The following is a 57252-nucleotide window of genomic DNA, read 5'->3' on the forward strand; positions in this document are numbered from 1 at the left end:
GGCGGGGGCTTCGACAGGGGCGACCGTGACGGTCTGGGTCACCGTCACCGGGCCCGGAACGCTGGGAGCCGGGAGGAGGGGTTCGGCAGAGGCGGTCTGACCGGTGAAACCGACAACCCCGGCCACGCCGATGGCCGTGCCCGCTGCCAGTACCCGCCACCGGCGGGTCAACTCGATCATCGCTTGATTCCTCCCAGCAAACCGTGTCCCACCTGGGACCTCTCCACTGAGCGCCGAGACTATCCAGGGATGACTGCCCACCACCAGCAACTCAATCGACCTGGAATCAACCCCTGACAGAGCCGCGACGAAACCGATACCAACCTGTGGCCTGCGTCATCGAAAGACGGGCGGTGAGCTGCTCAAACCGTGGCCTTATACCCTGAACGGCGTGATCGAACCCGCCGCCGCCGCCCAGTCAGGGCAGTCAGAGGACACCCCGCAGCACCGCTACACCGCGGAGCTGGCGGGTCAGATCGAGCAGTCCTGGCAGCAGACCTGGGCCGAGCTTGGGACTTTCAATGTGGCCAATCCGGTGGGTTCGCTGGCGGACGGCTCGCCGGTGCCGGCCGACAAGATGTTCGTCCAGGACATGTTCCCGTACCCGTCCGGCGACGGCCTGCACGTCGGGCACCCGCTTGGTTACATCGCCACCGACGTCTACGCCCGGTACTACCGGATGACCGGGCACAACGTGCTCCATGCACTGGGCTTCGACGCGTTCGGTCTGCCTGCCGAGCAGTACGCCGTGCAGACCGGGACGCACCCGCGCACCCGTACCGACGCCAATATCGTCAACTTCCGTCGCCAGCTGGGCCGGCTGGGTCTGGGCCACGATTCGCGGCGCAGCTTCGCCACCACCGACGTCGATTTCTACAAGTGGACGCAGTGGATCTTCCTGCAGATCTACAACGCCTGGTTCGACACGGCGGCGGGGAAGGCCCGGCCCATCACCGAGTTGGTGGCCGAATTCGAGTCCGGGGCACGCACTCTCGACGACGGCCGGGTCTGGGCGGAGCTGTCGGCAGGCGAGCGCGCCGATGTGGTGGACGATTACCGGCTGGTGTACCACGCGGATTCGATGGTGAACTGGTGCCCGGGCCTGGGCACGGTGCTGGCCAACGAGGAAGTCACCGCCGACGGCCGTAGCGATCGCGGCAATTTCCCGGTGTTCCGGAAGCGCCTGCGGCAGTGGATGATGCGCATCACCGCCTATTCGGACCGGTTGCTCGACGACCTGGAGCTGCTGGACTGGCCGGACAAGGTCAAGGCCATGCAGCGCAACTGGATCGGCCGCTCGACCGGAGCATCGGTGGAGTTCGGCACTGCGGCCGGCGACGTCGAGGTCTTCACCACCCGTCCGGACACCCTGTTCGGCGCCACCTATCTGGTGCTGGCTCCCGAGCATGATCTGGTCGACACGCTGACGGCCGACGCCTGGCCCGAGGGCACCGATTCGCGGTGGACCTTCGGCGCGGCGACGCCGGCGGAGGCAGTCGCTGCCTACCGCGCCGGGATCGCGGCCAAGTCGGATCTGGAGCGCCAGGAGAACAAGACCAAGACCGGCGTGTTCTTGGGTGCATATGCCACCAATCCGGTGAACGGGCAACAGGTTCCGGTGTTCATCGCCGACTATGTGCTGGCCGGATACGGAACCGGCGCCATCATGGCGGTGCCCGGCGGTGATCAGCGTGACTGGGACTTCGCGACCGAGTTCGGCCTGCCCATCGTCGAGGTGGTCTCCGGCGGTGACATCACCGAGGCGGCCTACAACGGCGACGGAACCATGGTCAACTCCGACTATCTCAACGGGCTGTCGGTGGCCGAGGCCAAGAAGGTTGTCATCGAGCACCTGGAGGCCGACGGTCGTGGCCGGGCCCGCATCGAGTACAAGCTGCGGGACTGGCTGTTCGCCAGGCAGCGGTACTGGGGTGAGCCGTTCCCCATCGTGTACGACGCCGACGGCCGCGCCCACCCGCTGCCGGAATCGGCTCTGCCGGTCGAACTTCCGGACATCCCGGACTATGCCCCGGTCTCGTTCGACCCTGACGACGCCGACAGTGAACCGTCGCCGCCGCTGGGCAAGGCCACCGAGTGGGTACACGTCGAGCTGGATCTCGGCGACGGGCTGCAGACCTACACCCGCGACACCAACGTGATGCCGCAGTGGGCGGGCAGCTCCTGGTACGAGCTGCGCTACACCGACCCGCAGAACTCGGAAGAGCTGTGCGCCAAGGAGAACGAGGCCTACTGGATGGGCCCGCGTCCGGCCGAGCACGGACCGAACGATCCGGGCGGTGTGGACCTGTACGTCGGCGGCGTCGAGCATGCGGTGCTGCACCTGCTGTACTCGCGGTTCTGGCACAAGGTGCTGTTCGACCTCGGCTTCGTCAGTTCGAAGGAGCCCTACCGCCGCCTGGTCAACCAGGGTTACATCCAGGCCTTCGCCTACACCGATGCCAGGGGTAGCTATGTGCCTGCGGCCGAAGTCGTTGAGCGGGAAGGGAAGTTCTTCTGGCCGGGCCCCGATGGTGAAATACAGGTCAACCAGGAGTTCGGCAAGATCGGCAAGAGCCTGAAGAACTCCGTCTCACCCGACGAGATCTGCGACGAGTATGGCGCGGACACGCTTCGGGTCTACGAGATGTCGATGGGCCCGCTGGAGGCGTCGCGACCGTGGGCCACCAAGGACGTCGTCGGCGCGCACCGCTTCCTGCAACGGGTATGGCGCGTGGTGGTCTCCGAAGAATCCGGAGCGACCGACGTCAACGAGCACGAGGCACTCGACACCGACACGCTCAAGGTCCTGCACCGGACCATCGCCGGTGTGACCGAAGACTATGCGGCACTGCGCAACAACACCGCCGCGGCCAAGCTGATCGAGTACACCAACCACCTCACCAAGGAGGGCGTGTCGGCTCGCGCCGCGATCGAGCCGCTGGTGCTCATGGTGGCCCCGCTGGCGCCGCACCTGGCCGAGGAGTTGTGGAAGCGGTTGGGCCACGACACCTCACTGGCGCACGGTCCGTTCCCGGTGGCCGATCCGCAGTACCTGGTGGACGACACCATCGAGTTCCCGGTTCAGGTCAACGGCAAGGTCCGCGGCAAGATCACGGTTGCGGCCGATGCCGAAGCCGCGGCCATCCAGTCGGCGGCGCTGGCCGACGAGAAGGTGCAGGCGTTCCTGGACGGCGCCACACCCAAGAAGGTGATCGTGGTCCCGGGCCGCCTGGTCAACCTCGTCGTCTAGGACCCACCCGAATCACCCGGGGCGGACCACGATTTCGTGGACGTGGCCGTCGGGCGGGGTGGTGACGGCGGTCGCCACCAGTCCGGCCACGGTCTCGGGTTTGAGGAACTTCGTGGCGTCGTACTCACCGACCCCATCGCTTTCATAGGCCACCAGATCGCGCTGCATCTCGGTGTCGGTGCGCCCGGGGAAGATCGAGGTGACCCGCAGCGAAGGTTCGTCCGCGCGCAGTGAGTCTGCGAATGCCCGCAGCGCGAACTTGCTGGCCGAATACGACGCCATACCGGGCGAAACCTTCTGCCCGGCACCGGAATTGATGAAGACAACGTGCCCGCGGGCGGCGCGCAGGGCAGGCAGCAAGGCCAACGTGAGCGCCACCGCACCGGTGACGTTCACCTCGAACGACGCCCGCCACTGTTCGGCGATCGACTCGGAAACCCGGCCGGGGTAGAGGACGCCGGCGTTGTGGACCAGTACATCGAGTTCGGCAAGCACCTCGGTGGCCGATTCGATCGAGTCTGCGTCGGTCAGATCCAGCGGCCAGGTCGGCGCGCCGAGCTGTTCGGCGAGCGCGTCGAGGCGGCGCGACGGGCGACCGGCCAGCAGCAGTGTGTGGGTGGGAGCAAGGGCGGCGGCGATGGCCGAGCCGATGCCGCCAGAGGCTCCGGTGATCAATGCAGTCGGCACGACTGCAACGTTACTGTGATGCCGGATGCGACGGGGCCGACCTGCGGACCGGGGCGCGGCGTCGCATCATGGTAGGGATGCCACCGGATCCCAGCTTCGCTCCCACCCAACTCGCCGCGCGCGCCGCCTACCTGCTGCGCGGCAACGACCTGGGTGTGATGACCACTGCCGCGCCGTTGCTGTATCCGCACATGTGGAGCTGGGATGCGGCGTTCGTCGCGATCGGGCTGGCTCCGCTGAGTGTGGAGCGTTCCGTAGTGGAACTCGACACCCTGCTCTCGGCGCAGTGGCGCAACGGGATGATTCCCCACATCGTGTTCGCCAACGGCGTCGACGGCTACTTTCCGGGTCCGGCCAGGTGGGCCACCTCGGCGCTGGCCGCCAACGCGCCGCGGGTCCGGCACACCTCGGGCATCACGCAGCCGCCCGTCCATGCGATCGCCGTGCAGCGCATCCTCGACCATGCCCGCAGCCGAGGCCGGTCCACGCGGGCGGTGGCGGAGACCTTCCTCGATCGACGGTGGGCCGATCTGGTGCGGTGGCACCGCTGGCTGGCCGAGTCGCGGGACCAGGACGGCCACGGCCGCATCACGCTGTACCACGGGTGGGAGTCCGGAATGGACAACTCGCCGCGCTGGGACAGCGCCTACGCCAACGTGGTTCCTGGCAGCGTGCCGGAGTACCAGCGCGAGGACAACGCGATCATCACCGACGCCACCCAGCGGCCGAGCGATCTCGAGTACGACAGGTACCTGTGGCTGCTCGAGGAGATGAAATCCGTTCGCTACGACGATGATCTGCTTCCGAAGGTGATGAGCTTCGCGGTCGAGGATGTGTTCGTCTCGGCGATCTTCTCGGTCGCCTGCCAGGTGCTCGCCGAGATCGGGGAGGACTACAAACGCCCGAACGCCGACGTCCGCGATCTCTACTCGTGGGCCGAGCGTTTCCGGGTCGGCGTTGTCGAGACCACCGACGAACGAACCGGTGCGGCAAGGGATTACGACGTTCGGGCAAAGAGGTGGGTGGCCACCGAGACCGTGGCGCAGTTCGCCCCGCTGCTGTGCGGAGGGCTGCCGCACGAGCGCGAACGCGCCCTGTTGCGACTGCTGGAAGGCCCGCGGTTCTGCGGGCATCCGGACCTGAAGTACGCACTCATCCCGTCGACGTCGCCGGTGTCGCGGGATTTCCGGTCGCGCGAGTACTGGCGCGGCCCGGTGTGGCCGGTGATGACGTGGCTGTTCTCGTGGTGCTTCGCGCGGCGGGGCTGGGCCGAGCGGGCCACGACGCTGCGCCGGGAAGGGTTGCGTCAGGCCAGCGACGGGACTTTCGCCGAGTACTACGAGCCGTTCACCGGGGAACCGCTGGGCAGCATGCAGCAGTCGTGGACCGCGGCTGCGGTGCTGGACTGGCTGGGCTGACCCGGTTACTCAGATTTGGCGTGGGCGGCGGTGGCCTGGTCGTTCTGGCCGGCCAACCGCTCGAGCGGGGCCAGTGCGGTGGCCAGAGTCGCGAGATCGTCGGAGCTCAGGTTGGCCAACCGGGCGGCCAGATCGGCTCGCCGGGCGGCCAGCGATTCGCGGTGCTGCACGAGGCCGCGCGGGGTGACCTCGACGAGGACGGCGCGCAGGTCGGAGGGGTCGCGGGAGCGCTTGACCAACCCGAGCTTCTCGAGCCGGCGGATCGCCACGGTGGTGGTGGGGGTGCGCACGCGCTCACGGGCGGCCAGTTCGGTCATCCGGATCGGGCCCTGGTCGAGCAGGGTGAGCAGGATCGAGAGCTGGGCCAGCGTGAGCTCCCCGGCGGTGCCCTTGTTGGTGTCGCCGCGGCGCAGCACCGAGAAAACCTTGGAGAGTACGCGTTGCAGCTCTCCGGCCAGCTCAGTGACCTGCGGTTCGGGCTCTCCCATAATTCGCTAGTCTAACCTGTCTGACGCTGCCAGGTTGTCAGCTTGTTCCGTTTGATGCAGGGGTTTCACGGCAAACTCACAGCACCTGGGACAGGAAGCGGCGCAGCCGATCTGTCTCGGCCGCTTCGAAGATCTGGTCGGGGGTACCCGACTCGACGACCTTTCCGTGATCCATGAACACCACCGAGTCGGCGGTGGAACGGGCGAAGCCCATCTCGTGGGTGACTGCCAGGATGGTCATTCCTTCGGCGGCCAGCTCGGCGATCAACTCCAGAATCCCCTTGACCAGCTCCGGGTCCAGCGCCGAGGTGGCCTCGTCGAAGAACATCACCTGTGGGGCCATGGCGAGCGCGCGCGCGATGGCGACGCGCTGCTGCTGGCCGCCCGACAGGGTTGCCGGACGTACATCGGCCTTGTGCCGCAGGCCAACCCGATCCAGCTGCTCCAGCCCCACGGTGCGGGCATGTTCGGGGCTGAGCCGCTTGAGCTTTCGCGGACCGAGGGTGACGTTGTCGAGAACGGTCTTGTGCGGGAACAGGTTGAACTGCTGAAACACCATGCCGATGCGCTGGCGCAGTTGATCGGGATTGTCGGTCAGCACCGAGCGTCCGTCGAGCAGGATGTCACCGCGGTCGGGTTCGTACAGGCGGTTGAGGGTGCGCAGCAGCGTCGATTTTCCGGATCCGGACGGGCCGATGATGGCTGTCGTCGTACCGGCAGGCACGTCGAGATCGACCCCGCGGAGCACCGCGTTCGGTCCGAACGACAGGTGAATGTCGTTGGCGGCCAGCGCGACCGGCTGTGGTGCCGACATCAGATCATCTCCTGGGTGGTCGCCGGGGGGAGGGGATCTTCCTCGGCCGGGGGCCGGCCTCTGCGCAGGCGGTTGTCGACGAAGTTCACCAGATGGGTCAGCGGGATCGTCAACAGCAGGTAGAAGAGCCCGGCCGCGACCAGCGGTGACAGATTGCCGGTCTGCGCGTTGAGATCTCGGCCCACCTGGAACAGTTCGCGCTGGCTGGCGACCAGGCCCAGGAAGTACACCAGCGACGAGGCCTTCAGGAGCGAGATGAACTGGTTCATCAATGCCGGTAGCACCCGCCGGATGCCCTGTGGAACGACGACCAGTCGCATCGACGAGGCGTAGCTGAAGCCCAGCGCGCGTGAGGCTTCCAGCTGTCCGGCTTCCACGCTCTGGATGCCCGAGCGAAAGATCTCCCCAACGTAGGCCGCTGCCATGAGCCCGAGCGCCGCGATGCCCAGCGGGTAGGGGCTGTTGCCGGTGAGCGATCCGACCACCGGGCCGATGCCCAACCCGATCAGCAGGATGATCACCACTTCGGGCAGGCCGCGGAAGATGTCGGTGTACACCCGGGCGGGCCAGCGCAGCCAGCGCGACCGGGAGATGCCCGCGACCGCCAGGACCATGCCGAGTACGAGTCCGATGATGCTGGCGCACACGGTCAGGATGAGCGTGTTGGGCAGGCCGGTACGCAGCAGGTCGGGGATCGCCTGCTTGTAGAGATCCCAGTCCAGGAACGAGTCCGCCAGTTGTGCGAGTGTCGATTTGGGTGCCACCGGACCACCGGCGGCGGGTTTCTCGTTGGCGGCGGCGATCGCGGCGAAATCGGGCAGCTTGGGTTCGGGGGCGGCCTTGGAGCCCGGTTTCCAGCCGGGCGGCAGAGCCCGTGGCACCCAGTCGGAGTACAGCTGGGCCCAGGTCCCGTCGGCGATGACGGCGTCGAGTCCGGAGTTCAGCGCGTCGATCAGGGGCTGGTTCTCCTTGGCCACCGCCCATGCGACGAAGTTGTCCAGGCTGAAGGTGTTTTCGATGATCTGTGCCGGGTCGCCGGGCTGCACGGTGCCCGAGGCCTGTTGTGACGGTGCCACCCAGGCGTCGATCTGCCGGGTCTTGAGGCTGGCGTAGACGGTGTTGTAGTCGGGGAACTTCACCGGCTGCAGGTGCAGGGTGTCGATGACGTACGCCTCCTGCACGGTGCCCTGCACCACGCCGATGCGCTGCCCGGCGGCGAGCTGGCCGAATCCCTTGATCGGTGAGCCGGAGGGCACGACGAGCGAGAAGTAGCCGAAGTCGTAGCCGTTGGTGAAGCCGACGGTGCGTCGCCGGGCGTCGGTGGTGGTGATCGAGCTGGACGCCACATCGAAGCGGCGGGAGGCGGTCTGGGCCAGCAGGCCGGAGAAATCGGTGCCGACGAAGTTGACCCGAAGGCCGAGCTTGCCTGCGATGGCGCGCAGCAGCTCGTTGTCGAAACCGGTGAACTGTCCGGCCGAGTTGATGCAGATGCTGGGCGGCGCGTCCGACAGCGTGCCGACGGTGAGGACGCCGGGCGTGCCGAGGCCGAGGTTCTCGGGCCGGACGGTGTCGAGGGGTATGGCGGTGGCGGTCGTGTACTTGTCGGCGCCGGGTCCGGTGGCCGCGGCGGCAAGGTTGGTGGGCAGTGCGCTCGCGCTGTCGACACCGGGTGGGGCGCACTGGTCGACGTCCGCTCCGGCCGGCGCTGCACACACCAGCCCGAGCAGCATCAGGACCGTGGTCAGCAGCGCGGCCGATCGTCTGGCGTCCATCTGATGCAACCTAGTGGGCGGGCGCCTCGTGATGAGTGATTCCGCTCAAGGGGACCGCAAGTCGCCGAACACTCCGCGCCGGGTCAGCTCGCCGATCATGATCTGCGCCATCTTCTCGGCGCGGTCGGTGCAGGCCTTGCGGGCTCTCTCGGGATCGCGGGCCTGGATCGCCGCCATCTCCTCCTCGTAGCCGGCGAGAAAGTCGGCCTTCGCCTTCGGGTAGCTGATCCAGAACTCCGCGGGCGCAAAGCTCTTACCGGCACGGATGGTGGCGTGCAGGCGCGGCCCGGCGTACTCGTCATTGATCGAGTCGCGAAACACCCAGCACGCCTCCTGGAAGCCCTTGGTGTCCTTTGCTGAACGCATCATGCGCAACGTGTCATCGAGATGCGCGACCATGCGCGGAGTCGGGTTCGTGGCGCAGCGGGCGGAGGCGATGCCGTTGAGAATTCCGTACAGCTCATGGTGCTCGGCCACAGTGGCCTCGTCGAAACGGGAGACGAATGCGCCGCGGTGATATCGCGTCGAGAGAATTCCGTCGTGCTCGAGCTGAACCACTGCTTCCTGGATCGGAACGCGGCTGAGCCCGAGGTCACGGACGATCTCGTTGCGGTCGATGCGGTCGCCGGAGCGCAGCTTGCCCGTCATCACCAAATTGATGATGTGCGTGACAACCTGGTCCTTCTCCTTGACCCCGTAATTCTTCGGCACCCTGGTTTATCTCCCCCTATGGCGATTATGTTTCGCCAGTTTCTCACGCGCCCGCCAGTTCGGAGACCTGAGTCGGTTCAGCTCAGTCGCTAAACTTTGCGCGCTCGGTCGTCGCGCCAGCGGCACAGGGCCTCGGCGCCCGTCAGGTCGTAGTCCGGACCGTTGACCCCCACGGTCAGGATGCTGACCCCCAGATCGGCCAGTGCGTCGGCCTCGGCGAGCATCGCGTCGATGCCGCCGGTCTCCTGCACCCCTGCCGAGCGCTGCACGGTCGCCGGGTCGCGGCCGGTGATGCCGCAGTGTTCGGCGAGGACCTCCGCCTTGCCCGGGTAGGTGTTGCGGTCGACGAATGCGTGCCAGATGTCGGCGTGCTCGGCCACCAGGCGCAGAGTCTTGCGTTCCCCCTGACCGCCGATCAGGATCGGGATCTCACGGGTGGGCGCCGGGTTGAGTTTGGCCAGGCGGGCCTCGATCCGCGGCAGAGCTACGGCAAGATCGTCCAGGCGACTGCCTGCGGTGCCGAACTCATATCCGTACTCGTCGTAATCCTTTTGTTTCCAACCACTTCCGATGCCGAGGATGAGCCGGCCGTCGGAGATGTGGTCGACGGTGCGGGCCATGTCTGCCAACAGTTCCGGATTGCGGTAGGAGTTGCAGCTGACCAGTGCGCCGATCTCGATGCGCGAGGTCTGCTCGGCCCAGGCGCCGAGCATCGTCCAGCATTCGTAGTGCGCGCCTTCGGGGTCGCCGTAGAGCGGGAAGAAGTGATCCCAGTTGAAGGCGATGTCGACCCCGATGTCCTCACAGCGACGCACCGCGTCGCGGATGTGGCTGTAGGTGGGGGAGTGCTGCGGCTGCAGTTGCACGCCGATGCGGATGGGATGGCTCACATGGGTGAGCGTACCCACGAGGACTGCTCTTTGAACCCCCGCAGCGCTCTCCGATGTGATGCGCGGGGCGCCGGATCAGCCCAGTAGGCCGCGCAGGATCTCGACCAGCTTGGCCGGCTGATCGCCCTGCACCGAGTGGCCCGAGTCGGCGACCACGTGGGTGCGTTGGAAACCTGGTGCGCTATTTGCGAACTGCTCGGCGTCGTCGTCGTTGACGAAATAGGAGTTGGCGCCGCGGATCAGGGTGGTGGGCATGGTGATCGCCGGGACGTCGTCCCACAGGCCGTCAAACCCGTCGCCTTTACGGAAGGTGTCGTAGCGCCACGTCCAGCTGCCGTCCTCGAGCTGCTTGGAGTTGTGGAACACGCCGCGCCGCAAGGAGTTCCGGTCCCGGTGTGGGGCGGCGGCGACGGTCACGTCGAGCATGGCCTGAAATGTCGGGAACGTGCGGTTCTCCTGCACGAGGGCGACGGTGCCCATCTGTGCCTTGGTCATCTCGTTGTGCCGCTCGGGGGCCGACGGGGTGACGTCGACCAGCGCGAGTTCGGGAACCAGCCGGGGTTCGGTCGCAGCGATCCGCAGGGCCGTCAACCCGCCCAGCGACATTCCGACGACCAGGCGTGGGTTGGGCGCGTGATCTTCGAGCACCGGAATCAGGCTTGCCGCATTGAGTTTCGGGCCGTAGTCACCGTCCTCGCGCCAGGCCGAGCGGCCGTGGCCGGGTAGATCCACGGCCAGGGCGGGCTCACCGAGTCCGAGGATCACGGTGTCCCAGGTGTGGGCGTTCTGACCGCCGCCGTGCAGGAACACGATCCGCGGAGCGGCGGCGCCGAACTTCAGCGCGCTGATGGGCCCCTGTTCGATGCGCTCGACCGGTGGTATCGCGGTTGCGCCGATCTGTTCAGCGTTCTCGTGCAGGAGGCCGAATTCGTCGAGGTCGGTCAATGCGTCGTCGCTCACCACGCCGCCGACCTTACTTCCAAAACGACTCTGCGCCCAGGGCGTAGATGTGCGAGAAGCACACGCCCTGAGCGCAGAGTGAAAGGAGGATCTAGCCGTTGATGAAGGTCTCCAGCTCGATGCGCGCGACGTCGTCGGCGATCTGCTTGGGCGGGCTCTTCATCAGGTAGGCCGAGGCGGCCTCGATGGGGCCGCCGATACCGCGGTCCTTGGCGATCTTGGCGGCGCGCACCGCGTCGATGATCACACCGGCGGAGTTCGGCGAGTCCCACACCTCGAGCTTGTACTCCAGGTTCAGCGGGACGTCACCGAAGGCGCGGCCTTCCAGGCGCACGTAGGCCCACTTGCGGTCGTCGAGCCACGCGACGTGGTCGGACGGGCCGATGTGGACGTTCTTGTCCTCGACCTTGCCGGCCAGCGAGCCGGTCAGGTTGGAGGTGACGGCCTGGGTCTTGGAGACCTTCTTGGACTCCAGGCGCGAGCGCTCCAGCATGTTCAGGAAGTCCATGTTGCCGCCGACGTTGAGCTGGTAGGTGCGGTCCAGCGTGACGCCGCGGTCTTCGAACAGCTTGGCCATGACGCGGTGGGTGATGGTCGCGCCGACCTGGCTCTTGATGTCGTCGCCGACGATCGGGACACCGGCGTCCTCGAACTTCTTGGCCCACACCGGGTCGGAGGCGATGAACACCGGCAGCGCGTTGACGAAGGCCACGCCGGCGTCGATCGCGCACTGGGCGTAGAACTTGTCGGCCTCTTCGGAGCCCACCGGAAGGTAGGAGACCAGGACGTCGACCTTGGCATCCTTGAGCGCCTTGACCACGTCGACGGGCTCGAAGTCGGAGACCTCGATCGTGTCGGCGTAGTACTTGCCGATGCCGTCGAGGGTCGGGCCGCGCTGCACCGTCACGTTGGTCGGCGGCACGTCGGCGATCTTGATGGTGTTGTTCTCGGAGGCGAAGATGGCCTCGGACAGGTCGAAGCCGACCTTCTTGGCGTCCACGTCGAACGCGGCCACGAACTTCACGTCACGCACGTGGTACGGGCCGAACTTCACGTGCATCAGGCCCGGCACGGACGCATTTTCGTCGGCGTTGTGGTAGTACTGCACGCCCTGGACCAGGGACGATGCGCAGTTACCGACGCCGACAATGGCGACCCGGATTTCTCCTGCGTGCTCAGACATGGACGATCTCCTTACTCGTTCTGTGTGCTCGGCCTGGGGCCTTGTGCGGATCGGTGCTCATATGTTTTCCGAGCGCCCCTGGGCCGTACGTTCGGCCGCGATCAACTCGTTGAGCCATTTGACTTCTCGTTCGCTGGACTCCAGGCCCAGTTGGTGCAGCTGACGGGTGTAGCGGTCGAACGAACTGCTGGCCCGCGCCACGGCTTCGCGCAGACCCTCCCGACGTTCCTCCACCTGACGACGCCGGCCCTCAAGGATTCGCATCCTGGCCTCGGCCGGGGTGCGGTTGAAGAAGGCCAGGTGGACACCGAACCCGTCGTCGGAGAAGTTCTGTGGCCCCGTGTCGGCGACCAACTCGGTGAACCGCTGCTTGCCGGCATCGGTCAGCTGATACACCCGCCGAGCGCGACGCACCTTGGTCGGTCCCAAGGGTGCAGCGTCCTCGACGATCAGGCCATCGGCCTGCATGCGCCGTAATGCCGGGTAGAGCGACCCATACGAGAACGCCCTGAACGCCCCCAACAGACCCGTCAATCGCTTGCGCAGCTCGTAGCCGTGCATGGGTGATTCGAGCAAAAGGCCCAGGACTGCGAGCTCCAGCATCGAAAACACCCCTCTCGACAGGTCAGATGGAATTGATCGCTACGACGGATCAACACCTCGCCAAACTGTATCGCGCCGATATATTGCGTGCCAACTGAATGCCACGGATTCACGCGGTTGGCCGTCGATTGTCACGCTGGAGTGGCGGTCGGGCTCCAGCGTCACGCCAGCCTGACGCTGGGCCCGAACTGCGGCGGCGACGGCGCAGCCGGCTCAGCGGTTGGCGGGCCAGAGCTGCTTGGTGGTTCCGTCGGGGTACAGCTCGATGCGGCCGGAGCCGAAATCACTGTTGACGAAGATCTCGACGTTCACCGCCTCGGGGGCGGACGGGTCCTTGCCCGGCCCGATCCGCATCCAGACGTCTTTGACGTCGGCCCGTTTCACCCCGACGGTGTCGGGTGCTCCCCGCAGGATCGCCAGGGTCTTCTCGTAGTCGAACTTGGCCAGGTCGATCAGCCGGTCGTCGCTGTCGATCGTGCTCGGGGACGAACTGGGATCGCCCCAGCCGCCGCGGTAGTAGTAGGTCTGTTTGCGGCGGTTGTCCTGCGGATCGGGCCGGTCCAGCATCGCCATGTCGTCGTGGATGTCGATCTCGAAGCCCAAGGTGTTGCCGAACTTCTGGTGCATCTGCTCGAACAGACCCTTGAATCCGTTGAGCGATTGCAGCTGCGTCGGCGGGGTCAGCACCACCGGGTCGATGCCGTCCGGCACCGCCCCCGGGTCGGGGTTGAAACTCAACGGTGACGGGGTGTTTCCGTACAGACCCCAGCCGATACCGATGCCGAGCACGACCAGTACGACCGCCGAGGCCACCCGCAACCCCCACCCGGAACCGGCTGGTTTGCGAATGCGGGGCAGGCGGGGCTCGGTCAGCGTCGGCATCTTCACCGGCGCATTGGAGTTCTGTAGATCGTCGACCAGGCGGGCCAGGTCTCCGAGGGTCGTGGCGTTGGTGGCCGCCGACACCCGCTGACGGTGTTCTTCCATGGACAACTGGCCTTCACCGAGCGCGTTGTCGAGCACCTTGGAGGTGTCGTTGCGATCGCTGTCTTTGGCCCGGGTGGTCGAGGTCTGCCGAGTTGCCACGGAAGATGATCGTAGGAGGTGTGACGCGGTCGCGCCTCGGTGTCCAGGGGGTCGACGTACTCTGGTCATCGTGCGATTGCAGAGACAGGTGGTGGATTACGCGCTTCGGCGGCGGTCCCTGCTGGCTGAGGTCTATTCGGGGCGCACCGGCGTCTCGGAGGTCTGTGATGCCAACCCGTACCTGCTGCGCGCGGCAAAGTTTCACGGCAAGCAAAGTTCGGTGATGTGTCCGATCTGCCGTAAAGAGCAGCTCACGCTGGTGTCGTGGGTATTCGGTGATCATCTGGGCCCGGTGTCGGGCTCAGCGCGCACCGCGGAGGAGCTGGTGATGTTGGCAACTCGTTACGACGAGTTCGCAGTCCATGTGGTGGAGGTATGCCGCACCTGCAGTTGGAATCATTTGGTCAAGTCATATGTCCTGGGCGCGCCTCGGCCGCCGAAGGCACGTGGCACTCGAGGCACGCGCAAGTCGGCGCGTACGGCCAGTGAATAACGAAGGGCGCCATAGCCGGTCAGCCAACGACATCCGGAGTGCGGCTGACCGCCTCGGCGCGCGCGAAAACCGGCCGCCGGCCCAGAAGCCCCCGGTGCGAGAGAACCCGCCCGCGCGGGAGAAGCCGCCGATGCTGGACAAGCCCCCGGTGCGCGAGAACCGCCCGCCCGCTCGTGAGAATGCGCCCACGGGACGGCCGAACGGTCCCACGGGTCGTCCCGGTCGTCCGGCGGTACCGCCCGATGATCGGCTCACCACGGTGCTGCCGCCGGTGCGTGACGGCGCACCTGCCCCGCTCGACGTCGTCAGGGCGGCGATGGACGGCACTCCGCCGCCGAAATCGCCGCCACCCAAATCTCCCCCTCCGCCGCCGGGAGGCGGCCGCGGGAACGGGCCTTCGGGTCCGTCAGGTCCGTCGGGGTCGAGCCCCAAGACGACCCGGCAGTTCCACATCAACTGGAAGCTGGTCCGACGGCTGTCGATAGCCGCTGTCGTGGCAATGATCTTGCTTCCGCTGGTGACCTTCGGGATGGCGTACATGATCGTCGACGTCCCGCAGCCCGGTGACATCCGCACCAACCAGGTGTCGACGATCCTGGCCAGCGACGGCAGCGAGATCGCCAAGATCGTGCCTCCTGAAGGCAACCGCGTCGACGTCGGAATCGACAAGATCCCGGAGCACGTCCGCAACGCGGTGATGGCCGCCGAGGACCGCGACTTCTACACCAATCCGGGCTTCTCGTTCACCGCGCTGTTGCGCGCGATCAAGAACAACCTGGTCGGCGGTGATCTGCAGGGCGGGTCGACCATCACCCAGCAGTACGTCAAGAACGCGCTCGTCGGTGACGAGCGCTCTGGCATCGGCGGTCTGATCCGTAAGGCCAAGGAACTGGTCATCTCGACCAAGATGGCCAGCGAATGGTCCAAAGACGCTGTGATGCAGGCGTATCTCAACATGATCTATTTCGGTCGCGGCTCCTACGGGATCGCGGCGGCGGCCAAGGCGTACTTCGACAAGCCGGTGGAGCAGCTCACCGTCGCCGAGGGCGCACTGATGGCCGCGCTGATCCAGCGTCCCTCGACGCTGGACCCCGCGGTGGATCCGGAGGGCGCCGCCGAGCGGTGGAACTGGGTGCTGGACGGCATGGTCGACATGGGCGCGTTGTCGGCCCAGGAACGCGCCGGTCAGGTGTTCCCGCCGACGGTGCCGCCGGACCAGGCGCGCCAGGCGAATCAGACCACGGGCCCGAACGGACTGATCGAGCGTCAGGTCACCAAGGAACTGCTGGATCTGTTCGACATCAGCGAGCAGGCGCTGAACACCGAGGGTCTGCAGGTCACCACCACGATCGACCCGCAGGCCCAGCAGGCCGCCGAGAATGCGGTGACCAAATACATGGACGGCCAAGACTCCGACATGCGGACCGCGGTGGTGTCCATCGATCCACGTGACGGCGCGGTCAAGGCCTATTACGGCGGTTCGGATGCCAATGGCTTCGACTTCGCCCAGGCCGGTCTGCCGACGGGCTCCTCGTTCAAGGTGTTCGCTCTCGTCGCCGCCCTGCAGCAGGGCATCGGTCTGGGTTATCAGGTCGACAGTGGACCGGTCGAGGTCAACGGCATCAAGATCAGCAACGTCGAAGGTGAAGGGTGCGGCACCTGCTCGATCGCCGAGGCGCTCAAGCGGTCGCTGAACACCAGCTACTACCGGTTGATGCTGAAGCTGGAGCACGGTCCCGAGGATGTCGCCAAAGCGGCCCACGATGCCGGCGTGGCCGAGAGTTTCCCCGGCGTCGAACACACGCTGTCCGAGGACGGCAAGGGCGGCCCGCCCAACAACGGTGTGGTGTTGGGCCAGTACCAGTCCCGGGTGATCGACATGGCTTCGGCGTACGCGACGCTCGCGAACTCCGGCGTCTACCACAAGCCCCACTTTGTCCAGAAGGTCGTGAACTCGTCGGGACAGGTGCTTTTCGACGCGTCCAGCCAGGACAACGGTGAACAGCGGATCGACAAGGCCGTGGCCGACAACGTCTCGTCGGCGATGCAGCCGATCGCCGGCTGGTCGCGCGGGCACAACCTGGCCGGCGGGCGCGCCTCGGCCGCCAAGACGGGCACCAATCAGCTCGGCGATACCGGCGACAACCGGGACGCCTGGATGGTCGGCTACACACCGTCGCTTTCGACCGCGGTGTGGGTCGGTACCTCCGACGGTGTGAAGCCGTTGAAGACGGCAGGAGGGGGCCCCGTCTACGGATCCGGTCTGCCCTCGGACATCTGGAAATCCACGATGGACGGCGCGCTGAAAGGCACCGACAACGAGAAGTTCCCGAAGCCGACCGAGATCGGGGGCTATGCGGGTGTGCCGCAGGCCCCGCCGCCCCCGCCCGCACCGGGTACTCCGGGTGGTCCACCGATCGTGATGCCTTCGGAGACCGTGATTCAGCCGACCATCGAAGTGGCCCCGGGTATCACGATCCCGATCGGCCCCCCGACGACCGTGCCGATCGGACCGCCGCCGGGAGCTCCCGTTGTGCCTGGCGTGCCGGGCGAGCCGGTGCCACCGCCGCCTCCGTGACGGACCAGGTGTCCCCGGCTCCGCCGGTCGAGTTGGATTCGCCGGCCCCGCCGGCCGAACTGGTATCCCCGGCGCCGCCCGCAGAAGACCGACGGAGCGCCGACGACCGCGACCTCCCCAGCCGCAACGACCGGTTGACCGAGGCGCTGTCGCAGACGGTGGGCGGGCCCGTCGGCCGACATGCGTTGATCGGCCGGTCCCGCTTCATGACCCCGCTGCGGGTGATGTTCATCATCGCCGTGGTGTTCCTGGCATTGGGATATACGTCCAAGGCCGCGTGCCTGCAGACGACCGGCAGCGGGACCGCTGGGCAGCGGGTGGCCAACTGGGAGAACAACCGGGCCTATTACGAGCTGTGCTATTCCGACACGGTTCCGCTCTACACCGCAGAGTTGTTGAACCAGGGCAAGTTTCCCTACAAGTCCAGTTGGGTCGAGAACGACGCGACCGGCAAGCCACGAATGCAGTACGACGGCAGTCCGGCGATCCGCTACATGGAATACCCGGTGCTGACGGGGCTGTACCAGTACGCGTCGATGTCACTGGCCAAGACCTATACCGCACTGACGAAGCTGGTGTCGGTCCCGCTCATCGCCGAAGTGGTGATGTTCTTCAACATTGCCGCGTTCGGTTTGGCGCTGGCCTGGTTGGCGACGATCTGGGCCACCTCACGACTGGCCGGCCGGCGGGTGTGGGATGCCGCGTTGGTGGCCGGCTCACCCATCGTGATCTTCCAGGTGTTCACGAATTTCGACGCCCTCGCCACCGCCTCCGCGGCGGGCGCGATGCTGGCGTGGGCCCGTCGAAAACCGGTGTGGGCCGGGGCGCTGATCGGAATCGGGGTGGCGGCCAAGCTGTATCCGTTGCTGTTGTTCGTTCCGCTCGTGCTGCTTGGGTTACGCACCGGGCGTCTGCGTGAGGTCGGCAAGACGGCGTTGACAGCGGTGGCGACGTGGTTGGTCGTCAACCTGCCGATCATGGTGATGTTCCCGCGCGGATGGTCAGAGTTCTTCCGGCTCAACACCCGTCGTGGTGACGACATGGATTCGCTGTACAACGTGGTGAAGTCGTTCGGCGACTGGCAGGGCTTCGATCCGGACCTGGGTTTCTGGCAGCCGCCGACGGTGTTGAACACCGTCACCGCAGTGTTGTTCGCCGCGTGCTGCATTGCGATCGGCTACATCGCACTGACGGCGCCGCAGCGGCCACGGTTGGCGCAACTGGCGTTCCTGGTGGTCGCCACCTTCCTACTGACCAACAAGGTGTGGAGCCCGCAGTTCTCGCTGTGGCTGGTGCCGCTGGCGGTGCTCGCCTTGCCGCACCGCCGAATCTTGTTGGCGTGGATGACCATCGACGCCCTGGTATGGGTGCCGCGCATGCTCTATCTGTACGGCGAGGCCAACAAGGGCCTCCCCGAGCAGTGGTTCACCACCACTGTGTTGCTGCGTGATCTCGCGGTCATCGCGTTGTGCGCGTTGGTCGTTCGTCAGATCTATCGCCCGGACCTCGACCTGGTCCGACACGGCGGCCGCATCGACGACCCCACCGGTGGGGTGTTCGACAAAGCGCCCGATAGCCCGCCGCGGTGGCTGCCGGACTGGCTGCGACCGTCGGCTGACCGGGTGCGTATCGAACCGGCTCCGGAGCCCGAGCTGGTGGACGCCTCGGTTGTCACGCCAGAGTGACGCTCGGCGCCGACAGCCACGCTGGCGTGACAATGGGTGGGCTCAGCCGTGATGTGGCGGGTACCCCGGGTTTTGCACCGGGTACCCCTGAAACGGTGAAAACGGCTGGGGTGGGGTTTCCTCTGGTGCGGCCGGCTGATTGGCCCTGATCCAGGCACCCGTGGCCGGCAGCATGGCCAGGACGAGCGTCGTGAGCACGTAGATGAGAACCACGGTCCAGACCAAGAAAAAGGCGGGGCGGCCATCGCGGGTGGCGTCGGTGTAGGTTGCCGCGAGGCCGACGACAGCGATCGGCACGGCCAGTGCGGAACCGGCGATCACCAGCCCGCGGCCGGCCCTCTTGGGTTTGTACAGCTTTATCGCGCCGAACAGCCAGAGCAGCCCGTAGCCGCCGATCACCAGAAGATTACCGACGATCGTTCCCAACGCCTCGCCGAGTTCCATCCGGCCGTTGCTCACATCCACAAGCATTGCGACCACCCCTGCCAGAAGGACGCCGAAAACTATCACCGCGGCGACGCCTGCCAGGGCGGCGGCGGCGATCCCGAAGACACCCCTGGCCGGGGCGGCTGGTCCGGATTGCGGTTGGCCGGGCTGGGCGTTTACGACCGGCGGCTGGCCGAACTGTGGAAAACCGCCCTGGTGGGGGAATCCCGGTTGCGGGAATCCGGAGGGCTGCTGTGCGAAGTCGGGCTGGCCACCCGACCCCGGCCGGTAGGGCCCGTACGGATCGTTCACACCGCCTCCTCGAAGTCCACGTTCACACGGGCCGCGGTAGGCACGAGATCCGCACCGCTTCAACCCCGGTATGGCGGATAGTACTGCGGAGCAACTGGATCCTGCTTCGCCTGGATCCAGGCTTTCGTCGAGGGCAGCATCGTCAGGACCAGCGTTCCGATCGGGAAGGCGAAGTCCAGCAATGCGATTGTGACGATGGCGCCCGCGCTGGGTTCGGCGTTGGTGAATCCTTCGATCAGAAAGAGCGCACCGGCCAGCATGATCGCGGCACATCCGGCGGCGATGATCCCGCGGCTGATTGCCTTGCGTCGCCACAGCTGTATCGCTCCGGTCACGAGTGCCAGTCCGGAGGCGATACACAACAGAGCAACCGTGGCAGCCGGCACCTCGGAACGATGCCTGCTGATCACCGCGACCATGATCAGGATGCCCAGGACGAGTCCGGCCAGTCCGCCCAGTAGCGCCAGGATGGCGGCGATGGTCCCAGTCGCCGCGCTCGGGTTGCTCGGCGGCGCCGACTGATGGGCGCTCGGGTAGCTGGGTTGGCCGAACCCGGGCTGGTGGGAGAAGACGGGCGGCGGCGTCTCGAAAACGGGCTGTTGTGAGAAGGCCGGTTGTTCCGGCATTCCCTGATCGAAGGGACCGCTGGGAAACGTCACAGATCCCCCCGGAGTCTCAAAGGCTGACAGGGCCCAGCCTATCTGGACTGCCGAGGGCACAGTGCCAGTGTCGTTCGCGCAGCCCGAGCCCGTCGGCGTCAGGTCGCGGCAACCAGGTCCTGTTTCGCCCGGATCCACGCCGCGGTCGACGGGAGCAATGCCACCACGAGGGTGGCGATCGGCAGAATCAGACTCAGGATCGCCAGTCCGCTGATGGCGTAGGACCCGTAGCGGGCTGTCGTGGCCAGACTCAGTCCGAGGCTGATCAGGCTGCCGAGGATGATCAATACGCAGCCGCTGACGATCAGTCGGCGTCCGATCATCTTGCGTCGCACCAGCGCCACGGTGCCGGCCAGAAGCAGGATTCCGCAGACGACGCTCAGCAGCGTCGCGAGGACGGTCAACGCCAGCGCACCGGGGGTTCTGAGGGCCAAAGTCCGTAGGCCCGCGTCTCCTGCCAGTGCGGCCAGACCGCTCAGCCCGATGATGCCGTTGCTGAGAGTCAGCAGTGCACCGATCCCGGACAGGACAGCAGTGATGATCGCTGTGAGCGCGCCCGGCGCGGCCTCCGGTTGGCCCTCGGATCGGGATTCGACGAGCGCGGACTCGGGGTGTTGCCCCTCGGATCCGTGGGGAGAGGTCACTGCTGCTCCGATCGTGGGTGGTTGGTGGGGGTGTACGGAATCAGCCCGGGTACGGCGGATACGGCTGGGGCGCAATCGGATTCTGCTTCGCCTGGATCCATGCAGCTGTCGACGGCAGTAGTACCAGCACGAGAGTCGCGATCGGGAAGATCACACCCACGAGATCCGCAGCGACGCCGCGGTCGTACTCATAGTCCGCGATCGCCGACGGCGTCCAGGTGAGATTGATCAGGGTGCTCAGAATGGATGCCGAACAGCCTGCGGCCACGAGCCACCGCCCAATCATCTTGCGTAGCAACAACGTAACCGTCCCGATCAGAAGCAGCACTCCGGCAACGATGTTCAGCCCCGTGATGGCGACCAGAGGTGTCCATGCGCTTCGGGCAGCATCGGACGTTTCGCCTATCAGTATCGAAAGCCCGAAGGCCATGAAGAGGCCCCCTACAACGTTCGCCAAGCCGCCGAGGCCCGCAAGGACACCCGCGATGATGCCGGTGACCCCACTCGGGGGCACCGGGGCTGAGGGCGGCATGCCATAGGGCTGTTGCGGGTAGCCCGGCGGCGGATAGCCGGGTTGCTGCGGGTAGCCGGGCTGCGGCGGCGGGTAGCCAGGCTGCTGCGGATAGCCGGGCTGGCCGGGAAGCCCCTGACCGTACGGCCCATTGGGATACATCACGGTTCCCCCGACCCTCGAAGTTTTACAGGCTCACCATATTCCGGTTTGGGTGACTCAGAGCGGCTTTGGCTTCAGGTCGGCTTCGGGTCAACCCCAGCCCGGGTGCTGTGGGTAGGGCTGGGGCGCAACTGGATTCTGTGCGGCTTCGATCCACGCGGTCGTCGACGGCACCAGGGCCAACACCATGGTCACGATGGGGAAGACGGTCCCCACCACAGCGAAGATCTCACGGGCGTGGTAGCCGTAGGACGACGCTTCGGCAGCGGTCACGCCGAAGATGAGCAGGGTGCTCACGATCGCCAGCGCGCACGACCCGACCACGAGCCATCGGCCTCGCATCTGCCGTTCGCGCAGCTTCACCGCTCCGATGGCGCACATCACTCCGAAGGCGGCATTGAGCGCGGTCACGATGATCAGAAACGCGAGCTCGGCACCGGAGCCGCTGGAGCTGGTGGCCCATGCGGCGACTGCGATCGCCGCCAGAACGCTGGTCCCGATGCCTGCAACAGCGCCGAGCGCCGCGAACACGGCCGCGGTGATCCCCGTGGCCCCGCTGGGTTCCACGGACGGTCCTGCGCTGGGCTGTTGTTGCGGATGGCTGAAGAGGGGTGGCAATGGCTGTTGCGTGTAACTGGGCTCCGGATAGCCGGACTGGTCGGGGAACTCCTGGCCGAAGGGCGAATTGGGATAGGTCACAGATCCCCTCGATCTTGACGTCGGATGGCCCGCATCGTACGGATTTCGCAGATCAGGGCTATTTCCGGTAGCCTAACCCGGTTGCCGACGCAGGCGACCCTCCTGCCACGGAATTCGCCGTGGCCGTACACGACCAGAGGAGGTGATGAGGTTCTAATGCGTCCATACGAAATCATGGTCATTCTCGACCCCACACTTGACGAGCGCACCGTAGCTCCGTCGTTGGAGACGTTCCTGAACGTCATCCGCAAGGATGGCGGTTCTGTCGACAAGGTCGACATCTGGGGACGCCGCCGGCTGGCCTACGAGATTGCCAAGCACGCCGAGGGCATCTACGCCGTTGTCGACGTCAAGGCTGAACCGGCCACTGTGTCCGAGCTCGACCGTCAGCTCAACCTGAACGAGTCCGTGCTGCGGACCAAGGTGATGCGGACCGACAAGCACTAAAGGCTGTCAGTCGTCGGCGGGGCTACGTAGGCTTCGCGCAAACGGACATGCCTATCCCAGGAGGATCTCGTGGCTGGTGACACCACCATCACAGTTGTCGGAAACCTGACCGCTGACCCGGAACTGCGTTTCACTCCGTCAGGCGCAGCAGTCGCCAACTTCACCGTCGCCTCGACGCCGAGGATGTTCGATCGGCAGAGCAACGAGTGGAAGGACGGCGAGGCGCTGTTCCTGCGGTGCAACATCTGGCGTGAGGCGGCCGAGAACGTGGCCGAGAGCCTCACCCGGGGTTCGCGGGTGATCGTCACCGGCCGGCTCAAGCAGCGTTCCTTCGAAACCCGCGAGGGTGAGAAGCGCACCGTTGTCGAGGTCGAGGTCGACGAGATCGGTCCGTCCCTGCGCTACGCCACGGCCAAGGTCAACAAGGCCAGCCGTAGTGGCGGCGGCGGTGGTGGTGGCTTCGGTGGTGGTGGCGGCGGAGGTTCGCGCCAGGCCGAGCCCAAGGACGATCCGTGGGGCAGTGCGCCGGCGTCGGGCTCCTTCAGTGGAGCCGACGACGAGCCGCCGTTCTGATCAACAACGAAATTTTTGCAAGGAAGAGATAACCAATGGCCAAGTCGAATACCAAGCGGCGGCCGGCACCGGAAAAGCCGGTCAAGACCCGCAAGTGCGTGTTCTGCTCCAAGAAGGGCAAGGGGCAGATCATCGATTACAAGGACACCGCGCTGCTGCGCACCTACATCAGCGAGCGCGGCAAGATCCGTGCCCGCCGGGTGACCGGCAACTGCGTCCAGCACCAGCGCGACGTTGCCGTCGCGGTGAAGAATGCCCGCGAGGTGGCTCTGCTGCCGTTCGGCTCGTCGACGCGGTAGGGGGCAGACCAATGAAGCTGATTCTCACCGCTGAAGTTGAGCACCTGGGCGTCGCAGGCGACGTCGTCGAGGTCAAGGACGGCTACGGCCGTAACTACCTGCTGCCCCGTGGGCTGGGCATCGTGGCCTCCCGTGGCGCCGAGCGCCAGGCCGAGGAGATCCGCCGGGCCCGCGAGGCCAAGTCGATCCGCGGCGTCGAGCACGCCAACGAGCTCAAGACCGCGCTCGAAGGTCTGGGCGAGGTGTCGCTGCCGGTTCACGCCGCTGCCGACACCGGCAAGCTGTTTGGTTCGGTCACCGCGGCTGACGTCGTCGCTGTGATCAAGAAGGCCGGCGGCCCGAACCTGGACAAGCGCACGGTGCAGCTGCCCAAGGCGCATATCAAGTCGGTCGGCACGCATCCGGTCACCGTGAAGCTTCACACCGGCGTCGAAGCCAAGGTGTCGCTGAACGTCGTCGCTGAGTGAGTAAACCCGCCGCGGAGTAATCCGTAGCGGAGCGATTCCGCCGGCACTCAATCGCCCGGGTGGGGACCTGCAAAGGTTTCCACCCGGGCGTTTGCTGTATCTCTGGCGAACTCGTTGCGGGAAACTCTGGACAGCGAAGCTAACTCGGTGTTAACCCGCCGGGTCCCGGGGCGCAACACAACACGCCCGGGACGGCAACCCGGCACGACACGCCGAAGAACTTCCCATACACAAACACTGATAACCCCTATGGCACCCTGACCAGGGAAAACAAAAGATCGCTCGGGAATGATCCACAGGTTCTCCCCAGAGGCTCAACACCGCGACCGAGACCTATCCCCACACCATCCACAGGTTGATCAACAGGGGTGGTTTCGGGCGGCTCCAGCAACGTCTACCGTGATGCGTCGCGGCGCCGTCACGAAGCTTTGTCGCCGACGTGTTTTACAGTTGCAGTACCGATTCGAATAAACGTTCGAGCTTGTCGTGAGGCGGGTCTCGGAAGGGGGTGGGGAGTCCGTGGCGGTGGTGGACGACCTGGGGCATCCGGATTCGGAGATGGATGGCCCTCCGCCTGGGGAGGACTTCGGCCGGCAGCCGCCGCAGGACATGGCGGCCGAGCAGGCGGTCCTGGGCGGCATGCTGTTGAGCAAGGACGCGATCGCGGACGTCCTCGAGCGTTTGCGTCCCGGCGACTTCTACCGCCCGGCACACCAGAACGTCTACGACGCGATCCTGGACCTCTACGGCCGGGGTGAGCCCGCCGACGCTGTCACCGTGGCGGCCGAGCTGGACCGGCGTAGTCTGCTGCGCCGCATCGGCGGGGCGCCGTATCTGCACACGCTGATCTCCACCGTGCCCACTGCGGCCAATGCGGGTTTCTACGCCGGCATCGTGGCCGAGAAGGCTCTGCTGCGCCGGTTGGTGGAGGCCGGCACCCGGGTGGTCCAGTACGGCTATGCCGGGGCCGACGGCGCCGATGTCACGGACGTCGTCGACCGGGCCCAGGCCGAGATCTACGACGTGACCGAACGACGCGCCTCGGAGGACTTCGTCGCGCTCGAAGACCTGCTGCAGCCCACGATGGACGAGATCGACGCCATCGCTTCACAGGGCGGTATCTCGCGTGGTGTGCCCACCGGGTTCACCGAATTCGACGAGATCACCAACGGCCTGCACCCCGGGCAGATGATCATCATCGCGGCCCGTCCTGGTGTCGGAAAGGCACTCGCGCTCGATACCCCGCTCCCGACGCCGAACGGTTGGACCACGATGGGTGACGTCGCCGTGGGCGACCATCTCATAGGTGCTGACGGTGAGCCCACGCGTGTTGTGGCGGCCACCGAGGTCATGCTTGACCGACCGTGTTTCGAGGTCGAATTCTCCGACGGCACAGTGATTGTGGCCGATGCCCAGCATCAGTGGCTGACCGAAACGAGAGCCTCGAGGCGATCCGCGCAGGCAGCTGCGACGGGCTACAACCGTTACAAGAACCAGCGGACATTTGCTGCCGTGCGTACGACCGCGGAGGTCGCCGACAGCTTGCGGTGCGAAACTGCCGACCGTCGACTGAATCATTCGGTAGTCAATACCGTTGCGCTCCAGAGTGGAGAGCGGGATCTGTTGGTGCCGCCGTACACGTTGGGCGCGTGGCTGGGCGACGGGACCTCAGCCGCCGCGCAGATTACGACTGCTGACCCGGAGATCATCGTCCGTATCGAGGCCGACGGATTCATCGCACGAAAGTGGGGCTCTGCGCAATACCGCTACCAGATCCTCCTGGCGGAAGAGCCTGGGCCGGCGACACGGTCGTGCGTGGTCTGCGGCGCCGACTTCGTGCCGCAGACCAGCCAGGTGCGTACGTGCGGCCGTAGTTGCGGAGGACGTGCCCGATTCGTGTCCGAGCCGGTGCCGGCTCCGCAATGCCCGAGATGCGGTGAGGCGTCGTGCGGGTTGCGCCTGTGCCAGGCCTGCCGCAATGCGGTGGGGACACTGCAGGCACGCCTACGGACGATCGGAGTGTTGGGCGCCAAACATATTCCCGCCGAGTATCTACGGGCGTCTGAGTCCCAGCGGCGTGCACTGCTCGCCGGCCTGCTGGATACGGATGGAACGGTTACCGCTGGCGGGGCGGTCCAGTTCGCGGTCACGGACCAGCGACTCGCCCAAGACTTCGCCGAACTCGTGGTGAGCCTGGGATATAGATGTCAGACATCGACCAAGCGGGTCAATGGTCGCAGCGAGTCGTCGTCGACGTCATTCACCATCACTTTTTCGACGTCTGATGACGTCTTTGGCCTGCACCGTAAGACGTTGCTGCACAAGGAACGCCGGCATGCTGTCAGCACAGCGCGGTCGAACTCGCGCTTCATTGTGGATGTCCGTCCCGTAGCGACAGTGCCGGTGCGCTGCGTGGAGGTCGATAACGCCGATCACATGTACTTGGCAAGCCGATCGATGGTGCCGACGCACAACTCCACGCTGGGGCTGGATTTCATGCGCTCCTGCTCGATCAAGCACCGGATGGCCAGCGTCATCTTCTCGCTGGAAATGAGCAAGTCCGAGATCGTGATGCGACTGCTCTCGGCCGAGGCGAAAATCAAACTGGCCGATATGCGTTCGGGCCGGATGAGCGACGACGACTGGACGAAGCTTGCCCGCCGGATGAGCGAGATCAGTGAGGCGCCGCTCTACATCGACGACTCGCCGAACCTGACCATGATGGAGATCCGGGCCAAGGGGCGACGTCTCGCGCAGAAGGCCGATCTGAAGCTGGTCGTCGTCGACTACATGCAGCTGATGAGCTCCGGCAAGAAGTACGAGTCACGCCAGCAGGAAGTGTCGGACTTCTCCCGAAGCCTCAAACTGATGGCCAAGGAACTCGAAGTGCCGGTGATCGCGATCAGCCAGCTGAACCGTGGTCCCGAGCAGCGTACCGACAAGCGTCCGCAGGTCTCTGACCTTCGTGAATCCGGGTCGCTGGAACAGGATGCCGACATGGTGCTGCTGCTGCATCGCCCTGACGCGATCGACCGTGAAGACCCGCGCGGCGGTGAAGCCGACATCATCCTGGGCAAGCACCGCAACGGTCCTACCGCGAATATCACTGTGGCACACCAGCTTCACTTCTCGCGGTTCACGAATATGGCGCGGTAGCCGTACACGCGCGCGGCCAATCTGCAATGCGATGACAACAACGACGACTGTCGGGGATATCGCTGTCGTCGACCGGACACGGTTGCATCGAAGTGCCGGCCCGCCGGGCCCGGCAAGCGAAGTACACCGACAAGCCGCGGTTCTGCCTCACTCGTGCCCAGGCGGCCACAGCAATTCGCAAGCCGAGAACACCGAGAACAATCCCACCACTTTCCGTAGACACTGTCCTATCAGTTCAAGTGCGCAGAATTGCGGGCTGTGCAGAGCACTCACTGAAGACGGGTAGGCGACTACTCATCCTTCGTTCGTAGAAGCATGCGATCGTGGGTCTGACCTCAGATCGTGTGTCACCGAACAAGGAGGAGAAATGGCCACCGCAAAACGCACAGTGGACCTCGACACCGCCGAGTTTGAAGTTTTCCAACTGGATCTCGACGAGGCGGAAAGATCAGCATTTCTCGGTGATCCGACCGGTTTCATTCGTGAGCTTCTGGGCGAGGAACACGTGGTCAACCGCGTTCTGATCGATACCGCGATCATGAACGGGGTATGCGCGGGAGGGACATGGGAGCTCAGACATGTCCTGTCAGGGCCCGGTAAGTCCACCCACATGCTTTTCTGCATCAACCCAGTTTGAGTCGCTGGCCGAACCAGAATTCCGCGCTCGTTACCGGGAAATTCGGCCATGAATTGTGGATGCATCGATCGATTCGAGTAGCCCGCTACTCGTGGCCAACCCGGACCCCGCGTTTAGCGTTACGGGTGACTTCCAAGAATGGGGCAGACAATGGGCCAGCTCTTGAAAACGTTCACAGGGCACACCGAACAGATTGTCAGTATCGACACGGACGGCTCCCGATTGCTGACCGGCGCTCGCTCCGATGGAGTAAAGCTCTGGGACGTGAATACCGGCAACGAGTTGCGGGATTTTCCGATCGGCGACCAGGACCATGTCAACAGCGTTGCAATTTCGCCAGACGGTGTGCTCGTCGCGGCTGGCGGGCAGGACAACAAGGTGGAGCTGTGGCGAGCTCAGACAGGCGAACGAGTTGGCGTCGTCGCAACGACCGGAGTCAACGAAACCGTCGCCGTGCTGTTCGCGAATGACGGGAGTTTTGTACTGACGACCGAGGGGCGGCGATACAACCGCTTCACGTTGGACCTGCAACCGCTCCACGTGCATGACACTCAACTGTTCGCACAGTGCTTTTCGCACTCTCTCTCGCCGAACAACAGGTTCGTCGTATCACTCCATGCAGGGATCGAGGTTGACCTGGTTGTTTACGATCTGCTCAACGATGTTCGGACGCTGCAGGTTCCGCACGCGGAGGGCCCCGCGGCCCCTCGGTTGCAGGGAGTCACTTTCGCTCCCGACGGCGCAACCTTGTTCGCCGGCGGAAAGGCTGGGGTTCCGATGCTGCTGTCGGCGACAACCGGGGGTGCTGCCGGTACTTTTACGGGCCCCGGTCACACAAAGCCGATCACCAGCGTCGCCGTTGCTCCCAACGGCAAGCTTGCGCTGACCGGAAGCGATGACGGCACCGCCAAGGTGTGGAACATGGTGTCGGGCAAAGCCGTTGACTCATTGAGACACGAAGGATCGTCCTTTGTGAGCCGTGTGGCATTCTCCCCGGATTCGACGCTCGCCTTCACCGCGGGCCTTACCGACGTGAAGGTGTGGGATCTGGGAGGGCTCGTCTAGGTGGCTGCCCGAGAACGAACGGCGCTCAGATGTGTCCGCCGGGGAACATGGTCTTGACGGCCTGGGTGATGGTGTTGCGAGCAGCCGCGGCGTCGCCCGGTTCCAGGGAACTGATCGCCATCACATAGCGGGCGTCGAGGCCGATCGCTCCGGTGGACACGTGCAGCTGGTTGGCGCCGCTCCAGCAGCAGAACCAGCCCTGCTTGACGGCGACCGCCTCGGCGAAGAGCCCCTCGGGGATGCCGAAGCGCTGCGGGTATCCGTCGGTTCCCGTCGGCGTGGATTGGGCGAGGTTGGTGATGATCACGCTGGTCTGTTCCGGAGGCAGCCCACCAGTGCCGTCGAGCAGCATGTCGTAATAGCGGACCAGGTCACTTGCGGTGCTCTGCGTGACGTCCCAGTGTCCGTTGTAGGGGGCGGTGGTGCCCGACAACCCGTACCGCGCCACGACGCGTGAGATGATCGCGTTTCCTCCGCTGCGGTCCCAGAAGGTCTGGGCCGCACCGTCGTCGGAGGAGCGGAGCATGATGTCGAGCGATTTGCGGTCCGCAGCAGACAGTTTCGTCTCGCCCTTGGATTCCTGCAGCAGCAGGTCGTCGGCGATGAACAGCTTCACCACCGAGGCGATCGGGAAGGGTTGGTTGGCACCGTTGGAGACGATCTGACCGGTGTCGCGGTCCATCACGACGACTTCGATGTCGGCTCCGGACTTGGCCGCGTCGGCGGTGGCCTGGCGGGTGCGGGCATCGAGTCCGTCCCATGGCGTCAGGGGCTCGGCATCCACGTCCAATGGCGTCAACGGCGGCTGCGGGGCGATGACCGGCGCTGCGGGCATGCACCAAGCTGGTGCCGCAGAACCGTTCACGAGCAGCGCCACGCCGACGATCGCCATGCACGTCATCGCAGGCTTCGACAGCCGCCTCCGCATAAGTCCTCCAATTGATCCATAGCCAGGGCAGCTGGGATGGACTCTGCGCCCGCCGGTCCTACCAGCTTAATCGGCCGCCCAGATGGCCGAGGAGGCGCGGCGACCAACCTGACCGGCGAGTCACCCTGGCCCGGCTCACCGAAACGCGCGCGCGAAGAGGAAGTCATCCGCTGGGACGGGCAAGCTTAGGATCCGAACTGTCGGGAGGGGACAGATGAAACTGGGTCCGAGTGCAGGATGTGTCTTCGGCATGGTCGCTGCTGTCGTGGGCAGTGTGCTGGTGGCGTGTTCGCCGGGGTCTGCGCCGACTGCGCTGATCAAGGATGTCCCGTTGCAGTCGGGTGAGCAGACCACGATTCCGTTCAGTGGGTTTGACTACCGGGAGATGGGTGTCGACGCGAAGAACGTGCTCTATCTGGGTGGTATCGGTGGGTTCGCGACCTTGATTCCGGGGGCGGCCCAGCCGACGCCCATGAAGCCCAGTGGCAATCCTCCTGTGTCGACGTTCGGGGTTGCGCCGGACGGCCGGTTGTCCTTTGCCACTCTCGATGGCGTCGTCGAGACGATCGCACCCGGCTCCACCACCTCGGAGCCGCTGCCGTTCGACAAGCTCACCAGGCACGGTCAGATGGCGGTGGGCCAGGACGGGTCGGTCTACCTGGCCGACAACCAGCGCGACAAGCTGTTGAAGCTCACGCCCGGCGCGAGCGCCCCCACGGAGCTCTCCGTCGAGATCACCAACGGGTTGGGGCACTTGGTGATCGACGCCGACGACAACGTGTATGCAGCCATGGACGAGAAGATCGTGAAGATTGCGAAGGACGCGAAGAAGGCCGAGCCGGTGGCAGGGGCGCCGGACAAGGTGGGCGGGCTGGCGGTGGACGCCGCGGGCAATCTGTATGCCACCGACCGGAAGGCCGCGACGGTGTCCCGGATGCCGGCCGGCGGGGGTGACTGGGTCGAACTCCCGTTCAACGGGCTTCAAAGCCCATCCGCCATCACGGTCGACGGCGACGGCAACGTGTACGTCATGAACACGAACCTCCGCGAGACCGCTACGAGAGACACCCTCGTCAGGCTCGCTGCCGAGTAGCCGGGGTTCCTTCCCTGGTCGGGCAGTCAGAACATTTCGACGACCCACACCTCCATGTCGAACTGAGGATTCCCGGGATCGGCGGGGTCGGAGATGCGGTGCTGCTGGATGACGGTGCCGAGGCTGAGGATGTCCGCGCGTGGGGTCGAGAACTGCACTTGGTTCGATGCGTAGGTGAACCGGCACCCACCGACGAGGGCTGACTGTGCCAGGCGTCGAATCTCTTCGAGGGTCACCTGGTTGATGGGCGCGCTGCGCATGCAGATATCGCTGGCGCAACCACTGACCAGGCCGGCCGTCAATGGTCGGCCATGAGCATGCTGACTCTCGGTGGCGAAGTCGGAGAACCCGAGGTAGTCGGTTTCCCCCTCGCCGTAGATATTGATCCGCATGGCGTTCCCGATCGGGTTGATCGGGGTCCCTTGATGCTGGGCACGGCCGTCGGGCCCCGGCGCGGAGACGCGCGGCGGGGTCGGGCATTGCGAATGATCATGTAGGTCGCCCGCTTCCGTGGGTGAGACCAGGCCGTCCCCCGGTGGCGTCAGGCTCTCGAAATCCCTGACGTCGTCATCGAGATGTCTGATCGTGCCTTTTCCGACGATCCTGTCTGCGGTGACCTGCCCGGGGCCCAGAATCCCGCGCTTGTTCTTGTATGCCTCCACCGCGTCGCCGGTGCCTTCTCCGTACACACCGTCCACGGAGAGCCCGGCGGCATCGACCTCATTCAGCGCGATCTGGATTCGCCGCACGTGCTCGCCGACGTCGTGGATGCCCTCCCCGATGTGCGCCGGATCAGACACCAGGCAGGCCTCGAGCTGACCGTCACGAGCCGGCGAGGTGAGGAGCATGCTGTTGAGTCCCATTTTTCGTCCCCCTCTGGTTCGCGCAAGCGGGCTGCTTGCTGATGGATCCAATCCTGGGCGGGCACGTTTCGGGGTGCGCGAGTAGTCGGCTACCCGACTCTTCGGATGGCATCGTGAAAAGCCGCTCAAGAGAGACTCGACATCTCCCATGCCAGTTCGTAGCCTGTCCGAGACGTCCAAGCCGGGCCACGACGGTCCTCGCAGCGAAAGATCGTGACAAATCCGTATGACCTGGGTGCGCCATTCACTGCGGCGAGCACTGTGCGGTTCAGCCATCGCCGCCCTGGTGGTGGCGACGTCGATGGGCGACGTGAAGGCAGAGCCCGGGGCTGACGCGCTGTCGAAGCTCCACGAGTTGTCCCGACAGGCGGTGCAGGGTCGCGAGGCCGTCACTGCCGCTCAACGCGATGTCGACGCCAAACTTGCTGCCCAGAGCGCGGCCGAAGACCGCCACCGCGCGGACCTGGAGGCCCTTGCCGCCGCCAACGTCCAGCTTGCGCCCTATCAGGCCGCGGTCAACCGGGTGGCGGCAATGACCTATATGAGTGGCGGCGACGGTCAGATGGCAGCGGTGCTGACCGCGGGCTCGCCGCGACAACTGATCGACAAGCTGTCGTTGCAACGGGTCGTGGCTGCCAAGTCGGCCGATGACATGTTCGCCTTCAAGGCGACGCATCAGCGCGCGGCGGCCGCGGCGCAGGCGTCAGAGACATCGGCCGCTGATGCCCGCGCCGCCGTCGAGCAAGCCTCCGCTGTGCGCGCAGACCTTCAGGCCAAATGGAGTGAACTGCAGCGGCAGATCGCCGCCGCAGAGGCGCAGTACGGCGCGCTGGCACCGCAACAGCAGGCAATCGTCGACAACGCGGGATCACTTCCCGTGGGGGCTCCCGCAGACATCCCGGAAGGGTTGCCGGTCGGTGTCGCCTCCGAGGTCGGGTTACAGCCCAACACCATCCTGGCCGCCCGGGCCGTCAGCGCACGTTTTCCTCAGATCGCCGACATCGACGGGGTCCGGCCGGATTCGAAGCCGTGGCATCCCAGTGGTCTGGCGATCGACATCATGATTCCCAACCCCGGAAGCCCCGAGGGCATCGCGCTCGGCGACGAGATTCTCGCGTACGCGCTGAGCAATGCGGCCCGATTCGGGTTGCAGGACGTGATCTGGCGCGGCACCTATTACACGCCGAGCGGTCCGCAGTCATCGGGTTACGGCCACTACGACCACGTGCACATCACCACGACGCCGCGCCACTGACCGCGATGCCGCGCAGCCTTCGGTCGGGCTATCCCTCGAGCAGGCTACGTTTGATGATCTTGCCCGTCGTCGTGCGCGGCAACTTGTCGAGGAAGGTGACGTCGCGCGGAATCGAGAAGCGGCTCAGGCGGTTTCGGATGTAATTCTTGACCATTTCCTGGTCGAGAGAGGCGCCGTCGGCAACGACGACGAACGCCGCGAGGCGCTGGCCGAACACTGGATCGGGAACGCCGATCACCGCGACTTCGGAGACCTGTGGCAACAGCGCGAGCGCTTCTTCGACGGGCCGCGGAAATACGTTCTCGCCGCCGGAGATGATCATCTCGTCGTCGCGTCCGGCGACGAAGAGGCGCCCACTGGCGTCGAGGTATCCGACATCGCCGGTGTCCATCAGTTGGTCTTTGATGGCAGGTGACGCTGCGTTGGTGTAGCCGTCGAACAGCATGTCGTTGCCGACGAAGATGCGACCGACGGCGCCGACGGGCACGGGATTGCCCGCCTGGTCGAGTATGGCGATGCGGGTACCCAGCGGAGGCCGACCGGCGGTGGTCGGGGCGGCGCGCAGGTCGGTCGGATCGGCGATCGTCGCCCAGGACACTTCGGTCGAGCCGTAGAAGTTGTACAGGATGTCGCCGAAGGTATCCATGAACTTGATGACGGCGGCTCCGGGGATCGGCGACCCACTGCTGGCAACCACCCTCAGCGACGACGTGTCGTATCGATTGATCACGGAGACCGGCAACTCAAGAATCCGCTGCAGCATGACCGGCACGGCAATCAGGACCGTGCATCGGTGTTGCGCAATGGTTTTCAGACACTCTTCAGCGTCGAACCGTTCCATCAGCACCACCGTCGCACGCAGCGCGGCACTGAGCTGCAGCGCGGCCAGGCCCCAGGCGTGGAACAGCGGCGCGGCCACCAGCATCACCTCGTCACGACGCAGCGGCATCCGGGACAGCATCGCGGCGATCGTGCCGAAGCCCTGTGGGGTGGGCCGGCGCGCACCTTTCGGTGTGCCCGTCGTACCGGAGGTGAGAACGACCAGCTTGCCCGGCTGTTTCGGCGGGGCCAGTGGCCCGTTGTTGGTACCGGCCGAGATCAGGTCGCCGATCGAACGACGCTGCGGTGCAGCGGAAGCGGGGCGCGTGGCGATGCGGGGAATCTCGGCGGGGAGATAGCGCACCTGCTGTTCGAACTCCTCGTCGACGAATATCGCGTCGACGGCATGGCGGCGGATGATCTCTTCGATCGGGTGCGCGGCCAGACCGGTGTTGAGCAACACGAGGTCGGCGCCCAGCTTGCTGGCCGCCACCATGCACTCCACCATCGCCGAGTGATTGCGCGCCAGGATGGCGAGCTTGCTGTTCGCGGTGAAGCCGACGGTGGTGAGACCCGACGCGATGGATGTGGTGCGCTCAGCCACTTCCGCATAGGTCGATTGCCCGAGGCCATCGATCAACGCGAGGTTGCGGGGTGATCGGGCAGCGGCGGAGGTGAGGCCGCCGGCCAGGGTGAATCCCCACTTGGACAAGGAGTTGAGTTGTCGCAGTCCGCGATCGGGCCGGGATGCCCGCACAACGCCACTGACGACCATGGTCTTGGCGACGCTGAGCTGCAGGGAGCGCATGTCACCCATGTTGACCAGGAGTGAGGATGGCTTGCCGGCCAGATAGTCGGCAATGCGCTGCAGGCCTTCTCGGACCCAGTTCTCGACGGCGCTGTCGTCGATCTTGGCCAGGTCAGGGTGAAGCTGGCCGATGGAGAAGGCGGTCACTGCGATCCGGGTGTCGTTCGCTCCGGGAGTCAGCCGAATCGACACCGAACTTTCGGGCATCTGGGTGGCGTGGAGGAGCATCTCCCTGCCGGAGCGCCGAACTGTCAGGTGCATCTCGTGAACAACGACTGTGCCGCGGGGGGTGGAGAACCGGAGCTCGAACTGCTGCGCGTGGTCAGAGGTCTGCTCGCACGACCCGAGTCCGCGAAAGAATCGCGGATACTCCTCGGGTGATTGCAGGACCTCCCAGATATCCGGACATGAATGATCCAGCATCACGTCGAAATCGATCACTTCACGTCGCACGGGTGGTCCTGCCAGTCGATCGTCTGTTCGCTCGGCCGCCAACTGAGTGAACACATTGTGGTTCATCGGCCCGCGATACGGAGCAGTTCTGGCCCCAACGCCGCAACACTCAGCGGAGGCAACAGGGGATACGCTTCCTGCGTGACGCCAACCGCTTCACGACGCGAAGTCCTCAGGTATGCCGCTGTCCTGGCCCCGGCCTTGGTTGTCCCGGGTGCCTTGGCTGCGTCAGCCGGCGCACCGACGGCCTCGGCCGACGGTCTGCAGATCGTCGATTTCGCCGACCGGCTGGTCCAGCCCGAACAGCTCAAGTCCGCGGGGTTCGGCGGTGCGTTGGTCTATGTGTCCGAGTTGCGGCCGGGCGCCACGTTCGATTTCAAGCCCGTCACCCGTGACTACGCCGATCGCCTCCGCGCGGCCGGCTTGCAGGTCGTCAGCTGCTACCAGTTCGGCAAGCCCGGGTGGCCGACGCCGTCGGACTTCACCCGCGGGTACGACGGAGGTGTGGCCGACGCGCGGACGGCGTTGGGGCTCCATACCGCGGCGGGCGGTCCGGCATCGGCACCGATCTTCTTCAGCGTCGATGAGGACATCGACGCGCCAACGTGGAAACGTTTGGCAGTCCAGTGGTTTCGGGGGATCAACTCCGTGCTGGGGGTGGCGCGGACCGGAATCTACGGCGGTCGCAGGCAATGTGGATGGGCGATAGGCGACGGTGTGGTCGGCGCCTCCAGCACTCCCGGCTACCGGTGGGCCTGGCAGACGAAGGCATGGTCGCGGGGTGAGCGTGAGCCGGCTGCCGTGCTGTTCCAGAGAGAGGTCGTGACCGCATCCGACCCGGGTTTCGTGATCGACGGTATCCATGTCGACGTGAATGACGTTCTCGCAGCCGATTACGGCCAGTGGGATCTCGCCAGATGATGCACCAGGAGGAATCACTGTCATGACCGACACCGACATGCTGAACGCTGCTGCCGCTACCGGTACGGCGATGGAGCAGGCGGTCGCGATCTTCATGCTGCATCCGGAGAACTTCGCGGCCAGTATCGCCGCCGGCTACGAGAACCCGCTGGCGGGGTATGTCGCAGGCCGCGGCGGGGTGCTGGGTGATGCGTCCGGTGCCACGGTCAGTGCCGTTTTCGCGGTGTTCGAGCCGACCGGCCTTGCCGCGATGTGGGATGAAGGCGTCGCGGTCCGCGGCGCTGAGGGTGCGGCACAACAGTATTGGGAGCAGGCCGCGGAGTTCGGACGCAAGTACCTGTCCGCTGCCGAAGGGCTGGATCGCATCTCCGAACTCGGGGAGAAGCTCATCGCCGCGACGCCGATCGCGGGCCTGCCGCTGTTCGCGGGGTGGCGCGCGATGCCGTTGGCCGACGATGCCCCGGCGCGGGCGCTGCAGGTGATGTTCGTGCTCCGTGAACTGCGCGCGGGCGTTCACTTCAACGCGCTCACGATCTCGGGTATCGCCCCGGTGGAGGCACACATGCTCAACAAGGGGCCCCAGTACACCGCGATGTTCGGTTGGCCCGAGCCATTCGCCGACGGTGAAGACAAGAAGGACCGGTACGCCGAGATCGAGCAGGCGACCAACCGGCGGATGGTCGAGATCTTCGAGGCCGCCCTTGATCAGGCCGAGGCCGACGAGCTCGCCCGGCTGAGCACCGAAGCGTTGGCCACCCTCAAAGCCGGTGTCCCGGGCTGAAAGGCCGATCTGTGCGGTTGAGCCGAGACGAGCGCGAGCGGGTGTTCGCGGCGGTGGCCGACGAGCGCCGGTCGATCGCCACCCTGGTCGAGGGGCTCGATGCCGACCAGTTGGCCACACCGAGCCTGTGCGCGGGCTGGGACGTCAAGACGGTTGCGGCTCATCTGGTCAGCGATTTTACCGACGGGTTCTGGGGATTCCTGGTCAGCGGTATCCGCCACGGTGATATCGACCGCGGCATCGATGCACTGGCCCGCCGCCGGGCCCAGGCGTCAGCTGCCGAGATCGCCGAGACGCTCCGTCGTCGCGCCGACTATCGGCTCAGCCCGCCCATCACCGGCCCGTTGTCGGGACTGACAGATGTGTTGGTGCACGGCGCCGATATGCGCATCCCGCTGGGACTTCCGCATCAGCCCGATCCTGAGCACGTCGCTCGGGTGCTCGATTTCCTCACCAGCCGAACACAATTCGGGTTCTTCCCACGTAATCGCCTGCGTGGTATCGCGCTACACGACGAGGATACCGGGCGCACATGGGGGGAGGGCCGGGCCGTCTCCGGTCCGGGCGTTGCGATCATGCTGGCGGTGTGCGGTCGCACCGTCGCGTTCGACGGCCTGTCCGGCCCTGGACTTCTTGCCCTGGACTCGCGCCTGCACTAGCGCAGCGAGCTCTTCACCACCCATTTCGTTGCGTTTTCGTCCGGCGGTCGAGGTTTGCTCCTTAAGCTGACGACGACCACCAGATCCTGTGGCCATTCGAAAACTTCGAAAGGCCGGACGATGACAGCTGCCAATAGGTTTCCGACACGTGTACCGCGGTCACGTGTTCGATGGCCTTGGGAAATCGGTCGGGTCAGCAGGTGGCCGAAGGTTGCATTGGTCAACTTCGGGAGGCAGGGATGCTGACAAAAATATTCCGGAAGGTCTGGCTGCCGATCGCCATCGTGGTTGCCCTGTCCGTCGGCTTTCTCACGGTGTCGCACCTGAGGACGATCTTCGGTGCGCATCCGGTGCTGGTCACACCGATCGGCGCTGACACCGCGGAGAAGTTCAATCCCAAGGTCGTCACCTATGAGGTGTACGGCTCGGGCGGTACGGCGGTGATCAACTACAAGGATCTTGACGGAATTCCACAGCGTGCCGGAACCGTGGGGCTGCCCTGGAGCCTGACGTTGACGACTACGGCCCCCTCGGCGTCACCGAACATCTTGGCCCAGACCGACGGCGACAGCATCGGTTGCCGAATCACCGTCGATGACGTCGTCAAGGACGAGAGGACGGCTACCGGAGTGAACGCACAAACCTTCTGCCTGGTGAAGGCAGCATGAGCGCGCCGGTAGACGATGCGCCAACCGCTCCCGTTCCAGGCCGGCGTCACCAGTCGCGGCCGGTCATCCCCCGGTTCATCCGGATTTTCGCTGTCCCGATCATCGTTATCTGGATCGCCTTGATCGCGATTCTCAACACCGTCGTGCCCCAACTTGAGGAAGTGGGCAAGATGCGGTCGGTGTCGATGAGCCCCAACGATGCGCCGTCGATGATCGCCATCAAACGTATCGGCACGAAATTCGAGGAATACCGCAGCAGTAGCTCGGTGATGATCGTGATCGAGGGACAGGACAAGTTGGGTGCCGACGCGCACGCCTACTACGACAAGATGATCCGCGACCTGCGCGCCGACACCAAACACGTAGAGCACGTGCAGGACCTGTGGGGCGACTCGTTCACGGCGGCGGGAGCCCAGAGCGTCGACGGCAAGGCCGCGTATGTCCAGGTTTACCTCGCGGGCGATCAAGGCGAGGCATTGGCCAATGAATCGGTGGACGCCGTTCGTCAGATCGCCGAGGAGAGCCCGGCGCCGCCGGGGGTCAAGGCGTACGTGACGGGCGCGGCGGCGACGAGCTCGGATCAGAACAGGATCGGCGACGAGAGCATGCGGATGATCGAGATGGTCACCTTCGGGGTCATCATCGTCATGCTGTTGGTGATCTACCGATCCGTGACCACCACGCTCCTCCTGTGCGTACTGCTCATCGCCGGACTGGCGGGTGCCAGTGGGCTGGTCGCATTCCTGGGTTACTACAACGTCTTTGGCCTGACAACCTTCGCGACGAACATGGTGGTGACCCTGGCCATCGCCGCGGTGACCGACTACGGGATCTTCCTGGTCGGCCGATATCACGAGGCGCGCCGAGCCGGCGAGGATCGAGAATCGGCGTACTACACCATGTTTGAAGGGACTGCCCACGTCGTACTGGCCTCGGGCCTGACCATCGCGGGCGCCACCTTCTGCCTTCACTTCACCCGGCTGCCCTACTTCCAGACGATGGGCTTCCCCTTGGCCGTCGGTATGGCGTTCGTCGTCGCGACAGCGCTGACGTTCGGAACCGCGCTGATCTCGATAGCCAGCCGCTGGGGCAAGTTCCTGGAGCCGCGCGGGAAGTCGAAGGCCAGAGGGTGGCGCCGGGTCGGCACCGCGGCGGTCCGCTGGCCCGGCCCGCTGCTGGTGTTCGCGGTGTCGGCGTGCCTGCTCGGTCTGCTCGCCCTGCCCGGCTATCACACCATCTACAACGATCGGAGATATCTGCCCCCTGATGTGTCGGCGAATGTCGGTTACGCGGCTGCGACCAGACACTTCTCCGAGGCCAGGATGAATCCCGACGTGATGATGATCGAGACGGACCACGATCTGCGGAATCCAGCTGACTTCCTGGTGATCAACAAGATCGCCAAGGCGCTGGCGCAGGTGCCGGGCATCGCCCAGGTGCAGACCATCACCCGCCCCGACGGCAAACCCATTGAGCACTCGACGATCCCGTACACACTCAGCCAGAGCGGCACGGGCCAGATCATGGGCAACGACTACCAGCAGGGGGTCATCGACAACATCCTGGCCCAGGCGGGCGAGATGCAGACCTCCATCGACACGATGCAGAAGATGCAGTCCATCACCCAGCAGATGGCTGCGGTCACCCACAGCATGGTGCAGAAGACGAAGAAAACCTCGACGGATACCAATGAGGTTCGCGACCACATTGCCGACTTTGATGACTTCTTCCGGCCGATCCGAAACTACTTCTATTGGGAGCCACACTGTTTCGATATCCCGGTGTGCTGGGCGTTGCGGTCGATATTCGACACTCTCGATGGAATCAACACGTTGTCTGACGACATTCAGGATCTCGTACCCGACCTGGAGCGCCTGGACGCCCTGATGCCGCAACTGGTCGCATTGATGCCGTCGATGATCCAGTCGATGAAGAACCAGAAGCAGATGATGCTCAATCAGTATCAGGTTCAGAAGACGCAGCAGGACCAGACCATGGCGCAGCAGAAGGACAGCACCGCGATGGGAGAGGCGTTCGACAAAGCCCAGAACGATGATTCGTTCTACATTCCCCCGGAAGCGTTCGAAACCGATGATTTTCAGCGAGGCATGAAGCTGATGATGTCGCCGGATGGAAAGGCCGTGCGGTTCACCATCATTCATGAAGGCGACCCGCTGACGCCCGAAGGCACGTCCCGTTCCGAGCTGCTGAAGAACGCTGCGGCCGCGGCCATCAGGGGAACACCGTGGGAGGGATCCTCGGTCTACCTCGGCGGTACCGCGGCGATGTTCAAGGACATGCAGCAGGGTGCCGACTACGACTTGTTGATCGCGGCAACGGCTGCGCTGATGTTGATCCTCATCATCATGATGATCCTCACCCGGGCTCTGGTGGCCGCGGCGGTCATCGTCGGCACCGTGGTGGTCAGCTTGGCCACCGCCTTCGGACTCTCCGTGGTGATATGGCAGCACATCGTCGGGATACCGCTGCACTGGATGGTGCTACCGATGTCGGTCATCGTGCTGGTGGCCGTCGGCGCGGACTACAACCTGTTGCTGGTGTCGCGGATGAAAGAGGAAATCCATGCCGGGTTGAAGACCGGCACCATTCGCGCCATGGGTGGCAGCGGTCCGGTGGTCACCGCCGCGGGGCTGGTGTTCGCGTTCACCATGGCTTCGATGGCGGTCAGCAAGCTGATCGTGATCGGCCAGGTCGGCACCACCATCGGCCTGGGCCTGATGTTCGACACGTTCGTCATCCGGGCGTTGATGACACCGTCGATCGCCACTCTGCTCGGGCGGTGGTTCTGGTGGCCGCAGCGGGTGCGGCCGCGCCCGCCGCGTTCCCCATGGCCCAAGCCCATCCAGCGAGATCCGGCGGAGGTGGCGTCGTGAGGCGGCGTCAGCGGGTCAGCTGAAGCGGATGTTCAGCGTCGCCAGGCCGAAGATCTTCTTTCCCTCGGATTTCGCCGCGACCAGGATGACGCCGGTGCGGGTCTCGGGGTCCAGCGACTTGATCTTTCCGCTGAACTCGATATCGCAGCCCTCCTTGGCCGACACGATCGCCGGCTGGGACAACCGCACCGCGTAGCGGGTGACGGCACCGGGGTCGCCCGACCACGCGGAGACGAAGCCGGCGCCGAGCCCCATGGTGAGCATGCCGTGGGCGATCACGTCGGGCAGCCCGGCAAGCTTGGCGATGTCCTCGTCCCAGTGAATCGGGTTGGCATCGCCGGCCACGCCGGCATAGTTCACCAGGTCGCCGCGCGACAGCCGGGTGTGGTGCACCCCAAGTTCGTCGCCGACCTTGAGGTCGTCGAAGGACAGGGTTCCGGGCGTGCGGGTGAGGCCGCCTTCGGAGATCCGTACTTCGCCTTCGGGGCGCACGGTCTTCACATAATCGTCATCGGATGCGCCGATACCGGAGAAGTCGACGTCGTGCATCATCGCGTTCTGGACGGCGGTCATCGTCGCCGGATTGATGTCGTCTGCGGTGACGCCGACGACGGTGGTGTGCAGGGTGTGGACCCGCTCGCCGGCGGTGTCGGTGAAGGTGTTGGTGACGGTGATCATGTCGCGGCCCGCGATCCTGCGAACCGCCGTCAATTCGATGTCGATCTTCAGTTCGTCACCTGCCACGATCGGCCGATGCTGCTCGAAGACCTCTTCGGTCTGCAGGTAGGTGTCGTACCCGACGACCACCGATTCGAACATGCGCCGGTTGCAGGCCATGGCCGGGGTCGAGGTGAAGGTCAGCGGCGCGACCAGCCCGGCGTACCCCAGCTTCGCCGCGGCGTCGACGTCCCAGTGTGCGGGGTGATAGTCCTGCACGGCACGCGCGTACTCGCGTACCTTCTCGCGGCCTACCAGGTAGAGGCCGTCCGCCTCGTAGTAGTGGCCGACGCGGGCTTCGAGCGCCGATGCTTCTGGTGCTGCGGTCATGGATTTGCTCAACTTTTCTATCGGCTGTTCGCTGAAGCCGACGAAAGCACACTAACGTCTGTGCGGCACCTGGCGTAAAACCGGCAGATAAGGTTCGCCTATGTCCGGCCTCGATAATCCCGAGCTCGTGTCTGCCTATGCTGCCCAGTTCAACCGGCACGTTCTCGGCAGGCACGCGGTGGCCTCGCCGCTGGGGCTGTGGCTGTTGTTGGCGTTGGTGGGACCCGCCACACACGGAACTGCCCGCCGCGATCTGGAGGCCGTGCTCGGCACGACCGTCGATGATGCCGCCGCGCGGGCCCGCGCCCTCTTGAGTGATCCGCACCCGGCGGTGTCCGCGCTTGCGGCGGTGTGGGACCGCAACCTCGGGCCGGCGTTCGACGACTGGGTTCGCACGGTGCCCGATGTGGTGGACCGGGGCCCGGTGCCGGATCAGGCGCAGGCCGATGCCTGGGCGCAGGCGAACTCGAACGGGTTGATCGATGAATTCCCGCTGCAGCTCGACGAATTGACCAGGCTGGTACTTGCCTCGGCACTGGCCACCGATATCGGCTGGGCGCGACCGCTGGGCACCACGAATGAATTGGGCGGGGTCTTCGGTACGGCGATCGGTACGGCGTTGATGCTCTCGGAGGGGATCCAGCTGATCGTCGAGACCGCCGCCGCCGGTCTGGTCGCGGTGGCTGCACCGCCCTCGTCGTCGGCGCTCGACGTCTTCAGCGTGATCGCCGCGCCCGACGTCGCGCCCCACGATGTGGACATGGCGGCACACCAGGTGGCGGCGATGCTGCGGGGCGACGAGCACGGCGCGCGCCGGGTCCCGGTCGAGGAATTGGCCGACGGCCACGCATGGACGGTGACCGACCGACGCGAACGCCGGGTCGGGGGCCCGGACGTTCACGCCGAGTGGCGTAGTTGTCTGCCGGCCTGGTCGGCGACCAGCGACCACGACCTGAAGGACGCTCCCGGCATCGCCCCGGTGTTCGACACTCTCCGCGGCTTCGCGAGGCGCGAGGATCTGCCGGTGGAGTTCACCGCCAAGCAGTCGGCCGTGGCGTCGTATACGAGGGAAGGGTTCAAGGCGGCGGCGGTGACAGCCTTCGACATGGTCGCCGGATCGGTGCCGCAGTTCCACGAGGTTCTGGTGCGCCGGATCGAGATCCGGTTCAACCGACCGTTCGCGGTGCTGGCGTGCGCGGACCGCTCGAACGGGCCGTCGCCGTGGCGCGGTGTGCCGGTGTTCAGTGCCTGGGTCGCCGAGCCGCAGGAGACCGTCATCGAGGCGGTCGGTGCACCGCAGCCAGTCGCTGTTCGATGACGGCCAGCGCCCGGTTCGCCCAGTCGATGTTCTCTTCCTCAAACCGGATTCCGCGTAGCAGCGTCAGGTAGGGGCCGATGCGGCCGGCCTCGGCGAGGTAGGCGTCTTCGGTGCGTCCGGCCAGGAGGTGGTCCTGGCCGCGCCGGTAGCGCGCGAGCTTGGCGGTAGCCCATTGGCGGCGTTCGGCGAGCGCGGCGCGGACGGCCTCGATGTTGCCCGAATCAACGGCCTGGATCTGTACCAGGAGGTCTTCGCGGATAGCGCCTGGCTTCGGCGGCACCTCGGTGAATTCGAGCAAGGCCTTGCGACCCGCGTCGGTCAGCGAGTACAGGCGCTTGTTCGGTCGCCGGTCCTGCTCGACGAGCCGCGCTTCGATCAGCCCTTCGGCGGACATGCGGTCCAGTTCGCGGTAGAGCTGCTGGGGCGTTGCCATCCAGAAGTTGGCGACTGACGCGTCGAACCCTTTGGCCAGGTCATAGCCCGATGCCTCGCCGTCGAGGAGCGTGGCCAGGATTGCGTCGCGTAACGCCATGAGCCGATGCTAGCAGCAATGCGAATAATCAAAATGTTGACTATAAGAATGGGGCGCGCCTACCATCGCCGCTAGTCGATGAATGGGTTGAGGAGGTGTCATATGCATCCGTTCCGGGAGGCAGTCGAGGCGCGTGACGAGGCTGCGATCGAGGCATTGCTGGCAGACAACGTGGTGTTCACCAGCCCGGTGGCGTTCAAGCCGTATCCGGGCAAGCCGATCACCGCGGCGATTCTTCGCGGTGTCATGCGGGTGTTCAAGGACTTTCGCTACATTCGCGAGATCGCCGATGGCCGCGACCACGCCCTGGTCTTCGAGGCCACGGTGGATGGCAAGAAGATCACCGGGTGCGACTTTCTGCATGTCGATGACGAAGGCAAGATCGACGACTTCATGGTGATGGTTCGGCCACTGTCGGGAGCCACCGCACTGTCCGAGGCGATGGCTGCGCAATTCGAACAGATCAAACAGGAAGCGGCAGAACAGATTCAGCGAGAGTCCACCACTGCTTGATGAGCGGCTCGCTCACGGCTCGATCAGCGGCCCGCTCACGGCCTGATCAGCGTCCCCGCATCCGACGCCGCCTTCTTCAGTTCCGGAATCGTCATGTCGGCGTAGTCGGCGTTCACCGGTCCCGACGCGTTGCCCAGCCACGGCACCACGCCGGGATCCGGGTCGACGCCCAGGTGGTAGGCCTGGATGCCGGGCAGGTGGTACTGGAGGAAGTTCACCAGAATGTCGGCGACGAAGATCGCGGCGCCGATCGGCCCGGTGCTCAGCAGCGCGGCCGAGTTCGCCAACGGGATTGCGGCTTCGGGGTTGCCGATCATCACGATCGACCCGTAGTGCGGCTTGCTGCCTCCACCGGGCACGTACTCCGGCATGAACGGCTGCAGTCCGGGCAGGTCGGTGGAGAAATAGGCCGCGGTGTCGCCGTAGGTCAGCACGTTGACGAACCCGGAGTCGGCGCCGTTGCCCGGCACCGTGGTGTTGAGGCCAGGGCTTTCGAAACCGACACCGCCGACGCCGGTCTGCTGCGCAACGTACGCGGCTTCCCATCCGCCGAGTGAGTGCCCGGTGACGAAGATGTCTTCCTTGCGGTAGCCCTGCGCGATCGCGGCGGCCTCCACCTCCTGCTCGAAGGCCACCGAGTCGAGGAAGGCCTGGGGTGGGGTGTCGGTGAAGATCACCTGCGTATCGGCGATCACCTGGGAGATCGCGATCAGCGGGTTGTGCAGCAGGTTCGTGCCGCCCGTCGTGCCCTGGTAGGCGATGATGATCTGGCCGTCCGGTGTCACCCAGGCCTTGCCGGACATACCGGTCAGCACATTGGTCGACTGCATCTGTTTGCCGTTGACCACGAACGGTTTCAGGTCGCCCGGGGTACCGCCCCACACGTACGCGGCGGTCGCGGCGTTGAGGAACTGCGACACGGTCGGGGTCTTGCCGGTGGTGGGCCCGTCATACGTCATCGTGGGCGGCACCGGTTGCGCGGCAGGAGTTTTGGTCAGCCCCAGCTGTCCTTCGATCTCGCGGAACGCCGCGAAGAGGGCGTTGTTGATCGGTGCGAAGTCGAGCGGGCTCTTCGGCCCGTTGGCGGACACGGTGATGTCCAGCACCTGCAGCACCGTGTTGACGATGCGGCCGGGCAGCTCGGCGATCTTGGCGATCGGCGAGAGCGGCTCAGGGGGCTTCGGTGTGGTCTTGGTTGTCGTGGTGACCGCGGCGACCTTGGCGGTCAGCGGGATCGCCTTCGCGCCGGTGTCGGGGGCGGTCCGGACGATCGCGGTGAGATCCGGCAGCGTGGCCTTGATCGCCGGGGCTTGAGCCGATGTCGGTGCAGATGCCTGCGCCCGCGACGGCGTGGCGTCCGGGAGCGCTGACGACGTGATCGCGGCCAGGCGTTTCGGGGTGGCTCGCGGGGAGAAGTCGGACTTGGCCGGCTGCGTGCCGACGGGCTGGACCGGAGCGGTGGGCCTGATGTCGCGCAGCTTCCCGCGGACGAAATCGGCAATCGACTCCTGCTGCGGCGCCGAAGAATTCGCCTTGGAGGCGATGGGGGACCGTACGGCGGATGTGTCGTCGTCTTCGTCCGACGAGGTCGGCGCGGGGGATGTGGTGCCGGCGGCCGGGGTCTTGGGCGAGGACGCAGATGTCTTGCCCGGCCGATTGCCGCGACGGTCGGTCGGCTTCTTGGGGCCGTGGCCGGATCCCGCGCTCGAATGGCTCGACGACTGGCCCGATGAGCCGGATGACCCGGAGGCGCTGGGGTCCGCCCAGGCAACGGTGTGCGCGCTGGTACCTGCGATCCCGACACCGATGCCGACGGCTATGACGGACAGGCTGTACCGCAGCGGTATGCGCTTGGCTGTTTTCGGGCAGCGTGAACCGTGCGCCATTATCGATGTCCCCCTTGACATTCCCCGACGTAGTCCGCATCCGCCGGTGACGGAAATGCCGGCCGCAGCGAACACATGCCGGCTCAATATATATGACAACGTGTGATGCCAGTCACGAATCTCGGAACGAACCGCTTGACAACATACAACCAATCGGTTGTATATTTGGGAGGTGACCGAGCGTGACGAGGACCGGGCAGACGCCCTGTTCCACGCGCTCGCCGACCGGACCAGGCGGGACATCATGCGCCGGGTCCTGGCGGGGGAGCACTCGGTCTCGGTGCTTGCGGCGAAGTACGACATGAGCTTCGCGGCAGTGCAGAAGCACGTCGCCGTGCTGGAAAAGGCCGGGCTGATCACCAAGAGACGCAACGGTCGTGAGCAGTTGGCCAGCGGTGACGTGGAGGCAGTGCGGTCGGTGGCGTCCATGTTGACTGAGCTGGAACAGGTTTGGCGTGGCCGCATCGCACGCATCGATGAACTGATCGCATGCGATCCCAAGGAGGACTGACCATGCCCGTGACCGACGTTCAACACGACCTCGACAAACTGACACTGACCATCACCGCCGACTTCGCGGCGCCGGTGCAGCGCATCTGGCAGGTGTACGCCGACCCGCGTCAGCTCGAAAAGGTGTGGGGGCCGCCGACCTACCCGGCCACTGTGGTCGACCACAGCCTCACACCGGGTGGCCGCGTCACCTACTTCATGACCGGCCCGGAGGGTGACAAGCACGCGGGCTACTGGGAGGTAACCGCCGTCGACGAGCCGAGTAGCTTCGCCTTCGACGACGGATTCGCCGACCAGGACTTCAACCCGAACCCGGAGATGCCGGTTTCCAAGAACGTCTACACCTTTGCCGAGCACAAGGGCGGGACCCGTGCCGTCTACGTGAGCACCTACGAGTCCGCCGAAGCACTTCAGCAGGTCCTGGACATGGGTGTGGTCGAGGGTGCTTCGTCGGCGATCAACCAGATCGATGAGCTGATCGCGTTCTGACCGACTGAGCGGGGATCGGGCCCGGTGGGCAATCACTTGTCGGGATAAGCGATCCGGGCCCACCTCCGCGTCGTAATCTCAGGTATGCATCCGCTCAGGGGTCTCGCCGGGGTAACCATCAGTGTCGTGTCGGCCGCGGCGGTGGCCGCGGGATGCACGACGACCGCAGGAACCCCGGTGGCGAAAACCACCAGCGCTGTGGCCTCCGACAGCGCCTCGACCGAACCGGCTCCTACGACGACCGAGTCGCCCAAGGCTGCCGAGCCGACCGGGGCGCCGGTCGGTACGGCGGTCATGAAGGTCCTCGGTGGCTCCGCCCCGGTGACGATCCGCTACCGGATCAACGGCGGTGCCGAGCAAACCGAATCGAACGTGACGCTGCCGTGGGAAAAGCAGTACTCCGTCTATGAGGAGGTGGAGTCGGAGGTCGCCGCCGATGGCGGAAGTGCCACGCTCACTTGCACAATCACGATGGACGGCGACAAGTTGGTGTCGTTCAAGACCGAGGTGAACCCCGTCTGCAACTTCTCCTACTGGGGTTAGCGTTTCCGCCTCACGGATACGGCAGGGGTGTGGCGGCCCGCGATTTCATCAGGTGTTCCATGACCTGGATCTCCTGCGTCTGCTCGGTGACCATGGCCAGGGCCGTACGCCGGATCGCCTCGTTGGAGCCATCGCGGGTTTCGTCGAATGCCATCTCGGCGCCGCCCTGGTGGTGGCGGGTCATCAACTGGAGAAACAAGGCTTCGTTTGCGGGGCCGGTGGCGCGCTGAAGGCGGGCCAATTCATCGGGGGACGCCATCCCCATCTGCATGCCGGGGGGCTGTCCGGTGTCGTGGTGATGGGACATGCCGTGTCCGGTGTGCTCTGTGGGCACCGTGGGGTTGAGGGGCTGTTCCGCCAGCTGTAGCCACCCGACCATGGTGCCGACCTCCGCCTGTTGCTGAAGTCTGATCTGGTCTGCGAGCGTGCGTATTTCGGGAGCGGCGTCCGCGCTGAGCAGGTCGCAGATGGTGATCGCCTGCTGGTGGTGGGTCATCATCATCTGCGCGAAGGTCACGTCGGCCTCTGACATCAGTGGCGGTGCACTGTCGTTCCGGTGGGATTCGGCGAACGCGCCGAGGAACGCGGCGGCCGCGATGACGACGGTGGCGCCGAAAATGCGGGCGGGAATGGAAGCGCTCATCGTGGCGGGTAGACGGTCGGGTCCAGCTTCAGGGTCATGAACCCGTTGTCGGAACACGTGACGTAGAGCAGGTTTCCCCGGAACTCCGGTGGTGACATGCACCAGTCTGCGGAGAAATCGGCCGGCTGTCCCCAGCCCGGCCGGTTGCCCAGCACGATGTCGGAAAGCTGGATCTTCCCGTCGAGGGCAGCCCGTCCCACCCCGAATATTCCGGTGAGTGGTGGGGTCGCGAGAACCGAAAGATTGTAGACGTGAATCGAATTGGGTAGGTCCTCGTACTTCTTGTCGGACTGTGCCGGTGGGTTGAAATAGGCGAGTTCCGTGATGTGCTCTGGGTCGCGGATGTCGAACACCCGGATACCCGACTGGATCCAACCACAGGCCAGGGCCGTCGGATCGTCTTGCCGGTCCACCGAACAGTAGTGAGAGTCGTAGGCGAACACCCCGTTGAATCCACCGCTGCTCGTCCAGTTGTCCATGTGTTCGGGCAGATTGATCTCGAGTTTGATGATGTTGCGCAGCTTGAGGTCGGTCGGGTCTGAGACGTCGAACAGCTTGACGCCCCCGGAACCGAGTTCGTCGATGGTGAAGATGTGCGGTACGCCTCGGTAGGTGACGTAGACGCTGTGCTGGGCCTCCTGCCCGTCCACCCAGGCTTTGTGGCTGTAGGCCGGAAGCAGTTGGTGCATGGTGAAATCGGGTGCCACCCGGTCCTGTACCGCAGAGGTGTCGAGCACCGTCAAGCCGCTGAACTGCGACATGTACATGGTCCGCCCGTCCGGTGCGAAGCCCATGCCGTGTGAGGCCCAGCCGACCGGCGCGCTCCACACCACATGCGGAGCAGTCGGATCGGTGATGTCCACCGCACTGTTCCAGATGATGCCCCCGGCCCAGTAGGTGTTGCCGTCGGGCGAGAAGTTGCCCTCGTGGGTGAGCATCGGGATCCGTACGCCGGGAAGGGAACCGGCGCCCTCGTTGAGCAGCCGGGGGTGCCGACAGTCCTGTGAGATGTCGTAGATGGAGATGTAGCCGCCCCCGAACAACAGGGGAACGCCCGTTCCGACCAGCAACCCCCGGCCCGCGTGTACCTTCAGGGACTCCCAGGTTCCGCCGACCATCGCCGGCTCGGTGAGCAGATCGGCCTGGACCGGGTGGGCAGGGTCGGACGCGTCGATCACCTGGACGCCGTTGGTGTAGGGCCAGGTGGACCCGACGTAGGTGCAGTTCTTGTATGAAGTGCTCGTGATGCCTGCGCCGGTGCCCTGGTGCTGACCGACCAGGTCGATGTTGCAGTTGTAGCCCTGCGCGCTGCGGTGGGATTCCCGGTCCGCAACCGGCACCTCACCCTGCAATCCGGTCTCGACCCGGTCGCCCGGTCGGCATTGCGCCTTGTCGACCGCGGTCGGCCAGATGTCGAAGCGCGTGTCGTATCCCGGCGGAAGTCCGGCGTGGGCCACAGCCGACGGCCCCAGTCCTGCGATGGCCACGAGAAGCGCGACGCATACCGCGCGGAGGAGGTTGTCCAGCATCGACCGCATCATGGCATTGCGGAACGTCGCTGCGGACAGAAACTGTCAGATTCGGACAGTTTTTACAGTCAGGCGGCGAAGTGTTGCGCCCGTGGGCACCGTTCTACCGGTGCCGCCCGGCCGTCGCTGCCACCGGTCGTGACGCGGTGTCCGCGTTCTCGGCGCTGCGATCAGGAGCCAGCATCACCGCGGTGATCGGGACCACGAGCGCGAGCAGGCCGATCACGAAGACCGGGAACAGGAACGAGAACACTTCGGGCCCACCGGGAACCGGCATCGTGTGGTCGACATCGACGCGCACCGCGGCCATGCCCGTGTAGTGCATGCCGACGACGGCGACACCCATCACGAGGCCGGCGACGAATCGGAGACCACGGGATTCGAGGACGAGGGTGAACCAGAGCGCGGCGGTGGCGGCGACGACGGCGATCACGAAGGAAAGGACGACAAGCGCAGTGTCGTAGGTCATCGTGCCCTGCATCTGGACGGCCCACATGCCGGTGTAGTGCATCATCGCGACGGCGAGCCCGGTGATGACGCCACCGGCGAGCAGGCGCTTCAGATCGAAGGTGCGACCGATCGTGATCAGGCCGACGAATACCGCCGCGATCGCGATGACGGCCGACGCGACCGTCCAGCCGAGGTGGTAGCGGACCATGCTGTTGGGGATCGCGAAACCGAGCATCGCGATGAAGTGCATGAGCCAGACGCCCACGCCGCCGATGGCGATCGAAGCCATGAGCAGCCAGCGGAGGCGGTCGCGTCCGTTGGTCGCAGTTGCACCGCAACGGGTGCATGCCAGGCCGACGACCGATCCGGTCACCGACACGATGTATGCCAGGAACAGCAGCCAGAGGCCCATGTCGAAATGATGTACTTGGTGGTTCATGGTGGATTCCTCGAGACTGTGAGACTGGCGGGCTGTGGATCTAGGGCGCTGCGGTCGGAAGGCGTTCCAGCGCAAACGATGTGATGGCGATCAACGCGTTCTTCGCCGAGTCGCGTTGCCGGGCATCGACAGTGATGATCGGTACGTTCGGCGACACGGACATCGCCTCACGAAGCTCTTCGATGCTGTGGGTCGGGGAGTCGTCGAACTCGTTGACGGCGATCAGGAACGGCAGGCTGCGGGCCTCGAAGAAGTCGACGGCGGCGAAGCTGTCCTCGAGCCTGCGGGTGTCGACGAGCACCACGGCGCCGATCGCGCCGTGGACCAGGTCGTCCCACATGAACCAGAACCGCCGTTGCCCCGGGGTACCGAAGAGGTAGAGCACGAGGTCGTCGGCGATGGTGATCCGGCCGAAATCCATGGCAACCGTGGTGGTTTCCTTGCCGGGAATCGCTTCGAGGTCGTCGTGTCCCTGCGAGGCGTTCGTGACGAGGGCCTCGGTGCGCAACGGCACGATCTCCGACACGGCGCCGACGAACGTGGTCTTGCCGACGCCGAAGCCGCCGGCAATCACGATCTTCGTCGAAGACACCGTGGAGCCGGAGTCAGAGTGCGCGTAAGCCACTGAGGGTCCTTTCGATCAGTAGGCGCCGTTCTGCAACGGTCGAGCGGTCGGTCAGGGTGGCGTGAACTCGGAGGTGGCCGCTGTCCACCAGGTCGCTCACCAGCACCCGGGCCACTCCGATCGGCAGACCGGCGTGAGCCGAGATCTCGGCGATCGACGGCCGGCTGCTGCACAACCGGACGATGACGGCGGGGATATCGCCTGGTGCGCAGTCGAGTTCACCGGAGGGCAGCAGGGCCTCCACCGGAGCTTCGATCGGGATCTCGACCCGGGCGCGGGTCCGACCCCCGGTCAGGGTGTACGGCCGGGCGCGGCTTGCGGTCTGCTTCTGCTCGGGTCTGTCCATGCTGAGCGTCATCGAGCACCATGGCCGGCGCGCGGGGTCGCCTCCACGGTCTTGCCGACCCGGTCGACGAGCAGGGCCATCTCGTAGCCGACCTGGCCGATGTCGCACGAGATCGACGCCAGGGTGGCGAGGTACGAGCCGTTGCCAACGCCCATCAGCAGCAGGAAGCCGTCGTCCATCTCGACGATCGACTGGCGCACGTTGCCGGCCTCGAACAGCCGGGCGGCACCGTTCGACAGGCTCGCCAAACCCGATGTCACGGCGGCCAATTGCTCGGCACGGTCAGCCGGAAGGTGGGAGTTCGAGGCCATCAGCAGCCCGTCGGCCGACACCAGGATCGCATGTGACACGCCAGGTACATCACGGACGAAGTTGGACACGAACCAGTCGAGGGTGCCGGAGGTCCCCGACGGTGTTGCAGCAGACCCCGCGGACCGATCCTGTGGTTGCGTGCCGGTGTTCATCGATCTCCTTCGATTCGGCTGTGTGCTGCGTCGGTTTCGGCTCGGCCTCTGCGAACGCCGGCCAGTTGTCGGCTCAGGATGTCGCGGATCGCCGCGGGGTCGTTGCCCCCGTTGGCCTTGGCCTGGGGTTCTGATCTTGCCTCATCGGGCACCAGGCGCGCTCCACGTTCGCGGATCGGCAGTCCGGATGCCGTGTGCCGCTTGGTTTCCTGCTCGACAGCCTTTGCTGCAGCCGCCCAGCCCGCGTCGGCGGAGCTGGACCAGACCCGGTTGCGGGATTCGGGCGCGGTGGGATCCATCAGCCACTCCGAGGCCATCCGCTCGAAGATCGGTGCACTCTCCAAACTCTCCGGCTCAATGTGCGGTTGCTCGGACTCGGTGGCGGGTATGGGCGCAGCGTCGGCGGGCTCGGCAGCGGCCGGGGCCGATGTTCCAGAGGTGAAGTAGGACAGCGGGTTGCCGCGCTGCGGCCGGTCGGGTTCCGCAGGTGCGGCCGGAGACGCCGGCGCCGGCGCGGTCGATGCGGTCACCGGAGCGGGGGTGCCGTTGACGCCGCTGGCACCGGGCGAGCGTTTCGGCAGCCCGTTGACGGTGGCCCGGGCCGGGGCGTCGGACCCTCGCTCCGACGGCAGCGACGCCGCCTGCGAGCCGTTGGCCTCGGCGTGCGCGCCGGTGGCGGCACTCGTCGGCGCATTCCGTCCTTCGTCGGCGGGCTGCGGTCGCGACCCGGTAAACGAGCCGTTGCGCAGATCGTCGAGCGACTCACCCACCCCGATGGGCGAGACCAGCGTGCCGGGGATGTGCACACTTGCCGTCACACCGGGCCGATCGGTCAACGCCGAGGTGGTGCGCAGCCGCACTGTGACTTCGTGACGTCCCGCCAGCCGGCCGACCACGAAAAGCCCCATCCGCTTGGCGGTTTCGGAGGTCACCTCGCCACCGAGCGCGAGCCGGTCGTTCGCAGCGGTCAAGTCGTCCTTGGACATGCCGAGTCCGCGGTCGGCCACCTCGACCAGCAGGCCGGCGTCGATCGCGCGTCCCACCGTGACCAACACGGGCGCATCGGGCGGCGAGTAGCGCAGCGCGTTGTCGAGCAGTTCGGCGACCAGGTGGCCGATATCGCCGGCGGCAGAGCCGGCGATCGAGACGTCGGCCAGGTGTCCGACCTGAACCCGGCGGTACTCCTCGACCTCGGACATGGCGGCGCGCAGCATGTCGGGCAGCGCGACGGGCGCGGACACCCGATGGCGTTCCACGGTGTCGGCGAGGACGAGGAGGTTGTCCCCGTTGCGGCGCATGCGCGTCGCAAGGTGGTCCAGGCGGAAGAGGTGATCCAGCCGGACCGGGTCCTCCTCGTCGAGCTCGAGTGTCTCGATGAGGGCCAGCTGTTCTTCGACTAGTGAGCGGCTTCGGCGGGACAGGGTTTCGAACATGTCGCCGATCTGCAGGCGGACACCGTGCTCGCCGGCCAGCCGGACGGCTTGGGAGTGGATGTCGTCGATCGCGCGCGCGAGCTGTCCGACCTCTTCATTGGTGCGGAACGGCAGCGGTTCGATCTCAGGTATGCCGCCGCCCTTGCTGAGCCGTTCGATTTCTTCGGGTAGCTCGACCTGTGCGACCTGCAGCGCCCCTTGGCGCAGGCGGCCGATCGACCGGATGAGCGAGCGGCCGACGGCGAGCGCGAAGACGAGGGCGGCCAGAACCGCACCGAGGATGATCGCGGTGTCACGCAGGGCATCGGACCGCAGGGCGTTGGCGCGATGGTGCAACGTGCCGTCGAGGTCGGCGGACAGGTCCTGGGTCATGGCGCGGTAGCCCTCGACGCTGGCCCGCATCGCGTCGGTGAACGCGGGCGCGTGCACGCTGTCGTCGGACGGTCGGGTGTAGGTGGCGCGACGGACGTCGGATTCCTTGGACAGCGCCGTGGCCTCGTCGGTGGTCATCAGCCGGTTGAGCCGATCGATCGCGGCCGCTTCTGCGCCGGCTGCGTCTGCGACCTCGGCGCGGAGCTCATCGGAATCGGCGAAATCGGGCGCGGCGATCAGTATCCGTTGCGCCGTCAGTGCACGCTGCGCCGCGAGGGCGTCCACGAGCTGGTCCGCGAGCGGGCGCACGGTGCGGTCGTCCACGGTGGCGGTGGTCGCTGCGATCGCGGAGACGACGCCGGAGGCCACGTTCTGCGCCCGCTCGGCGATCACCTGCTGGGGCAGTGGCCCGGATTTGAGGTCGTCGCGCAACGTCTTGGCGGTGGAGGACGCGGTCGTCAGCTCGGTGGCGACGGTCGAGTCGAAGTCGGCGGACTTGATCAGGGTGTCGAGCGCCTTGGCACTCTCGTCGAATTGTGCGAGCGGTTCGTCGATCGGTGCACCCGAGGCGGCGGCATACGCCAGCCCGTCGATCCGGTCGACCAGTTCCACCGCAGGCACCACGATCACGGCATTGTCCGACGCGAGGTTGAGCCGCGATGCGGCCGACAGCTCGTTGTAGATACGTACTGCGCCGAAGGTCGCCGCGAGCATGATCGGCAGCACCAGCGTCGCTGCCACTTTCCACCGCAGCGGCCAGCTCTCGATCGATGCGCGAGACGCCCGAGTCACGGTCGGACGCGCATGTTCTCCGACGCTCGGATCATGTGCATCCACAGCCGTACCACCCTTCACCGAGCTAATTGACGTTCTAGAAGGGCAGCTCGGCCACGGGACAGGTTAAATGATTGGTAACGATTGCGCATCGACGGGGCTAACCGCGGCGCGTTCGCTGGCGTGCTTCCTTAATTTGTGAGTCGCCCTACATGCAAGTTTCTTGCGAATGTAAGAAACTGGCCCGATTCTTGTGGGCTCCCCCGACGGGTAGTCGGGTCGCGGCGGTGAATCCGGTAGCTGGAATCCACGACGGCGACGATGAAACACTCTGAGAAGCTGAACAACGAGTTCCCAGACGACGGGTGGGGCGGATTGCGGTCGACACTCGACGGCCCGCTGTATATACGGCAAACCAGGGGCCGGTTACCCGGCGGCCCGGTGCATGGCCGGGGTGAAGCTGTCGGGGAAGCTGCACCGTCTCTCTGGGGGACGTGGGTGACAGCCGGATCGGGACGGGGACCGCGACAATCGACGGATTCCGCTGCGCGGGACGGTGATGCGTGATCATCCGTCTTCGGTGGGTTGTCACGGATCCGGCGTCGGGCAGGCCGGCGTTCTCGGAGGTTGGCGGGTAGCGGTCCCGCGACTGGCTGGGGTGCACGGGGTCATTGCGTCACCGTGACGCACTTCGACTTGCCGGAGCAGTCACAGCAAACAATGTCAAATTCAGGAATGTGAATTACGTCTCTGTTCAAGCTCTTTGGATGTGTAAAAGACGTTTAAGAGGGATCCTTAAGGAGTCCACGGCCAACTCGATGCACCGTCTCAGCTTGGCCGAGCACGCTTGGCACTGAGTAGAAGTGTCGTGAAGCTCCGCTGGAGGTCATTGAACATGGCGACAAAAGCTGCCGGCTCGACGGTTATCGAGCTGGCGACGCACCCACTGTGGTGTTCGTCGCAGCGGTACGCCCGTGAACTCGCCGCGGCCAAGCGCAGGCATCCGTCGTCCTATCGGCTTGACGATGAGGACGACGCGCCCGACGTGGAATCTCAGCGTCCGTCGCAGTCCGGCCTGCGGACCAACGCCCTGGTGACCCCTCTGGCGTGCGCTCGGGTCCTCACCTTGCACGCCGTCCGCGACGAGGCCATCGCGGACTGACGTCCGAAAGATCTCCGCGGTCTCAGCTGCGCGCAGCGCCCCGCCGTCCACCGCAATGGTGCAGTCGGCGAGGTAGGTCGCGGGCCCTTCGCCGCGGGCCCGACGCCGTAGCCGAAACGTGACGAACGCTTGACCGAATTGTCTACGTGTGACTACACATTCGGGCTGTCCGCGAGCCATACCATGACATCGTTCAAGATCATGGGGGCATCGCAGAGAGATCGGGTTGATGCGCGCGGTAGTTCAGGGTGTTCTCGTTCTGGTCGTGGTCGTCATGACCTATTTCTCTGGCGGTACGAACAGCGTCGACACGGCGGCGGTGAGCCTTCCGCTGACGTCGACCATCGAATCGATCGCGCCGGCCGCCGGCTCCGTCGTCGGGGTGGGGCATCCGGTGGTGGTCACGTTCAAGAATCCGGTCACCAACCGCCCTGTCGTCGAACGTGCCCTCGGGCTCAAGTCGACACCGGCTCGTGCGGGTACCTACGAGTGGCTCGACACCAATGTCGTGTCGTGGAAGCCGGCCGAGTTCTGGCCGGCGCACAGCACCGTGATGCTGTCGGTCGGGGGCCTGCGGACCGAGTTCCAAACCGGCCCAGCCGTTATCGGTGTCGCAGACATCTCCGAGCACACCTTCACGGTGACCATCGACGGGATCGGTGAAGAGCCGCCGATCGATCTCCCTGCGCCGCACCACCTGCCGCACGCCGGCGAGGCAGGTGTGCTGCTGGCCTCCCTGGGGCGTCCGGAATATCCGACCCCGGTCGGCACCTACACCGTTCTGGGGAAAGACCGCACGGTGAAGATGGACTCCAGCAGTGTCGGTATCCCCGTCGACGCGCCGGACGGGTACCTCCTTGACGTGGACTACGCGGTCCGCTTCACCCAGCGTGGTCTGTTCGTGCATTCGGCGCCGTGGGCCGTGCCGTCGATGGGGCTGGACAACACGAGCCACGGCTGTATCAGCCTGATCCCAGCGGCCGCCGAGTGGTACTTCAACACGGTCCACATCGGCGATCCGGTGATCGTCCAGGAGTAGCGAATCCCGCTGCGAGGCAAGTCAACGCAGCGCGAGGCAGGGCAGAACCCAGCTGCAGACTCCCGAAGACACACGAAGACACACGAAGGCAGACACGCAGAAGAAGACACAGAAAAGGCGCCTGGCTCGTGAGCCAGGCGCCTTTTCTGGCGCTGGGGGACGGGTTAGTCGGCGGGGCCGGGCAGCGTGGGCGTCCCGGCGACCGGGCCGCCTCCGGGCGACACGGTCGGCACACCCTTTCCGGTCCCTGCGGCGACCGTCACCGGAGCCGCGGCGATCGGTGCGGCGGCGGGGACGACAGGAGCGGCGGGTACCACCGGC

55 protein-coding genes and 1 pseudogene (1 of these 56 only partly in view) are annotated in these 57252 nt (G+C 65.6%); 26 read left to right on the forward strand and 30 right to left on the reverse strand.

Annotated elements, in window-relative coordinates:
* Window positions 1-180 (reverse strand): annotated as a pseudogene (locus A5779_RS33445) (LpqN/LpqT family lipoprotein); the annotation flags it as partial.
* A gap of 214 nt (window positions 181-394) precedes the next feature.
* Between A5779_RS33445 and leuS the strand changes: the two are divergent.
* Complete coding sequence (leuS, locus tag A5779_RS06915) at window positions 395-3250, forward strand: leucine--tRNA ligase (RefSeq protein ID WP_110776974.1); 2856 nt, start codon at window positions 395-397, stop codon at window positions 3248-3250.
* Window positions 3251-3262: 12 nt separating this feature from the next.
* Here the strand turns inward: leuS and A5779_RS06920 are convergent, their stop codons facing one another.
* Entirely contained in the window at window positions 3263-3937 is a 675-nt protein-coding gene (locus A5779_RS06920; protein WP_064880261.1) for an SDR family oxidoreductase, read from the reverse strand.
* A gap of 77 nt (window positions 3938-4014) precedes the next feature.
* Between A5779_RS06920 and ggh the strand changes: the two genes are divergently transcribed.
* Window positions 4015-5355 carry a glucosylglycerate hydrolase gene (gene ggh, locus A5779_RS06925; protein ID WP_064880263.1) on the forward strand — a complete coding sequence of 447 codons (1341 nt, stop codon included), beginning with the start codon at window positions 4015-4017 and terminating at the stop codon, window positions 5353-5355.
* A gap of 5 nt (window positions 5356-5360) precedes the next feature.
* Here ggh and A5779_RS06930 read toward each other — a convergent pair whose 3' ends face one another.
* From A5779_RS06930 to A5779_RS06970, 9 genes are all read right to left on the reverse strand, one after another.
* Window positions 5361-5843 carry a MarR family winged helix-turn-helix transcriptional regulator gene (locus tag A5779_RS06930; RefSeq protein ID WP_064880265.1) on the reverse strand — a complete coding sequence of 161 codons (483 nt, stop codon included), beginning with the start codon at window positions 5841-5843 and terminating at the stop codon, window positions 5361-5363.
* A 76-nt stretch (window positions 5844-5919) separates the two neighbouring features.
* On the reverse strand, window positions 5920-6657 hold the full coding sequence (locus tag A5779_RS06935; protein ID WP_055119170.1) for an amino acid ABC transporter ATP-binding protein: 738 nt from the start codon (window positions 6655-6657) through the stop codon (window positions 5920-5922).
* Window positions 6657-8429, reverse strand: coding sequence for an ABC transporter substrate-binding protein/permease (locus tag A5779_RS06940; protein WP_064880267.1), 1773 nt, complete (start codon window positions 8427-8429; stop codon window positions 6657-6659). Before A5779_RS06940 ends, A5779_RS06935 begins: the two co-directional genes overlap by 1 nt.
* Before the next feature lie 45 nt (window positions 8430-8474).
* Window positions 8475-9140 (reverse strand): GntR family transcriptional regulator, encoded by a 666-nt coding sequence (locus A5779_RS06945; RefSeq protein ID WP_064880269.1) that lies wholly within the window; start codon window positions 9138-9140, stop codon window positions 8475-8477.
* Between the two features lie 89 nt (window positions 9141-9229).
* Window positions 9230-10030, reverse strand: coding sequence for an LLM class F420-dependent oxidoreductase (locus A5779_RS06950; RefSeq protein WP_169618708.1), 801 nt, complete (start codon window positions 10028-10030; stop codon window positions 9230-9232).
* A gap of 75 nt (window positions 10031-10105) precedes the next feature.
* Window positions 10106-10993: an Rv0045c family esterase gene (locus tag A5779_RS06955; RefSeq protein WP_064880271.1), complete on the reverse strand. Its 888-nt coding sequence runs from the start codon at window positions 10991-10993 to the stop codon at window positions 10106-10108.
* A gap of 88 nt (window positions 10994-11081) precedes the next feature.
* Complete coding sequence (locus A5779_RS06960; protein WP_064880273.1) at window positions 11082-12173, reverse strand: inositol-3-phosphate synthase; 1092 nt, start codon at window positions 12171-12173, stop codon at window positions 11082-11084.
* A 57-nt stretch (window positions 12174-12230) separates the two neighbouring features.
* Window positions 12231-12776: a PadR family transcriptional regulator gene (locus tag A5779_RS06965; RefSeq protein ID WP_055120968.1), complete on the reverse strand. Its 546-nt coding sequence runs from the start codon at window positions 12774-12776 to the stop codon at window positions 12231-12233.
* 213 nt (window positions 12777-12989) lie between these two features.
* Window positions 12990-13862 (reverse strand): DUF1707 SHOCT-like domain-containing protein, encoded by an 873-nt coding sequence (locus A5779_RS06970; protein WP_236734673.1) that lies wholly within the window; start codon window positions 13860-13862, stop codon window positions 12990-12992.
* A 70-nt stretch (window positions 13863-13932) separates the two neighbouring features.
* Here A5779_RS06970 and A5779_RS06975 point away from each other — a divergent pair, with 70 nt between their 5' ends.
* The 3 genes from A5779_RS06975 to A5779_RS06985 all read left to right on the forward strand — a co-directional run bounded on the left by A5779_RS06975 (window position 13933) and on the right by A5779_RS06985 (window position 18618).
* The gene (locus A5779_RS06975) at window positions 13933-14355 is read left to right on the forward strand and encodes a DUF5318 domain-containing protein (RefSeq protein ID WP_036443617.1); all 423 of its coding nucleotides are present in this window, start codon (window positions 13933-13935) and stop codon (window positions 14353-14355) included.
* A 130-nt stretch (window positions 14356-14485) separates the two neighbouring features.
* Window positions 14486-16933 carry a transglycosylase domain-containing protein gene (locus A5779_RS06980; RefSeq protein ID WP_082941569.1) on the forward strand — a complete coding sequence of 816 codons (2448 nt, stop codon included), beginning with the start codon at window positions 14486-14488 and terminating at the stop codon, window positions 16931-16933.
* Window positions 16934-16965: 32 nt separating this feature from the next.
* Window positions 16966-18618, forward strand: coding sequence for a glycosyltransferase family 87 protein (locus A5779_RS06985; RefSeq protein ID WP_207549040.1), 1653 nt, complete (start codon window positions 16966-16968; stop codon window positions 18616-18618).
* Window positions 18619-18660: 42 nt separating this feature from the next.
* Here the strand turns inward: A5779_RS06985 and A5779_RS06990 are convergent, their stop codons facing one another.
* From A5779_RS06990 to A5779_RS07010, 5 genes are all read right to left on the reverse strand, one after another.
* Window positions 18661-19356, reverse strand: a complete 696-nt coding sequence (locus A5779_RS06990; RefSeq protein WP_064880277.1) for a hypothetical protein — start codon at window positions 19354-19356, stop codon at window positions 18661-18663.
* A gap of 59 nt (window positions 19357-19415) precedes the next feature.
* Window positions 19416-19982: a hypothetical protein gene (locus tag A5779_RS06995; RefSeq protein ID WP_064880279.1), complete on the reverse strand. Its 567-nt coding sequence runs from the start codon at window positions 19980-19982 to the stop codon at window positions 19416-19418.
* A 131-nt stretch (window positions 19983-20113) separates the two neighbouring features.
* Window positions 20114-20659 (reverse strand): hypothetical protein, encoded by a 546-nt coding sequence (locus tag A5779_RS07000; RefSeq protein WP_064880281.1) that lies wholly within the window; start codon window positions 20657-20659, stop codon window positions 20114-20116.
* A 40-nt stretch (window positions 20660-20699) separates the two neighbouring features.
* Window positions 20700-21335 (reverse strand): hypothetical protein, encoded by a 636-nt coding sequence (locus A5779_RS07005; protein ID WP_131811599.1) that lies wholly within the window; start codon window positions 21333-21335, stop codon window positions 20700-20702.
* A gap of 87 nt (window positions 21336-21422) precedes the next feature.
* Window positions 21423-22031: a hypothetical protein gene (locus tag A5779_RS07010; protein WP_064880283.1), complete on the reverse strand. Its 609-nt coding sequence runs from the start codon at window positions 22029-22031 to the stop codon at window positions 21423-21425.
* A gap of 156 nt (window positions 22032-22187) precedes the next feature.
* Between A5779_RS07010 and rpsF the strand changes: the two genes are divergently transcribed.
* The 7 genes from rpsF (at window position 22188) to A5779_RS07045 (ending at window position 28675) form a co-directional block, all read left to right on the forward strand.
* Window positions 22188-22478, forward strand: coding sequence for a 30S ribosomal protein S6 (gene rpsF / locus A5779_RS07015; protein WP_018603055.1), 291 nt, complete (start codon window positions 22188-22190; stop codon window positions 22476-22478).
* Window positions 22479-22547: 69 nt separating this feature from the next.
* Window positions 22548-23051, forward strand: a complete 504-nt coding sequence (locus A5779_RS07020) for a single-stranded DNA-binding protein (RefSeq protein WP_055119149.1) — start codon at window positions 22548-22550, stop codon at window positions 23049-23051.
* A gap of 35 nt (window positions 23052-23086) precedes the next feature.
* The gene (rpsR, locus tag A5779_RS07025) at window positions 23087-23350 is read left to right on the forward strand and encodes a 30S ribosomal protein S18 (RefSeq protein ID WP_055119147.1); all 264 of its coding nucleotides are present in this window, start codon (window positions 23087-23089) and stop codon (window positions 23348-23350) included.
* 11 nt (window positions 23351-23361) lie between these two features.
* A complete protein-coding gene (rplI, locus tag A5779_RS07030) occupies window positions 23362-23817 on the forward strand; it encodes a 50S ribosomal protein L9 (RefSeq protein WP_064880285.1) in 456 nt (151 codons plus the stop codon).
* A gap of 519 nt (window positions 23818-24336) precedes the next feature.
* Window positions 24337-26973 (forward strand): replicative DNA helicase, encoded by a 2637-nt coding sequence (gene dnaB, locus A5779_RS07035; RefSeq protein WP_064880296.1) that lies wholly within the window; start codon window positions 24337-24339, stop codon window positions 26971-26973.
* 367 nt (window positions 26974-27340) lie between these two features.
* The gene (locus A5779_RS07040) at window positions 27341-27610 is read left to right on the forward strand and encodes a hypothetical protein (RefSeq protein WP_064880298.1); all 270 of its coding nucleotides are present in this window, start codon (window positions 27341-27343) and stop codon (window positions 27608-27610) included.
* A gap of 150 nt (window positions 27611-27760) precedes the next feature.
* Window positions 27761-28675 (forward strand): WD40 repeat domain-containing protein, encoded by a 915-nt coding sequence (locus A5779_RS07045; RefSeq protein WP_064880299.1) that lies wholly within the window; start codon window positions 27761-27763, stop codon window positions 28673-28675.
* 25 nt (window positions 28676-28700) lie between these two features.
* Here the strand turns inward: A5779_RS07045 and A5779_RS07050 are convergent, their stop codons facing one another.
* Window positions 28701-29603: a serine hydrolase gene (locus A5779_RS07050; RefSeq protein WP_064880301.1), complete on the reverse strand. Its 903-nt coding sequence runs from the start codon at window positions 29601-29603 to the stop codon at window positions 28701-28703.
* A gap of 250 nt (window positions 29604-29853) precedes the next feature.
* On the opposite strand from A5779_RS07050, the gene A5779_RS07055 reads away from it, so the two are divergent.
* A complete protein-coding gene (locus tag A5779_RS07055) occupies window positions 29854-30696 on the forward strand; it encodes an NHL repeat-containing protein (protein ID WP_165609752.1) in 843 nt (280 codons plus the stop codon).
* A 26-nt stretch (window positions 30697-30722) separates the two neighbouring features.
* Here the strand turns inward: A5779_RS07055 and A5779_RS07060 are convergent, their stop codons facing one another.
* Window positions 30723-31559, reverse strand: a complete 837-nt coding sequence (locus A5779_RS07060) for a peptidoglycan-binding domain-containing protein (RefSeq protein WP_064880305.1) — start codon at window positions 31557-31559, stop codon at window positions 30723-30725.
* 226 nt (window positions 31560-31785) lie between these two features.
* Between A5779_RS07060 and A5779_RS07065 the strand changes: the two genes are divergently transcribed.
* Entirely contained in the window at window positions 31786-32814 is a 1029-nt protein-coding gene (locus A5779_RS07065) for a coiled-coil domain-containing protein (protein ID WP_064880307.1), read from the forward strand.
* 28 nt (window positions 32815-32842) lie between these two features.
* Here A5779_RS07065 and A5779_RS07070 read toward each other — a convergent pair whose 3' ends face one another.
* Complete coding sequence (locus A5779_RS07070; protein ID WP_082941572.1) at window positions 32843-34894, reverse strand: AMP-binding protein; 2052 nt, start codon at window positions 34892-34894, stop codon at window positions 32843-32845.
* 141 nt (window positions 34895-35035) lie between these two features.
* Between A5779_RS07070 and A5779_RS07075 the strand changes: the two genes are divergently transcribed.
* The 5 genes from A5779_RS07075 (at window position 35036) to A5779_RS07095 (ending at window position 40817) form a co-directional block, all read left to right on the forward strand.
* Window positions 35036-35815 (forward strand): DUF1906 domain-containing protein, encoded by a 780-nt coding sequence (locus A5779_RS07075; protein WP_064880309.1) that lies wholly within the window; start codon window positions 35036-35038, stop codon window positions 35813-35815.
* A gap of 22 nt (window positions 35816-35837) precedes the next feature.
* Entirely contained in the window at window positions 35838-36596 is a 759-nt protein-coding gene (locus A5779_RS07080) for an SCO6745 family protein (protein WP_064880311.1), read from the forward strand.
* A gap of 11 nt (window positions 36597-36607) precedes the next feature.
* Window positions 36608-37255: a maleylpyruvate isomerase family mycothiol-dependent enzyme gene (locus A5779_RS07085; protein ID WP_064880314.1), complete on the forward strand. Its 648-nt coding sequence runs from the start codon at window positions 36608-36610 to the stop codon at window positions 37253-37255.
* Window positions 37256-37497: 242 nt separating this feature from the next.
* On the forward strand, window positions 37498-37923 hold the full coding sequence (locus tag A5779_RS07090; RefSeq protein WP_110776978.1) for an MmpS family transport accessory protein: 426 nt from the start codon (window positions 37498-37500) through the stop codon (window positions 37921-37923).
* Window positions 37920-40817 carry an MMPL/RND family transporter gene (locus A5779_RS07095; RefSeq protein ID WP_064880318.1) on the forward strand — a complete coding sequence of 966 codons (2898 nt, stop codon included), beginning with the start codon at window positions 37920-37922 and terminating at the stop codon, window positions 40815-40817. The genes A5779_RS07090 and A5779_RS07095 overlap by 4 nt, the downstream gene beginning before the upstream one ends.
* A gap of 15 nt (window positions 40818-40832) precedes the next feature.
* Here the strand turns inward: A5779_RS07095 and A5779_RS07100 are convergent, their stop codons facing one another.
* Complete coding sequence (locus A5779_RS07100; protein ID WP_064880320.1) at window positions 40833-41864, reverse strand: fused (3R)-hydroxyacyl-ACP dehydratase subunits HadA/HadB; 1032 nt, start codon at window positions 41862-41864, stop codon at window positions 40833-40835.
* Between the two features lie 100 nt (window positions 41865-41964).
* Here A5779_RS07100 and A5779_RS07105 point away from each other — a divergent pair, with 100 nt between their 5' ends.
* Window positions 41965-43182, forward strand: coding sequence for a serpin family protein (locus tag A5779_RS07105; RefSeq protein WP_064880322.1), 1218 nt, complete (start codon window positions 41965-41967; stop codon window positions 43180-43182).
* Here the strand turns inward: A5779_RS07105 and A5779_RS07110 are convergent.
* Window positions 43139-43714 carry a PadR family transcriptional regulator gene (locus A5779_RS07110; RefSeq protein ID WP_064880323.1) on the reverse strand — a complete coding sequence of 192 codons (576 nt, stop codon included), beginning with the start codon at window positions 43712-43714 and terminating at the stop codon, window positions 43139-43141. The two genes, A5779_RS07105 and A5779_RS07110, sit on opposite strands and share 44 nt — an antisense overlap.
* A 102-nt stretch (window positions 43715-43816) precedes the next feature.
* On the opposite strand from A5779_RS07110, the gene A5779_RS07115 reads away from it, so the two are divergent.
* Window positions 43817-44227: a nuclear transport factor 2 family protein gene (locus A5779_RS07115; protein ID WP_064880325.1), complete on the forward strand. Its 411-nt coding sequence runs from the start codon at window positions 43817-43819 to the stop codon at window positions 44225-44227.
* Window positions 44228-44262: 35 nt separating this feature from the next.
* Here the strand turns inward: A5779_RS07115 and A5779_RS07120 are convergent, their stop codons facing one another.
* Window positions 44263-46113, reverse strand: coding sequence for a hypothetical protein (locus tag A5779_RS07120; RefSeq protein WP_064880327.1), 1851 nt, complete (start codon window positions 46111-46113; stop codon window positions 44263-44265).
* 172 nt (window positions 46114-46285) lie between these two features.
* Between A5779_RS07120 and A5779_RS07125 the strand changes: the two genes are divergently transcribed.
* From A5779_RS07125 to A5779_RS07135, 3 genes are all read left to right on the forward strand, one after another.
* The gene (locus A5779_RS07125) at window positions 46286-46624 is read left to right on the forward strand and encodes an ArsR/SmtB family transcription factor (protein ID WP_064880329.1); all 339 of its coding nucleotides are present in this window, start codon (window positions 46286-46288) and stop codon (window positions 46622-46624) included.
* Between the two features lie 2 nt (window positions 46625-46626).
* A complete protein-coding gene (locus A5779_RS07130) occupies window positions 46627-47112 on the forward strand; it encodes an SRPBCC family protein (protein WP_064880331.1) in 486 nt (161 codons plus the stop codon).
* Between the two features lie 126 nt (window positions 47113-47238).
* On the forward strand, window positions 47239-47655 hold the full coding sequence (locus tag A5779_RS07135; RefSeq protein WP_236734675.1) for a hypothetical protein: 417 nt from the start codon (window positions 47239-47241) through the stop codon (window positions 47653-47655).
* Window positions 47656-47665: 10 nt separating this feature from the next.
* On the opposite strand, the gene A5779_RS07140 is transcribed toward A5779_RS07135, so the two are convergent.
* The 7 genes from A5779_RS07140 to A5779_RS07170 form a co-directional block, all read right to left on the reverse strand.
* Window positions 47666-48298, reverse strand: a complete 633-nt coding sequence (locus A5779_RS07140) for a DUF305 domain-containing protein (protein WP_064880335.1) — start codon at window positions 48296-48298, stop codon at window positions 47666-47668.
* Window positions 48295-49827 (reverse strand): LVIVD repeat-containing protein, encoded by a 1533-nt coding sequence (locus A5779_RS07145; protein WP_236734676.1) that lies wholly within the window; start codon window positions 49825-49827, stop codon window positions 48295-48297. The genes A5779_RS07140 and A5779_RS07145 overlap by 4 nt, the downstream gene beginning before the upstream one ends.
* A 103-nt stretch (window positions 49828-49930) precedes the next feature.
* On the reverse strand, window positions 49931-50716 hold the full coding sequence (locus A5779_RS07150; RefSeq protein WP_064880339.1) for an MHYT domain-containing protein: 786 nt from the start codon (window positions 50714-50716) through the stop codon (window positions 49931-49933).
* Window positions 50717-50756: 40 nt separating this feature from the next.
* Window positions 50757-51341 carry a GTP-binding protein gene (locus A5779_RS07155; RefSeq protein ID WP_064880340.1) on the reverse strand — a complete coding sequence of 195 codons (585 nt, stop codon included), beginning with the start codon at window positions 51339-51341 and terminating at the stop codon, window positions 50757-50759.
* Window positions 51322-51699, reverse strand: a complete 378-nt coding sequence (locus A5779_RS07160; RefSeq protein WP_110776968.1) for a DUF742 domain-containing protein — start codon at window positions 51697-51699, stop codon at window positions 51322-51324. The genes A5779_RS07155 and A5779_RS07160 overlap by 20 nt, the downstream gene beginning before the upstream one ends.
* A complete protein-coding gene (locus A5779_RS07165) occupies window positions 51696-52151 on the reverse strand; it encodes a roadblock/LC7 domain-containing protein (protein ID WP_236734677.1) in 456 nt (151 codons plus the stop codon). The genes A5779_RS07160 and A5779_RS07165 overlap by 4 nt, the downstream gene beginning before the upstream one ends.
* Window positions 52148-54748, reverse strand: a complete 2601-nt coding sequence (locus A5779_RS07170) for a sensor histidine kinase (protein ID WP_064880393.1) — start codon at window positions 54746-54748, stop codon at window positions 52148-52150. Before A5779_RS07170 ends, A5779_RS07165 begins: the two co-directional genes overlap by 4 nt.
* Window positions 54749-55625: 877 nt before the next feature.
* On the opposite strand from A5779_RS07170, the gene A5779_RS07175 reads away from it, so the two are divergent.
* Together A5779_RS07175 and A5779_RS07180 are read left to right on the forward strand one after the other, a co-directional pair.
* Window positions 55626-55892 carry a hypothetical protein gene (locus A5779_RS07175; RefSeq protein ID WP_064880344.1) on the forward strand — a complete coding sequence of 89 codons (267 nt, stop codon included), beginning with the start codon at window positions 55626-55628 and terminating at the stop codon, window positions 55890-55892.
* A gap of 229 nt (window positions 55893-56121) precedes the next feature.
* Entirely contained in the window at window positions 56122-56931 is an 810-nt protein-coding gene (locus A5779_RS07180; protein WP_064880395.1) for a L,D-transpeptidase, read from the forward strand.
* A gap of 164 nt (window positions 56932-57095) precedes the next feature.
* On the opposite strand, the gene A5779_RS07185 is transcribed toward A5779_RS07180, so the two are convergent.
* On the reverse strand, window positions 57096-57252 hold the 3' end of the coding sequence (locus A5779_RS07185) for a hypothetical protein (protein WP_064880397.1). Its footprint extends 320 nt past the window's final position; only the last 157 of its 477 coding nucleotides appear in the window; its start codon lies beyond the right edge, outside the window; the stop codon is at window positions 57096-57098.

The sequence above is a fragment of the Mycolicibacterium peregrinum genome (assembly GCF_001665625.1).
Taxonomy (GTDB): Bacteria; Actinomycetota; Actinomycetes; order Mycobacteriales; family Mycobacteriaceae; genus Mycobacterium; species Mycobacterium peregrinum_B.

Bases quoted from the DNA above. Each gene is read 5' to 3' on its own strand.
- A5779_RS06960 (WP_064880273.1), bottom strand. From the start codon at position 12,173: ATGTCTGAGCACGCAGGAGAAATCCGGGTCGCCATTGTCGGCGTCGGT.
- A5779_RS07115 (WP_064880325.1), top strand. From the start codon at position 43,817: ATGCATCCGTTCCGGGAGGCAGTCGAGGCGCGTGACGAGGCTGCGATC.
- rplI (WP_064880285.1), top strand. From the start codon at position 23,362: ATGAAGCTGATTCTCACCGCTGAAGTTGAGCACCTGGGCGTCGCAGGC.
- A5779_RS06995 (WP_064880279.1), bottom strand. From the start codon at position 19,982: ATGCCGGAACAACCGGCCTTCTCACAACAGCCCGTTTTCGAGACGCCG.
- A5779_RS07100 (WP_064880320.1), bottom strand. From the start codon at position 41,864: ATGACCGCAGCACCAGAAGCATCGGCGCTCGAAGCCCGCGTCGGCCAC.
- rpsR (WP_055119147.1), top strand. From the start codon at position 23,087: ATGGCCAAGTCGAATACCAAGCGGCGGCCGGCACCGGAAAAGCCGGTC.
- A5779_RS07060 (WP_064880305.1), bottom strand. From the start codon at position 31,559: ATGGGACTCAACAGCATGCTCCTCACCTCGCCGGCTCGTGACGGTCAG.
- A5779_RS07055 (WP_165609752.1), top strand. From the start codon at position 29,854: ATGGTCGCTGCTGTCGTGGGCAGTGTGCTGGTGGCGTGTTCGCCGGGG.
- A5779_RS07110 (WP_064880323.1), bottom strand. From the start codon at position 43,714: ATGGCGTTACGCGACGCAATCCTGGCCACGCTCCTCGACGGCGAGGCA.
- A5779_RS07045 (WP_064880299.1), top strand. From the start codon at position 27,761: ATGGGCCAGCTCTTGAAAACGTTCACAGGGCACACCGAACAGATTGTC.
- A5779_RS07050 (WP_064880301.1), bottom strand. From the start codon at position 29,603: ATGCGGAGGCGGCTGTCGAAGCCTGCGATGACGTGCATGGCGATCGTC.
- A5779_RS07065 (WP_064880307.1), top strand. From the start codon at position 31,786: ATGACCTGGGTGCGCCATTCACTGCGGCGAGCACTGTGCGGTTCAGCC.
- A5779_RS07160 (WP_110776968.1), bottom strand. From the start codon at position 51,699: ATGACGCTCAGCATGGACAGACCCGAGCAGAAGCAGACCGCAAGCCGC.
- A5779_RS06935 (WP_055119170.1), bottom strand. From the start codon at position 6,657: ATGTCGGCACCACAGCCGGTCGCGCTGGCCGCCAACGACATTCACCTG.
- rpsF (WP_018603055.1), top strand. From the start codon at position 22,188: ATGCGTCCATACGAAATCATGGTCATTCTCGACCCCACACTTGACGAG.
- A5779_RS06980 (WP_082941569.1), top strand. From the start codon at position 14,486: ATGCTGGACAAGCCCCCGGTGCGCGAGAACCGCCCGCCCGCTCGTGAG.
- A5779_RS07150 (WP_064880339.1), bottom strand. From the start codon at position 50,716: ATGAACCACCAAGTACATCATTTCGACATGGGCCTCTGGCTGCTGTTC.
- A5779_RS07145 (WP_236734676.1), bottom strand. From the start codon at position 49,827: ATGCTGGACAACCTCCTCCGCGCGGTATGCGTCGCGCTTCTCGTGGCC.
- A5779_RS07130 (WP_064880331.1), top strand. From the start codon at position 46,627: ATGCCCGTGACCGACGTTCAACACGACCTCGACAAACTGACACTGACC.
- A5779_RS07175 (WP_064880344.1), top strand. From the start codon at position 55,626: ATGGCGACAAAAGCTGCCGGCTCGACGGTTATCGAGCTGGCGACGCAC.
- ggh (WP_064880263.1), top strand. From the start codon at position 4,015: ATGCCACCGGATCCCAGCTTCGCTCCCACCCAACTCGCCGCGCGCGCC.
- A5779_RS07120 (WP_064880327.1), bottom strand. From the start codon at position 46,113: ATGGCGCACGGTTCACGCTGCCCGAAAACAGCCAAGCGCATACCGCTG.
- A5779_RS07080 (WP_064880311.1), top strand. From the start codon at position 35,838: ATGACCGACACCGACATGCTGAACGCTGCTGCCGCTACCGGTACGGCG.
- A5779_RS06965 (WP_055120968.1), bottom strand. From the start codon at position 12,776: ATGCTGGAGCTCGCAGTCCTGGGCCTTTTGCTCGAATCACCCATGCAC.
- A5779_RS07105 (WP_064880322.1), top strand. From the start codon at position 41,965: ATGTCCGGCCTCGATAATCCCGAGCTCGTGTCTGCCTATGCTGCCCAG.
- A5779_RS06930 (WP_064880265.1), bottom strand. From the start codon at position 5,843: ATGGGAGAGCCCGAACCGCAGGTCACTGAGCTGGCCGGAGAGCTGCAA.
- A5779_RS07165 (WP_236734677.1), bottom strand. From the start codon at position 52,151: ATGAACACCGGCACGCAACCACAGGATCGGTCCGCGGGGTCTGCTGCA.
- A5779_RS07095 (WP_064880318.1), top strand. From the start codon at position 37,920: ATGAGCGCGCCGGTAGACGATGCGCCAACCGCTCCCGTTCCAGGCCGG.
- A5779_RS07140 (WP_064880335.1), bottom strand. From the start codon at position 48,298: ATGAGCGCTTCCATTCCCGCCCGCATTTTCGGCGCCACCGTCGTCATC.
- A5779_RS07180 (WP_064880395.1), top strand. From the start codon at position 56,122: ATGCGCGCGGTAGTTCAGGGTGTTCTCGTTCTGGTCGTGGTCGTCATG.
- A5779_RS07040 (WP_064880298.1), top strand. From the start codon at position 27,341: ATGGCCACCGCAAAACGCACAGTGGACCTCGACACCGCCGAGTTTGAA.
- A5779_RS06940 (WP_064880267.1), bottom strand. From the start codon at position 8,429: ATGGACGCCAGACGATCGGCCGCGCTGCTGACCACGGTCCTGATGCTG.